Here is a 56143-nt window from a genome sequence, read left to right as displayed (position 1 = left end):
CGACTGGGACACGGGCGCGGGCCAGGCATAACGACTGCACAACACCCGGCGGCGTCGGACGCCAAAAGCGCTGCACGATTCGTACCTGCCTGCGATTATCAGGACCGCTTCACCGAACCTCCACATCGAGCCACGGAGGCGAAGCGACAGGGTCGGCGAGCAGGGAGCTTTATCCTTGAACGCGCCACCAGGCCCCCGTAGCTCAGCGGATAGAGCAGGCGCCTTCTAAGCGCTTGGCCGCAGGTTCGAGTCCTGCCGGGGGCGCCGTCCGTTGCCCTCCCCTCGGGGAGGGCTTTTTGCTGGTCAGAGTGGGTGCGGCCGGGCGCGCGTCAGCCCCGGAAGCGCCTCCGACGATCAAGGGCTGGCTCCGGGGCTGTCCGGCTGTCACCGGGTTTTCGCGGGTGGCCGTGTCGAATACGTGTCGAAGTTTCTGGGCCGCAGGGTCGTTCGAGGGACGGTCCCTAGGGAAGATCTCCAGCCGCTTCGAGCCGCCTCTTCAGATCGGGCAGCTGTCCGTCGACACAGCGGGCGTAGGTGGCCAGGAGCACGGCGACGCTGTTCCCGGCCCACTCCGCCACCTGTGCGGGCGGGACTCCGTCGTTGAGCCACTTGGTCAGGCGCGTGTTCCGGTTGTCGTACACACGCCGTCCGGTGGGCGACTCGAAGACGTGGGGAGGCAGTACGGCCTTGCGTGCACCGCGCCAGGCCCGGCGGATGACGGAACCGGCGAGGATGCCGCCCGACTCGCCCTGGAACAGCAGATCACCCGGCTGGAGTTGTTCGTCCTCGATGTGCTGCCGCAGGATGCGTGTCAGGGCCGGGTGCCCCGGCACCGTGCGCGTCTCACCCTCCGCACGGCCCTTCAGGTCGCGCTGTTCGTGGATCTCCCCCGTGTCGGTCCATTGCTTCCCGACCTCGGGAGTCGCCGTGTGGATCAGTAACTCGCACCACTGGTCGTCGGCGTCGGGCTCGGGCAGGATCACGTCCTCCACCCGCATGGCCACGGCTTCCTCGGGCCGGGGACCGCAGTAGTACAGCGTGGCGAAGAAGGCGTGGAGCCGCTTGCCGCCGCGTGGCCGGCGCCGGATCCAGTCGAGGATCGCCGCGGCCTGCTCGGGATTCAGCAACGAGCGCTTGTCCACGGCGTTCGTGGTCTTCACGACGGCCGTCGACTCCTTGCCCTTGGGCAGGGGGTTGGCTCGCAGGACGCGCCGTCGGATCGCGTACTTCATGACGACGTTGAGGATCCGGCGATTGCGCTTCCGCGACCAGGCCGCCGCTTGCTTGCCGTCGAGGCGGGTGTCGATGGATCGGAGGACCTGGTCGACCTTCTCCGGGTCCTTCCAGGCCGAGACGGGCAGGGAGTTCCGCTCGACCCATCTGAGGATGTCCACGACGTCTCGGGGCGCGTCCTGCCGCCGGTTGGTGTTGAACTCCCACTCACGCAGAGCGGTGCGCACGGCCGCGGGCGCGAACTGGGTGGGCTTGACCCGCAGTAGCGCGACGGTCGTCGCGGTCAAGGTCTTGGCGATGTTCTTGCGGCTGTTGCCGCCGAGTTGGGACCAGCGGGCGTCCACGTACTCGACCGCGAACTTGTACCAACTCATGGCAGCCGACTTGGAGCGGTGGGACACCGGGAGACCGGTGGCGACGACGAAAGCCTCGCCCTTGCCCGTGGCGCGGATGAGTTCGGAGCGGAAGCCCTCGGCAAGCGCGACGGTGTTGAAAGGCTCACGCCAGCGCTTGTCCGCCACCGTCCACCGCACGGTGTACGTGGTCTTTTTGGCGCCCTTGTAGGTGAGGATCTTGTAGATCTTGACGTCGTACGTCGTCTCCATCAGGCGGCGTCCTCACGGTCGTCAAGCCAGTGGTCGAGGTCGCTCCGCCGGATCCTGAGGTCGCCGTTCGGGAGCTTGATGCAGCGCGGCGCACGACGCTTGGCCCGCCAGTCGTAGAAGGTCGAGCGGGAGATGGCCAGTTCCTCGCAGACCTCCGCGAGGGTGAGCATGGTGCGTCGTGGCCGGAGGGCCGTGGTCATTCCGTGCTCCCTTCGTTCAGGAGGGCGTCGCGGGCGGTCTCGCGGTTGGTCCGGAGGTCACGGGCGATGGTCGCGGCGAGGGCGGCCTCGCCCGGCGTGTGGCCGTGGCCGGCGTACTGCCAGTCGGCCAGGACGAGGACGGTGTCCTGCTCGCGGTCGTCGAGGCCGAGGACGTCTCGCTCTTGCGCGGCCCGGTAGTCGGCGCGTTCCTGACGGAGGGCGCCGAGGGTGGTGGAGTAGGTGCGGGACTTGGACGAGAAGTGCCCGCGAAATCCGAGCATGTGGGCCCAGGCCCAGAGGCGCCGGTCCGGGTACAGGCTGTCCAGATCGCGGCACGCGGTGATGAGCCGCCGAGTGTGGTTGGGGACCTGGTGACGGTCGAGTTCGGCGAGTTCGCCGATGCGCCGGTCCAGAGTGCCGGTGTTCTCGGCGGCCTTGGTAGCGTACTTGGCCACGTACGAGGCGACGGCCTGTTCTGTGACGTCGGACCCGTCGCCGAAGGCTTTCACCGGGCGGACGTCGAGCTGTCGGCCCCAGCGGAAGGTACGGGCGGGCTAGTCCTCGGCGGCCGGCACCGACACCGAGGTGTAGGAGTGCGCGGCGGCGGCGCGCAGCGCGTCCGTGAGGAGGTCGGCCGTCGCCCAGGCGGGCGGAGGCGTTCCGGGCCCCTCGGGGCCGTCGAGGCGTACGACGGCGTGGAAGTGCAGAGCACCGCGCTTCTGGAACTCGGCGACCTTGCCGTAGGAGACGCGAAGGTGTTCAGCGAGGTCCCGGCGGGGCAGGCCGGCGCGGGCGGCGAGTTCGCGGCGGAGTCGCGTGGTGAAGCGCTGCCAGAGCTGACCGGCGTGGTTGTTGAACAGCACGGCGCCCGCGTAGTCGTAGCTGTCCGGGTCGAGGGCGGTGCCCAGCTCCGGGGCGTTGGGCGCGTGTGGGGTGCCGCAGCGGCAGGAGCCGTGATCGGGGCGGTTGTGGACCGGGCCGAACGAGGGGGCCGTGAGGGTGGCGAAGACGCGTGGGTGGTCGCGGACGGTGGCAGGGATATAGCGGCGGTCGTCCCCGGCCAGACCGGCGCGGATCAGGTGGTAGGTGTCGCCCGCGTAGGTTCTGCCAACATGGATCAATGGAATACGGCCTGTTCGACTACGCAACTGCCCCGCGGATATTTCTTCAGAGGACAGGGAGCGGTCCTCTTCATATGGCCTGGGACACGAACATACTTGTCGATTACTTGCAGTACGGCAAAGCAATTTGGGGTGATGGCGACCTCGACATAGAGGACCCGGAGTACGCAAGCCAAGTCGAAGCAGTAGGCCGGATAATGGATCCGCTATTCTGTTTCTGGGACATCAGGATCCACCTTTTCGACGAAATCCTCAACGACGCGAAACGTGAATTATCTATCGAACGCAGAAGCAGCAGGGAGCGCGCCCTCGAGCGATTCGCTCGCGCCCTGATGTTCGCTGACTGGTCAGAGGAGAGCGACGAGTGGGACGACCTTGAAAATGAGTGCCGTCAGGAACCTCTTTTCGAGGAGGTGGCACTCACGCAACCGGTCAGCCCAATACGCCAGAGCCTGAGTGCCGCGCTCCCCGACGGCCACGATCGCATCCTCGTGACCGAAGCAGTGGAACGCGGCATGCATGTGTTCCTCACGCGAGATCAAGGGATTCTCAGGACAGCAGCCCTCGCCGACCGTCTTGGACTCCTGATCGTCAGCCCTGTCGAATTTCTCCAACTGTTCGAGGAGTCCGGACTCTCAGCCCTACAGTTCCCAGTTCCCGACCTCGCACGCATTTCAAAGGTGACAGAGGCCCTAGAGTTCGATTGACAGCTGGAGCTTATCCCGACCGGGCATGCACCCAGAAAAACCAAGGGCCCTGCAGCTATTAACCGCAGGGCCCTCGTTCGTCAGCTCAGACGAGAGGCAGCAACCTCGCTGCCATTGTTCCCGTAACCGTCTCGGCCGCCTTAAGCGTGCTCTTCTTAGACATTCTGAATTTACTCACCCGAATCTCCCTTCGTTCGTGATGCGGTATCCGTTCCTGGCTTAATGCTTCGTAGAACCAGATTGCTGAACTTCAATACAATCGCGACCGAAACGAGGATTAGGGCCCAATGTAGGGGAATCGAACCCCCGACTCCTGCCTCTACCCTCAACTGACGACTGCTCAGTTATACCAGCCCTGCCCATGGGTTGTGGAGGGGTGGCTACGATCGCCCAATCTCGCTCCAAAGGCGGTGGCGCCAGGGGTCCTCTTACCGCCGTCGAAGAAACGCCAGGTCAGAGCGCTTCCTTCGACGGTGTGATCGGCTCACCCGACTTACGCATTACAGGCAAAACACTCCACGGGAGTTGATCCGCTCGTCACACGGGCCGGCGGGCCACGCCTCCGACCGGGAGCGACGCCGGGCGGCGAGGCGACTCGGGCTGTCGGAGCAAACCGCACTGAAGCGCTGCGACCCTTGGGAGGTACGCACAGTGAGTTTGTGCGTACCTGCCAGCAGCGAAGTACAGCAACCGCCGCGACCGCAGTCGACCAACGGAACCTGCCAGCGAACGTCTGACCAGCCGGGCAGGCTTCCGTGACCGTCCTCCCGTAGTTCGCATCGAGGGGCAAGGTTCACGGGAGCGCGCCGGGCAGAGGCCCGGTTTCCTGACCGTGGGGCGGGTCTCTCTTCGCGCGTGCCATCGTCGTTGTAGTTGCCACAACCCTTAAGACTCCACCGGCCTCGAGTTCGCCGAAAACTCGTGCACACCCCAAACCGTCATGCAAGATTGGGTCGACGGCAAACGAGCCCAGGGGAGGGCGTGTGAGGGCAAAGAAGAACGAGTGGTTGACGCATGAGTACTTCCGTACGTACCGGATTGCCAATGCAGTGGACACCATCATGCGTGACCCGTTCTCGCATTTGCGCCACTTGGAAGGGTTGACAGTAGACAACGGAATTTTCGATTTTCTTCCCCATTGGCAGAAGGATTCCGCCCTTCATAAATTCATCCGCTTCGTGGCTGATGAGATCCTGATGAATGATACTGACGGTCCAACGCGAGTGCCGTTCGGTCCTGACCCCGTCTATCCCGATTGGATTCTTCCTGTTGATGCCGCGATGTTGCAGTATGGGATAGTCGAGGAGCCGTTGTTCTTCATCCCTGACGAGCCTGCCCCTGGGAGAACCCCCGGCAGTGAAGGTGACGCGTCGGAACCCAGCGATCCGCACCACGTTGTCAATGCGTGCTACGACTACCTTTTAAATCTGCGGTGGACTCAGGTTTACGAGGACCTCATGTCCCGCATCACCGACGAAGTCTTTTATGTGATGTTTCTGAACCGGCGAGCCTTGGCTAATTTGAACCAATTTCTTTCCGGGTATGTCGAGGAGGTTGCTAGCGACCATTTTAATTCGGACGAAGCGTCACTGGCAGAACTCTTGGTGCGTGACGGGGAACTGAAGCGAGTTCGCCCCCCGATGTGGGCACGTAGGGCCGTCTTCTACCGCGATCGCGGCCGATGTACGTCTTGCGGAACAGACTTGTCGGGGCTCATTGATACCTTGAGCGTTGGCAATTATGACCATATGGTGCCGCTTGCCCGAGGCGGACTGAATGACGTCACCAATCTCCAGTTGCTCTGCGAGAACTGCAACTCCAAGAAATCCGACAAAGTTGAGGACCCTAGTAATAGGTATCGTCGCTGGTATTGATCCAGATCGTCAGGTTGGTGTCGACGAGACTCACGGCAAAGCGCCGGGCCTGGGCCGTCCCTGGGCCGTCCGAGGCCGACCAATGCTGACGGGCGGCACCCACGGGTGACCACCCCCCACCCCGTTCTGGCCTGGGCACCCCAAGTCGATCTGCGACACTGGTACAGCCATGCCTAAGCCCGGAGAACTGAGCTGTCGTGCACTGATCCCGCGCATCGTGAGTCGCACCGGGTGAGTGTAACTGCGTGACAACCCCGACGAACAACTGCGGACGAGCACGGACGTCCGGGGACCATCGGCATAGGTGACGGGCACACGCCCTCCCAAGGCAGTACCCCTACCGAAGTTGCGCCGGGACGAAGAGGTCGTTGGTTCCGTCGGCCCTGTGGCAGCCTGAGCGTTGTCGGTGGCTGCCGCTAGCGTGATGAACTGAATGACGCCGAGCTGGAGTTGGGTAGGCCATGGGGATCAGTTCACCGCTCAAGAACCCGGAGATTTGGCGCTACCGGCGGGGGGACTTTGCTGACCGAAGGCTCATTAATCGGGACTACGGGACGTCCATCATCCAGGGCATCGCGCCCTCACGAAACAGTTCACACATTGTTCTCTATGCACAAGCCTCAGATCATGGGTACTCCGCCGGCTGGCGGGAAGACGGGCTCTACGAGTACATGGGCGCAAGCCGTCTTGATGAACGCACAGGACGGCCAGCCGCTGGACATGCGAACTTTAGCCGTCCTGACAACAACGCCTTGCTCACCTCTTGGCACCAGGGCCGGCCGTTGCAACTCTTGGAGAGAAAAGGTCGCGGCCCACAGCCGTTCCGCTACGTTGACTCATTCATCCTTCATGACTGGTTCGAGAAGAACGTAGGTGACGGAGCCTACGTTCCCATCTTCCTGCTTCGTCCCGTGGAGGAGGCGACACATGCACCGCACCCGTCGTACTGCATCCACAGCAGCGAGCAGGTTCAATTGATTCCGGTCGAGCGGCACACCCTGCTCAGCACCTTGCGTGACGGCTCAGTCGACCATCGCAGCATGCGCCCGGAGGCTCGCCTAGAGAAGAGCTTCTGTCTGTTCATGCTGCGGCAGGGCTACCCCGTTTGGCGTTTCGAGATTCGGCACACGGCGGGCTGCCACCCCCTCTATACAGATGTCTGGGTCGGTGGCGTCAATCTCCTCTTGGAGACGAAAGCAAAGGCCGACAGAGACCACGTTCGCCAGGCTCTAGCCCAACTCATCGACTATACGCGCTTCCTGAGCAACCCATACCGAGCGGTTCTCGTCCCTCAACGCCCGGAGGGAGACCTTCTGAAGCTTGCTCATACCCAGCAAGCAGCGGTGATCTGGCCTGGGACGCGCGGCAACTGGGAGTCCAGCGCCATGTGGCTCAGCCATCTCGGCATCACCTATCGACGATGAACAGTGGTGGACGCAGTCGCACGCACGACCCAAGACCGAAACCGGGGACAGCTGCGCTCGTGCCCTGGTCTGATCTGTCTCCGCAGCGCTGGCGGTGGCCTTCATCGGCCCAGCAAGGTGGGAGAAACCTGGGAGAATGGCGCCGCCGCCTGACCGACGAAAACCCAGCTCACCGAGATTCCCGGCAAGACCTAGGGGAAGAAGAAGTACGCCGACCATGGACGTGTGGCCTGTCGAGGTCGCCGCTGAAGTCTAAGAGTTTGAGTGGAGGGACCTGATGTCTGGGGGTGTCGACCCGATCGTCAGTGCGCGTATGTCCCGAATCCGAGGGCGCGACACCGCACCTGAGATGGCTGTGCGCCGGGAGTTGCATCGGCGCGGCCTCCGGTACCGGGTGAACTTCAAGCCCGTTTCCAATTTGAAGCGGACAGTCGACATTGCCTTCACAAGGCAGCGAGTCGCCGTCCTGATCGACGGGTGCTTCTGGCATGGCTGTCCGGAGCACTTTCGGCCGGCAAAGGGGGATCAGAAGGATTTTTGGGCGGCCAAGATCGCTGAGAATCAAGGCCGTGATCAGGACTCCACCAGGGCTTTCACCTTGGCGGGATGGACCGTACTCCGTTTCTGGGAGCACGACGACCCTGTCAAGGTAGCCGACAAGATCGAGGACGAAGTGATCAAACGGTCCGCAAACCAGTGGTCGCCTTCCGAGAAACCGCGTAGGTGACCTGCTCGCATCGTGCTCTCAAGATGCTGGCCAGCGAGACCGCGAGCTGCCAGTCGTCGTCGGGCAGCGGTGCGGTGTTGGGCTTGGTGACGGCAATGGTGATCACTTGCGACTCGGACTCCGCTCGGCGTAGGCAGGCGTGCCAGACCATGCCCTGAAGGCTGTTCATCGGGCCCCAGGTGACGAAGGCCGCCTCACCGTCGGGACCGTCAGCGAAGCACCGCATTGGCTTCACGTCCAACGTCTCAGCACGAGGGGTCCAACCCGCGCCGAGGGCGAGCCGGACTACCGACCGCGGGCCGGGGTACTCCCGTGACGTCATCTGGGCCATGGGCCCGAGGCCTTCGAGCGCCCTGCGATACTGCTTCGCCGGGCCGTCCTTGATCCACGGGCGTATCTTCTCCGTGGGCATGAACTGAGCGAGTCGCCCCCCGATCTTGGGATCCTTGGCGAAGCGGTCGTACATCTCCGTTGCAGCAGGTGGAGAGACTTCCTCCCACCGTGCGGCGTCGAAGTGGCGGGCCAACTCCGCGAAAATCTCCAGGCGGATCGGTTCCGGAAGGACCGCCATCACACCCCCTCGATGGGCGGGAACTCCAAACGGACGCTGTCGTCGGCTCCCCCGAGGTCACCCACGTCAGCCATCCACTGATCCAGGAGCCCCTTCACCCTCAGGTCCTCGAACTCGAACTGGTTCCGCCCAACCGACACCTGCTCGATTGCGCCTTCGGACACCTGTCCGCGCATGTCGTACACCTCAGCCAGCCGCCGGATGTCGCTAACGAAGTCCAGCACCTCCACGTGGGTCTTCCCCTTACGAAGACGTAGTCCGCGGCCAAGCTGCTGTACGAAGATGCGCCGGCTGTGGGTCACCCTGGCGAAACATAGGATATTGACGTCGGGCACGTCGACGCCCTCGTTGAGGATGTCTACGGCGACGAGGATAGGCACCTCTCCCGAGCGGAACCTGAGTAGTCGTGTCCGGCGCTCCCGCATCTTCAGTTTGGCGTGCAGCGTCTCGGACCTTTCCCAGCCGGGCCGTCGGGCGAGCAGGTCGCGCATCCGCTCCGCGTGCTCAATCGTCTGACAGAAGATGATGGCGCGGGGATTTGTGGTCCGGTCCCAGACCTTCTCAAGATGCTCCCGGACCGACTCGTCCCGCTCGGGGATGAAGAGACGCTTGTTCAGGTCCTTGATGGAGTAGCCGTGCTCGGAGGCGTGGCGGACGAAGTCCCAGTCGATGTTGTCGGCGAACACACGGTACTTGACCTCGGCGAGGTACCCCAGTCTCATGCCCTCCGAGATGGACACCCGCTCGACTGCTTCACCGAAGGTCCGCTCGATGTCGTACTTGTCACCCCTCCACGGCGTGGCAGTCACACCCATCCGTTTGGCCTTGGGCAGCAGACCCATCAGGGTGGCGTAGTTCCCGGCCTCTCCCACGTGGTGCGCCTCGTCCACTATCACCAGCTGAGGGTCGTATCCCGATTGGACGTAGTCACGTGCCGTGTTCGATACGCCAAAGGTGACGCCTGGCAGAGAGTCCGGTTTCGAGTCGCCGTGCAGCAGACGGGTCGGTACGTCCTTGGGGACGTCCCGCCACATCGCCCGTTCGAGTTGCTCCACGAGGTCGATCATGTGTGCCGTGACCAGCACCTTGGAGCCCGGGTTGGCGAGGAGGAATCGTCGCAGCACTCTGCCGGCGACAACCGTCTTGCCAAGGCCCGTGGCAAGGTAAATGAGTGCTTCGCCAGCGTCCTGTAGGGCGGCCCAGGCCGCTTCCACGGCGCGGTCCTGATAGGGGTGGAGGTCGAACGGTGCGACTCGCTGCGGAGCGCGATCGTAGATCGTCGCTAGTCGTCGGCCGTCCCAGAGGGTCACATTTACTCCGACCTCCCTCAGCGCGTCCGCTCGCTCCTTGGCCTTCTGGGTGAACAGTCGATTGGTGACTACGACCGCGCGGTGGATGGCGTAATGCCGCATCGCCGCGTGGGCCTCGTCCACCGCCTCGCGATCCACATTGCCTGACTTCTTCCATTTTGACTGGAAGATCCAGTCCTCATCGTTGAGTCGGCCGAGGAGGTCAGCGCCTTTGTCCCCGGGACCATCGATGTTGACCACGTCCGTGAACGAGATCAGACCGAGCAACCGCTCCAGCTGGCGCGTGAAGCCCTTCGGGCCCTCCTCGACGAGGAAGGCCGGCTCTAGGAATGATCGGTTCATGCCTGGACAATCTCCGAGTCCAGCAGGTCCGCAGTAAGGAGCAAGCGGGACAGTTCCAGGGTGTTCTGCAGGGGTGGACCCACAACCATCCGCTTGAGGTCAGTGAGGAAGGCGCTGACGCGGGCCACTTGGTCCGCCTGCGTCTCCTCGCCCAGCGCCGCATAGGTGCTACGGAACAAGCCGCCGTCCAGCACCAGTTCGGGAGCGTTCGTAACGAGGTCGAGGATGCCCTCAGCGCCCAGGTAGCGTGCGAACTCGCCGTTTTCTACCGCAGCCTTCCAATTGACGTCCGGTGCCACCGCGATGGCGTACGACTCGGCAGCCCGCTTCGACTCGCCGGACAGGGCCGACCAGAACGTGGACGTGTCCTTCGAAGTGAGGTCGGCGAGCCGCTCGCGCAGGCCCTCCAGCAGCATCTCCGCGCGGGCACGCACCGCACTCGAGTGCACTCGCCGGTCAGGGAACTGCTCAAGAATCGAGGTCACCAGTCCATCAATGGAGCCCGACACGGAGTACACGTTCTTCAACTGTGGTGCCGCGCAGAAGAGCGCAACGTTCAGCGGAGACCACCCATACCGCGCGATCAGCGCGGTATCGGAATCCACGTAGATCTCCACCTCGCCAGCTACGATCCGAACGACAGTCGGCTGCCGTTGGCCGTCCTTGATCAGTTCGACTCCGGTGGTGACATAGACGCGAAGGAACGCCTGCGCGGTACCGAGGCGAACTTCGCGGTCGGTGTCGGGAAGCAGCATCGCGTGCTCCTTGTACCTCGCGAAGCGTTGCTCTTCGGTCTCCGGCAGCGTCTCCGCAGCTACATCCGGCTGCTTCTGATCCTTGGACGGTGTGGGGCCGTCTGCCGCCCCCGCTCCCAGATGTCCGAGCCCCTCCTCCTTTAGCCAGTCATCCTCGTCAGAGGGCGAGGCCGGCTCCGGGGGTGGTCCGTTCTTGACCCGGTCGTGATCGACTGCGGCGTCATACCACTTCTCGTCGGTCTGATACTCCGGATCCCCGCTGCGGAACTTCTGTGCCCATCTCTTCGCCTCAGTGTGGATGGCGGTGCTGCCGTTACCGGGCATGAGGTACCGGAGACCCGGCTTGTTCTCCCGGAACGCGTTGAAGAACCGGCTCATCGGGGAGTCGTTCTCCCGATTGAACAGGCGCTTCGAGAGCTGGGGACGCAAGGGCAGGTCGCCTCGCACTTTCGCGACCATGTACCGCCACTCCGGCGACGACGTGTCGAAGTTAGTCTTGCGGACGTTGACCGGCGCGTGATCTAGATGGATCTCGCCGACAATGCGGCCCATACCGAGTTCGATCGGATACTCCAGCTCGATGTCCCCGTCCGGCCCCTCCCAGTCGAACAGTGACCGGTCCCTAGTCGTGATTGCGCGTCCGTACCGGAGGAATGTCAAACCAAAATCGGACTTGTCGGCGAACCTTTGCACGCCCAGCCATCCCACGATCCGGCGCTCTCGCTCCTGGATGTCAGTGCTCTCGCAATCAACGCACTGATCGTGCCTTGAGGTGTACCAGCGACCGCAGTTCATGCATGCGAACGCGTTGGTGAGTGGAACGTCGATCGGTTCCGCGGCAGGCACCTTCCCGGCCTTGTACGTGACCGACCGGGTCGGGTCCCAGATGCATGGTACGAGAGGGGGTACATGGCGGCCGTTGACGTACAGGCGCTGGTTCAAGCCGCCCATCAGCTCCGCGCCTGAATGAGGCCCGTCGGGATCACGCAGCATGTAGGTGTAAATTCGCCCCAGGTTCTTGCTGACTTCCCGGATCGAACTCGCCGACCTCAACTTGTCGACGATGTCTTCGCGGAGGTTCGTGACCGAGACGAGAGTGCCGTGCTCGTCGAGATCCTTCGGATCGTAGCGAAGGGGCACCTCGTACGACGACCGCTGTTGCATCGCTCGAAGGTCGATAGTGGCGGTGATCCAATTGTCGTCGCCACGTCGTCCCGTACGGACCTCCGTCACCGTGCCGAGGCGAGCAGTGGCGATGTTGAAGCCCATGCCGAACAGGCCGAGGCTGCCGAACCGTTGCTTACCCGACGTGCCGGCGCTCAGAGCGTAACCCAATTCGTCCTGAGACATCCCCCGGCCGTTGTCACTCACGACGACCTTGGCGCCCCTGTTCGCCTTGGCCGCCGTCGGCAGGGTGATGTCTATTCGAGGTTCCAACGTCTCGTCGACACGGGTGGCCTCAATGAGCTCGTCGAGGCAGTTGTCAATCAACTCGCACAGACACTGATGAAGTTGAAGGTCGACCTCCGCGATCATCTCCAAGATCCGCGGGGACGGCATCAGGTTGAGGGTGTTAGGTCTCGTCTCCGTCTCCGTCATGACTCGGGTCCCTCCGCGCGCAGGGCGGCATGGACGCTGGCAGCCACGACCCGCGCTAGCTCGACGGGCACCGCATTGCCGAGCTGGCGCATCGCCTTGCCCCAAGGGCCATGCAACTCGTAGTCGTCCGGGAAGGTCTGCAGGCGTGCGCTTTCCCTGACCGTGAAATAGCGTATGGAGCCGTCCGTCTCACGCAGCATGTTCTCGCCGCCAGGGACCCCGTGACGCCCTGCTTTCAACGTCTTGGCTGGCCAATCTATCGGGCTACCAGTGTGACCCGGGTAGGAACGAGCTCCGGGCTGAAGGACGTGATTGAGGACGCCCGTAGCACCCGTGAGCGTCGGCTCGGGGAGACCGACCAACGCATCACGTATGGTGCGCCAGCGTGCTTTGACCTCGTCCGGCCGCAGTTCCGCGGGTATGGGAACGTTAGGCCGTTCTGGACGTCTCGCCTTGGGCACTTCGTGTTCCTGCCAGTACTCACCAGTGATCCACTGGGAATGCAGTAGCGCTCTCTTCGAGTGCGTGGCATGCGGAAACTCCCAGGTCACGTCTAGATCGTTTCGGAAACCGACCAGGAAGACGCGCTGTCGCTGTTGCGGCACTCCGTAGTCCGCCGCATTGGCGAAGGCCGGCGTGACCCGGTAGGCCAACTCTTGGTTGCCGATGTCCTTGCGCGCGTCCTGCAGTCGCCGCAGGTGATCCGCCCACAGTTCGCCGGGCTTCGCGGTGAGGAGGGGCATCGAAAGCCTGGCCTGGATGTACTGGAAGTAATCAGCGAACCTCGGGCGTGCCAGGCCCCTGACGTTCTCGATGATGAACGCGCGGGGCCTCAGACGGGCGACCGCCTCCGCCGTGGCCGGGAACATGTCACGCTCGTCGTCGTCTGCCTTGCCATGGCCGCCAATGGAGAACGGCTGGCACGGCGGCCCACCGGCGAGCAGGTCCACCTCGTCGGTGATGCGGCACCAGTTGAACTCCCGCACATCGCATTCCTCGACGTGCCAGTTCGCGACGAGCTCGTGACCCCGAGCCTGGTTTTGTCGCACCGTGTCACAGGCCCACTTATCCAACTCCAGAGTTGCCAGCGCGTCGAAGCCAGCCTCCTGACAGCCCAGCGCGAGCCCGCCCGCGCCAGCGAACAACTCCACGCTCGCGAGCCGGGCGGGCGTGTTCCTCATCAATAAGAGGGAGGGGTGGCGAGGGACAATTCTCCTGGGAACGACCGCAGTTTCAGACATGCACTTCTTTCCAACCATCGCCTTTGTCTGAATATCATGATGCCGCACGGTCCGACGACCTCGCCAGGACCTGTTGGTCTCCTGATCGCCTTCCGGGCTGCAAGCGCTTGGCGCCAGGGTTCACGCGACGTCGCCGCGGCGGCCGGCAACGCGCAGTCGCCCCCCGCCGCCCTTGGACCTTCACCAACCGGCCGGGCCTGATGCGAGCAAGTCAGCAACTGCGCCAGCCTGTTGGTAACAGTCCCCTGCGCCCTGTCGATGCGGTCGAGCCGCTGGCCGTACGTAGTGGGGAGCATCTCCGCACCAGCCCCCCCGGCTCTCGCGACTGCAGCATCGCCGGAGCTCGTGTATGAGACGGTCACGGTGTTCAGCTCCAACGATCTACCCCGTGGTCCTACGAAATGAAGCGTAACCACGAAGCCGTGCGGGCAACGTCACGTTGCGGCAGTTGATGACTGCGTGGCAGCGCAGCATGCGGACAGATAGACAGATCTGCCCAGGACACACGGGTCCCCACCCGTCAGTACTTCATCACCCTTGCCGATGTAAGCCCCATCAAGTTAACCGATCAACTTAGGATGCGTTCATTCCGTGACGATGCGTGATCATACTGTGATCTTCGATCGCCCTATAGGCTCGTTGGCGGCGAGACATGGAACTGGGCGAGCGGTTTAGAGCCGCCAAAGTAGCCAGATCCGCGCGTCCCTGACAGGTCGACATCCCGGCGGCACTGGCTGACCGACGTCGGTTGGGGCGCGCGCCTCCTAGTCAACGCCGTTACCTGAGGGCAGGCCTGAGCCGAGCCGCAATGAGCCAAACATCCAAGATGGTCTTGGTCGAGGGCACAAAGGCGGTGCCGGTCCGCCGTGGACTACCCGTGGACTGGTCCCGCCTAAACTGCCATGTGGAGGGCCGTGACCTGCCGCGTTGCCCGGGCCCCAAGCGGCCTCCGGAGCCGTGTGGCACCCTCCCGGAGCCGAGCTCTTCCCCCTGTCGGCACCAACCTCTGAAGATCTCGTCCAGGGCTGTGCTCTGTTTCGTTGAAAAGGCCAGCTGAAAGGACAACTTGATGTACACCAGCTCTCACAACGGCACTTAAGGCCAAGAAGGCGGCTGGGGATAGAGATGCGCGGAAGGGAGCTGCCGTACCCGGACGGGTTCGGCCAGGAGGACGCAGCGCAGTGGATGCAGGAGTGCTATGCCGATGAGGGGGTCGACCGCTCTGGCGAGCCCGCGGTGCTGGTGCGCGCCAGCGCTCCAGCCAGCCGCGAAGTGTTCCACGGCGACGAGCAGTGCGGGCTCATTGTGGGCGAAGGGCGGCAGCTAAATGACGCCAGCTGGATGCTGCTGGGCGACGCACAGGCGGTGGGGTATCGGCCATGCGGGCGCTGCGGATCTCCCGAAAGGTAGGAAGACGTGACCAAAGCGGATCCGTCTGCATCACTGCGTAGCGAAGCCAAGCGCGCCCAGGACCAGCGCCGCCGTGAACGCATGCGGAGCAACGGGAGCGTCGAGCGGTACACAACGGAAGAGATCGGTGAACGGGACGGCTGGGTCTGTGGTCTGTGCCACGACCCAGTGGACCAGGCTTATCGGCATCCGGACCCTCGGTCACCGAGCGTCGACCACGTTCGTACCGTCGCGGCCGGCGGCGCTGACACGAAGGAGAATGTGCGGCTCACGCACTGGGGCTGCAACCATGAACGTAACGCCAACACCCCGTTGAGGACTGTTGAGGAAGCCGAAGCGAGGCGAGCTGTCCTCCTCCGGATACCCACGCTCCGGGTCTATGCAGAAGGCCTAAGGGCAGAGGACATGGTCCGCAGCTCCCAGGCCCTCCACTCCCCCACGAGGTATCGCGTCAAGTTGGCGCGTCGGGTGGAGCGCTATGAGCGTGAAGGACGCTGATCACATACGCATTTACGGAAGACTCGCGTGCCACAACCGTGCCAGACGCAGGGGTCAGCCACGGTAAACGAAGGTGACTGACGGACCCATGCCCGCTCGCTCGACCAACGAAGGCGCAGGTCACCTGCCCTACGCCTCAGCCTCTCTCCTAAAGTGGTTGTTCAGCGCGCTCACCGATTCCACACCCACTGGAACTCTCCGGCCGGGATGGGCTCCAGCGGGTCCCTATCAGGATCGATCGCTTGGTCTGTCAGGCCGCCGTGCTCGTCCTCTAGGTGCTCCCAGCTGTACCGGTGGAGTTGGCCGACCGAAGTCAGCTCTGCCTGTTTGACGACGATCAACTCGCTGCGGTCGGGCACGGCCTCGATGTACCACAAGCCTCCCTCCTCGTCAGCGTGGCGGAAGTGGTGCCGCAGGGTGGCGCCCTCGTCGAGTGCTCGGTAGTACGTCATGATCTCTATGATCTCTGTCGCGATGCGCTTTAGATCAGCCACAAGGCCATCGTGCCAGCGAGTGAATATGGAAGCACGGCAGGAACGGTGCCGGGAACCGGGGGACTGTGAGTAGGAGACGCTACGTAGCCCGGGGTGTGCCAGGTGGATACCGGATCTGGGACAACCGAGGACGCCGATGGTGGGGTGATCTCTACGAGTTGTGTCCTGACGATCTCGTGGCCGAGCTCAACGGCCAGGCGGACCACGTACGACTCACCGTGCTGATGAAGCGCTACAGGGCGCAGAAGCGATAGGTGCCGCCGAAGCGGACATGACGCATGCACGCACTACAAGCGCACCAGATCGGACGGGGAACAGCGGGGACCACGGTGAAAGCAACAGCCCGACGGGACGGCGTCCCGGCCGTCCGCCCAGGTCAGCGGCCGACCCGACCCCAAAGGGCAGCAGCTTCCCAAGCTGGGGGCCCAGAAGGCGCCCTTCGACCGGCCGTCGTAGCTCCTGCGGTCGATGCCACCGACAACGTGGTTGAGGTTTCTTGGGGTGCGACGAAGCACACGTGTGCGTAGTCGGTCGGCGCGCCCGCCGTCATAGCTGACTGTCGTCGGCTGAGGTTCAGACGGGCGAGGGATGGTGGGTCTCTTCCTGCCGCACCCGGTGTACCAACGCAGGCCAGCGTAAAGCGGCGGGGAGTGGAGCCGGTGGTGCTGGGGCTCCCCTCCCCATGTGAGATGGAGGGACGTCATGGGTGGGCGCTGGTCGCGCCCACCGTTTCAAGGGTGGTGCGGTTCGCTCACGGCCAGGGCTTGGCTGCGGCTGGTCGCGACGCGGAGTACGTCCCGCAGGGCCCCGGTCAGTTCCTTCGCCAGGAGGCGCAGGTCCTCCGCGTCTGTGTCAGGGCCGTTGAGGGTGTCCGAGGCGTGTTCCAGCAGCTGGGTTGCCGTTCCCAGTTGGATCGATTCGATGTTGTCCGCCAGGCGGGACATGTAGCCGGCCTTGTCGTCGGTGCTCAGGTAGCAGGGCTTGCCGTCCGAGCCCGACCACGGCAGGAGTCGTAGTTCGTTCGGTGCCGTCATTTTTGAGTCTGCCTCTCATCGGTCGGGTGGTGGGTGGTGAAGACGGCGTCGACGTGGTCGCCGGGGAACACCAGAAGTGCGGCCTCGATGACCCGCCCGCACGTGTCGGTTGCGACGCGTGTGATCGCCAGGGCCGTCGCCGACGAGCGGAGCCGCAGGGCGGACGCTTCCTCCGGGGTCGGTGGGCGGGCGCATACCGTCTCCCGGACAGTTGCCTGTGGCGTGCTCAGCACGGCGAAGCGCGTGGCTGTCTCCCGCCAGGGGGCGTTGTCGTCCTCGACTCCGGCCGGGGTCAGGTCGGGCGGGATGTAAATACGAGCCAGTCCACGCGGGAACTCTCCTGACGGCTGATGCAGAAGAACTCGGTGAGTGGGCTGCCCGTCGGCACCTTGAGCAAGGTCGTCAGATGTCCGTGTGCTGCAACTGTGGTGGTGCTGACCGTGATGTTCAGGGCCGCTTCTCCGGCGGTCCACGGATCCAACGTCCCCCAGCCGCCGACGTACACGGTCTTGCGAGGCCGATGGCGGACGAAGTTGCCCTTGCCGTGGATCTTCTCGACCAGGCCCTCAGCCTGGAGGAGCGCGAGGGCGTTTCGCAGGGTCACCGTGCTGACCTTGTAGCGGACGGCGAGGCCGGCCTCAGAGGGGAGGCGTTCGCCGGGCTTGATGCGGCCGGTCGTGATCTGCTGCCGGAGATCGTCGGCGATCTCGTGATGGCGTGCACGCACGGGATGGTTCACCGCCTTCTCAGCATGCGAACGGCGACGAGTCGGGTTCGCGCGTGCATGGTCAGCAGTTCGCCGGACTCGAAGAGGAGCTGCTTGGCGCCTTGAGGGAGTTGGAAGAGGTCGGCCACCCGACAGGGCAATCCCCCGAGTTGGATGACGTCGCCTCGTTGCACGGTGGCCGCGGTGACCTCGACGTTGGAGACCAGCGCGCCGCCGAGTGCCCGGCCGCTCACCGCTCCGCCTCCGCCTTCATGGAGCGGGGAGACACCGTGTGGCACGGGCAGGCGCACGTCTCGTACACAAGCGGCAGGTCGATCGGTGCGGAGACCGGCGAGGACTCGACGCAAGCAAGGTGTATGCCGATGCAGCACACAGCCGACCGGTAGGAAATGGCCGACGTCTCGGTGATGTGGGGCCGCTTGGGAGGAAGCATCAGCAACCTCCCGCGAGAGACGACCACGCCTCAGCCGGCATGTGAGAGGTGACCACCACCGCGCGCCGCCGTACTCGTTGCTCCCAGGCCAGCACGTATGGGCGGACGAGCGCGTTTTCCTCCCCCGCGAGCGGGAGGCGGTGCTTCGCGGTTTCGGTAGCCCGGCCCAGGACCGCCGTCGGGGCGTCGGCAGGGACGGGCAGGACAAGGGCGGCCGGAGGCCGAGAGGGTGTTAAGGGGCGGCGGTGCCTGCCCTTGCGGGCGTACCGCGCTCTGGCGAGTGCGGCAGCGCGGCGGATACGGTTGAGCACGCTGTTCAGCTCCTATCGCTGATGGCTCGGTCCCCCGACATCGCCCGTCATGGGGACCGTTTTGCGTACGGCCGCCCAGAGGGTGCGGCCGTTCAGGCTGGTGGCGAGAAGCCCGAACCGATCGGCCTCCGCCACGACTTCCAAGACCTCCCGCCAGGACTCGGCCGGAAGCGACTCCGGCACCTCCGCTTCGATTGACCAGGACCGGTCGTGTTCCTCCAGGCGTGCGGGGAGCCCGAGGGCCGACAGCCGGGCAGCGATGGCCGCCGCGCTAACTCCCGAAGCGGGCACAGGGCAGCCTCCGTCACCGGCGATCACTTTAAGTGAAGCTAGTTAACTAGATTAGAGCTAGTGGACTAGATTTTCCATATGCCTGAGCAGCCGCCCTATCTCCGCATCGCCGACGAACTCCGGCGGCGGATCGCGGAGCACGTATGGGAGCCCGGAGACCGCCTGCCGTCCCGCGCCCAGATCGGCCAGGAGTGCGGGGTCGGCGAAAACGTCGTCCGCCGGGCTCAGGAGCTGCTGATCTCCCAGGGGGTGCTGGAGGGCCGCGCTGGTTCCGGCACGTATGTCGCCGAGCCGCGGCAGCGGGTGCGCATGGTCCGGTCGTCCGCACGGGAGCGGCCCGACGGGTCGCCGTTCCGGGCGGACATGAAGGCCGTGGGCAGGCAAGGGGATTGGGAAAGCCGGACCGACGCCAAGGTGCCGGCTCCGGCGGACATCGCGGCACGGCTCGGTATCGCCGAAGGTGATCTCTGCGTCCGGACGACGTACGAGTTTCTGGGCGACGGCAGGCCGGTGCAGCTGTCCACGAGCTGGGAACCGTACGACCTCACCGCGGGCACCCTCGTCGTCCTACCCGAGGGAGGGCCGCACGCCGGGGAAGGTGTCGTGAACCGCATGGCCGCGATCGGCATCACCGTCAGCCACGCCGTCGAGCAGCCCGAGCCCAGGCAGGCGACCGCCGAGGAGGCGTCGATACTCGGCATCCAGAAGGCCGCGCTCGTCACACACATCCGGCGGACGTACTACAGCGACCAAGGGCGGCCCGTGGAGACGGCGGACATCATCGTGCCCGCGGCGCACTGCGAGATCGTCTACGAGATTCCGATCAACCGCCAGTAGAGAACGGTAGGAGACCGTCGCTTGGGAGGCAGCAGGTGTCGGCCTACCTGCGGCGCCGGATGTACCAACCCACCGCCAGCACGATGAGGACACTGACCACGAAGGCCCATACCGTGACGGCGCCGTCGTACGAGCGGTAAGCCACGAGAGCATGCATGCTCTGCCGGATACCCAGGACACGTGAGCGCAGGCGGGAGCCGTGCGCGCCCGCGGGTCGAATGCGTGTCGAAGTGCAGCCGATGACACGCACGGCGCCGGAAAAGAAGCAGGTCAGCAGAGCTGCGGACCAGAATCCACCAAGCGCCTTCTAAGCGCTTGGCCGCAGGTTCGAGTCCTGCCGGGGGCGCCGTCCGTTGCCCTCCCCCAAGGGGAGGGCTTTTCGTTCCGGTGCGGGTCTTGGAGCCTTGGCGAGGCCCGGCGGTGAGCGGTGGTCGCCGGGCAGGGCATGGCCGCCATCGAGGCTCTCTCTCGGTCACCGCGCCGACCGCCCCGGCGAAAGCTCCGGTGCGCGACCGTCCGTGCAGGTCAACCCGCGCCGTCCGGCGGCGTGATGAGCCCGTACGGCGCCGGTCCAGGGGTCGGGGAAGCAACCCGGTGGCGCCCGTACGCCCTCTTCCCGGTCGACGGAGCGATGTGGTCGAAGCGGCCCGGCCGTTCCCGACCGAAGGGGGATCGTTGGGCCGCAACACGATGCGGGTGCTGGGTGTCGCCGGTCTTGTCACGGCGCCCTTGCTGGGAGCGGCCGCGGGAGCGGTGGCCGATACGGCGGGTCCGGGCACGCCGGGCGTGCGGCTGGAGTACTACGTCCCCGGCCACCGGCTCCTCGCCCCCGGTGAGCCGCTCTGGTTCGGCATCGAGGGCATGCCGCCGGGCTGGGACCGGGTGGAGATCACCTCCCCGGCGCTGCGGAAGCCCGCCCTCCTCGTCCCCGTGAAGAAGGGGGCGCGGGAGTCGATGGAACCGGCCGGCGACGGAGGCCCGCACATCCGGGAGGGTCTGCGGGCGGGCAGCTATCCGGTGACGGCGACCAGCCACGGCCGCACCGTCGCCACCACCCGCGTGAAGGTGATCGGCGAGGACGCGGCGGAGGTCTTCCGGTTCGTCATCGGCCCCGCCGGCGCGCTGCCCGGCGACACCACGCCCGCGCGGGTACGGCCCGGCAGCGGCATCCGGGTGCTCCTCGACGACCTCCGCGGCGACCCGGAGGAAACCTCCCTCACCGTCACCTCACCCGTCTTCACCGGTCCCGTCACCATCAGGACCGGCAGCCCGGACGACCCCGGCTGCACATGCGACGACCCCGGCACGGTCTACGCGGGCCGGGGCCGCATCCGTGCCGACGTGCCCCCCGGCCGCTACTCCATGACCGTGACAAGCCACCACGGGAAGCAGACCACCACCCAGCAGGTCACGGTGGCCGGCGAGCCCGTCGCCCACGGTCCTTCCCCCGCCGCCGTCGGCGCCGCGTCGGCGGGGGCCGCCGTCCTCGTCGCGGGCGGCGTGATCGCCGTACGCCGGCGCCGCTCCCGCATGTCCGGCTGAGCCACTCCCGTTCCGGGGCAGCCGTTCCACACGTCAAGAGAGAGTTCCTTGCACATCACCCGCAGACGAATATCCCGCCTCGCCGTGCCCGCGGCCGGAACCGCGCTGTTCCTGACGGCGGGGGCGGCCCTCGCCCACGCCCACGACGCCGGGGAGCAGGACGCCAGGACTCCGTCCGCCCACGCGGCCACCGCACCGGCGCCTTCCGTCACCCCCCGCCCCACGGCACAGGCCGGGAAGCCCTCCACCCCGCCCGGCGACGGCACCTGGTCGGACGACGCCGCCACCCGGTTCTGGACCCCCGAGCGCATGGCCTCCGCCACCGACCCGGCCCAGCCCGCGCCCGCGACGGCGACGCCTCCCGGCACCGGCCCCCGGACTCGCCGTACGGTGCCGGACGGCGTGGCCGCCGCCATGCCGCAGGCCGAGCACTTCCCCGGTCTGAAGTCCGTCGGCACGATCTTCACCTATGCCAAGGACCCGACCGACGACACGATGCGCGCCCACAAGTGCACCGCGAGCGTGGTCGACAGTCCGGGGCACAATCTGGTCCTGACCGCCGGACACTGCGACGGCGGCAACGCCGTCTTCGTGCCCATGTACACCACCGAACGCCCGCTGGACGAGCAGCCGTTCGGCTTCTACCGGGTCACCGGGTGGTACACGGACAACCGGTACACGCACAACACCAAGAAGCCGGTCTCCGACCTGGACTTCTCCTTCGGCCGGCTCGCCCCGGCCCGGGACGGCGGGCAGGCCCAGGACGTGGTCGGCGCGAACACGCTGCGCCGCACTCCCGGTTACCTCAACAAGGTCACGATGGTCGGCTACCCGTCCAGCCACGACCCCGAGGACCACCCCGTGCGCTGCCCGGCCCAGACGGAGGCGCTGCCCGGCTTCTACCAGATCCAGGCCAGATGCGGGGGCATGTGGGGCGGCGTCTCCGGCGGCCCCTGGTTCTCCGAGGTCGACTGGTCGAAGGGAACCGGCGTCATCATCGGCAACGTCGGCGGCTACAACGGCGGCGGCAACGACGCCGACGTCGACTGGCTCACCTACAGCCCCCTGCACGGCGACTGGTTCTTCCGCCTGTACGACGAGGCGAAGGCCGACACCTACCAGCCCCGCACCACGCCCTACGCCCAGCCGCCCCTGCCCTACTCACCGGGAAACGGCGCCACGTGGGCCCACGCCAGACTCCTGGCCTCGGGCGACTACACCGGAGACGGCAAGGGCGACCTGATCGTCGTCTGGACCGACGGTGAGGTCACCCTCTACACCGGCGACGGCGACGGCGGCTTCACCGGCGAACGCCGGCTGGCGGCACCCGGCGGCACGTGGAAGGACGTCAAGTCGCTGACCGGCGGGGACTTCTCCGGCGGCACCGGCTCCGATCTGCTGGCCGTGTGGAAGTCCGGCGAGGTGCGGCTCCTGCCCGACGTCGGCACCAAGGGCCTCGCGGGGGGTGTCAAGCTGGCGGACGCCGGTTCCGTCTGGAGCAACGCCGATCAGATCGCCGGGGGCGGCTTCGGGACCGACGGGTACGTGACGGACCTCGTGGTGCGCTGGAGCGACGGCGAACTCACCGACTACACCGCGGTCGGCGACAAGGGCTTCGGCACCGAGCACCAGCTCCAGAAGCCCAACGCCCTGTGGAAGCACGCCATCCTGGTCACCGCGGGCGACTTCACCGGCGGCAACCGGTGGGACACCCTCGTACGCTGGTCGGACGGAGGAATCTCCCAGTACCAGGAGACCGGGCCCGCGGGCCCGGGCAAGGAGATCACGATGGCCGCCGCGGGCAGCGTCTGGTCCCACGACTCGGTGATGACCGCGGGCAGTTACGACGGCGACGGCCGGCCCGACGACCTCCTCGTGCGCTGGTCCGACGGAGAGACCGCCGTCTATCCGCACACCGGGACGGAGTTCGGCACCGAGCACATGCTCGTCGCACCGAAGTGACAGCACGCAGAAGCCCGTTGTTAGGCTGCGCCCATGCCCGTTGACGCCCGGCACGTCGCATTGCGTACGGCCCGCCCCCAGGACGCGGAGGCGGTGGCGGAGATCTGGTACCGCGGATGGCGCGACGGACACCTGGGACACGTTCCCGAGGCGCTGGTCGCGGTGCGGACACGCGAGTCCTTCGGGGAACGCGCCGCGCACCGCCTGTCCGATACGACGGTCGCGGTCGCCGGCGGCGAGGTCGCGGGGTTCGTCATGGTGGTCGGGGACGAGGTCGAGCAGGTCTACGTCTGTGAACGGCACCGAGGCAGCGGGGTGGCCGCCCGGCTGCTCGGCGAGGCGGAGCGCCTGGTGGCGGCCGCCGGTCACCGCCGGGCGTGGCTGGCGGTCGTACCGGGCAACGCCCGCGCGCGGCGGTTCTACGAACGCAACGGCTGGGCGGACGAGGGGCCGATCGAGGGCTACGCGCCGCACGACCAGGGACAGGTGCCGGTGCCCGTGCACCGGTACGTGAAGCGGCTCGCGGCCAGGGCTTAGCGGCGGCCGGCCGACGATACTTCGGATGCCCGGAGCGCCCGGCGTGCCCGGAGCGCCCGGTTCGAGAGGGGAGAACGGCGTGCCACTGCGCTGTGCGGTGCTGGACGACTACCAGGGCGTGGCCACCGAGTCGGCCGACTGGTCGGTGCTCGGGGACGCGGTGGAGGTCGTATCGCTGCGTGTGCACCCGGTCGACGAGGACGCGCTCGCCGCGGCGCTCGCCGGGTACGACATCGTCGTCACCCTGCGCGAACGCGTCGCGTTCCCCGGCTCGTTGCTCGCCCGGCTGCCCCAACTGCGGCTGATCGTGGCGACCGGGATGCGCAACACCGTGATCGACTACGCCGCGGCCGAGGCACGGGGCGTCACCGTGTGCGGCACGCAGAGCTCGGGGACTCCCCCCATCGAGCTGACCTGGGCGCTGCTGCTCGGGCTCGCCCGCGGGATCGTCGAGGAGAACACGGCGCTGCGCACCGGCGGGCCCTGGCAGTCCACGGTCGGCGCCGATCTGCACGGTGCCCGCCTCGGTGTGCTCGGACTCGGCCGGATCGGCGCCGGGGTCGCGCGGGTCGGGCTCGCCTTCGGCATGCGCGTCTTTGCGTGGAGCCCGCGGCTGACCAGGGAACGGGCGGCGGAGAACGGTGTCGAACTGGCCGCCTCCAAAGAGGAGTTGCTGGCCGGCAGCGACTTCGTCTCCGTGCACGTGCCCGGCGGGGACCGCACGCGCGGGCTGATCGGCGCCGCCGAACTCGCCCTCCTGAAGCCGAGCGCGTACCTGATCAACACCTCCCGCGCCTCGGTGGTGGACCAGGACGCCCTGCTCGCCGCGCTGCACGAGGGCCGGATCGCGGGCGCCGGCGTCGACGTCTTCGACATCGAGCCGCTGCCCGCCGGCCACCCGATGCGCACCGCCCCGCGCCTGCTCGCCACCCCGCACCTCGGGTACGTCTCCGCGGCCAACTACCGGACGTACTTCACCCAGGCGGTGGAGGACATCCAGGCGTACCTGGCGGGCTCGCCGGTACGACGACTGCCCTGAGCTCTGTTGAAAGGGTGATCCGCCGCTGATCACCGTGACCCCTGTCGGACGGCCGCGTTGAACGGGGAGTGCGACGGCAGGACCAGCCGTCGCGTATCCCGAGCGACAGGAGGAACGTGATGTCTCGCATCGCGAAGGCGGCCGCCGTGGCCCTCGGCACCGGTGCCGTGGTGATCGGTGGGGCCGGGATGGCTCTGGCCGACGCGGGCGCCCAGGGTGCGGCCGTCGGCTCGCCCGGTGTGCTGTCCGGCAACGCGATCCAGGTTCCGGTCAACATCCCGGTGAACGTGTGCGGCGACTCCGTGGACGTCATCGGCCTGCTGAACCCGGCCTTCGGCAACACCTGCGTCAACCAGGGCGGCACCCTCGCGCGGGGCGACAGCAGCTACGGCGACTGAAGCACCGGCGCGCATCGCGAAGGGCCCCGGCACCTCCGAGCGCCGGGGCCCTTCGCGTCCACCACGGGGCCCAGAGCCACCGATCCGGACCACCGGCACGAATCCACCGGTCCCAGCCACCGGCGTGAACCCGGCGACCCGAACTCACCGGCACCGCCTCAGGCGTACCGGTAGACCCCGCTCATGTCCTCCAGTTGGTCCGGCGTCACGTTCCACGGCGGCAGCTTCTCATGCCGGGCGACGACCCGGCCGTGCTGCGCGTCCCCGGCGCCGGGCGGTTCGGCAGGCAGGTAGCGGTGGCTGCTGTGCGCGCGCTGCCAGCGCTCCCACAGCATGTCGAGGTAGGCGTGGTGCACCCAGAACACCGGGTCGTTGACGGACGCGGCGCCGAGCATCGCCCCGCCGACCCAGCGGTGCACCCGGTTGTGGTTGTGCCAGGAGGCGCTGCCGCTGCCGGTGCCCCAGCCCTCCAGCTTGTTCCGGAAGCCCTGGGTGACGGTGGAGTCCCAGGGCCGTACGTCGTAGACCGGGTCGTTCAGCGCCCAGTTCACGTCGTCCTGCGTGGGCAGTTGGATGGGTGAGGCCGCGCGGCCGAGGTCGCGGGTGAGGTAATGGCCGTCGGTGACGCCCACCGTGATGGTCCAGTTGCCCGTGGCGTAGGCGAACGGACCGGTGGTCACCTGCTGGTCGGAGCGCCGGCCGTTGCCGCCGAGCAGGTCCTTGGTCCAGGGCACCGACGTCGCCGTGCGGTCCCGCGTCCAGTCCCAGTACGGCACCGTCACCGAGGAGTCGACGCGGCGCAGCGCGTTCTCCAGGTCCAGCAGGAACCGGCGGTGCCAGGGCAGGAAGGACGGCGCCATGTGGGCGGCGCGCAGCTGGGTCTCGCCGTCGGCGGCGAAGTACGCGATGTGGGTGCGCACGAACTCGTCGTACTCGCCGCGCCGCTTGACCTCCAGCAGGGCGTCCACGAAACGTTTCCGCTCGTTCGCGGTGAGGGCGCCGACGTTCTTACGCACGTACGCCATGCCGGCCCCCCGTCCCCATGCCCGCGCCCATGTTCATGCCACCCGTGCCGCTCATGTCCATGCCGCCCATGTCGAGGGTGACGCCCATGCGGCCCAGCATGTCCTTGACGCCGTCGGGCAGGGCGCCGTCCAGCGGGCCCGGTGCCGGTTCGCTGAGCCGCTGGCCGGGGCCGAGTTCGTCCACGGCGGCCCGCGCCGCCTCGCGGGGTGTGCGGTACGACGTGTAGTGGTCGAGCATGCTCAGCCAGGTGCCGTCGGCGCGCCGCATCAGATGCAGCGGGCGCCCGTCGACGGTGATCCGCCAGGCGTCGTCGGCCGTGCTCCGACCCGCGTCCGGCAGCCGGACCCCCTGGATGCGCCGGCCCCGGTACGTCTCGTCGAAGGAGTCACCGCCGGCGGCCGGCGGCACCGGCCGGGACGCGGCGACGACCGGTGCGAGGGCGACGGCGGCGACGCAGGACAGCAGTCCCCGCATCATCCGCCGCCGCCCCGGACCGGTCGCCGTACCCGCTCTGACCTGCTCTGTCGCGCCCGCCGCAACTGCGTCGTCGCCGTCGACCATCGCACTCTCCTCGTCCGGGGACAGATGTCTGACCCGCTAACGGACAAGGAGGGGCCGGGTCACCGGGTGTACGGCCGAACGGCGCTGGTGAGGGAGCCCTTGGGGTTACCGGGCCGGGCCCACGCCCAGTTCGCCGCCGGCGACGGTGCGCAGGGCCGGGGCGAGCAGGCCGGCCTCGGGCAGGCGCAGCTCCGGCAGGCCGAACCGGTGCGGGTCGGGCGCGCCCAGCGGGGCGCCCAGGTTCAGGCCGGGCCCGTCGGTGTGCAGGCCGGCGGCGGGGGCGTCGAGGCCGAGCCGGTCGCCGAGCGGACGCGGCAGCGGCGCCCGCAGGTCGGCGCCGGGCAGCGTCCCGCTGATCGGCAGCCGCGGCAGGATCGGCTCGGGCAGCAGCCGGCCGGTGACATAGCGCGGCCCCTCGGGCGCGCCCGGCGTCAGCAGCGGCACCTCCAGCGTGGCCTCGGGCGTCCGCGTGCCGAGGGACTGGGAGACGCCCTGGAGCGGCACGGGCACCGGGACCGCGCCGGCCGCGGCGGCGGGGGTGGTCGCGCTCACGGTGGCCGCGACACCGGTGAACACGGCGGCGAGGGTTCCTCGAGTGGTCGGCTTCATATCGGGTTCGGCCCTTTCCGGGTACGGGAGTGAGGCGTCCGTACCGCGTAACTGGCGTGGCCGGGACGGAGAACGGGGTCGGCGCGCAATTCCCCCGGCTGCCGTAATGGTCGGCTGGTCATGTTCGTAAGGGGTGTACGGCCTGGTGTACGGCCCGGTGCCCGCGCAGCCGCCGTATGCCGGGGCCCCGGTCGTCCGCCATGCCGTCAGCCGCGCAGGCTGGTGGCCGGCAGGACGACGTGCGCGGCGGCGTGCAGGGTCTCCGGAGCGCCGGCGAACGCGGCGAGCGCGGCCGGCTGCACGATGCTGCCGGGCGCGCCCTCGGGCCAGGCGCGGGTGGTGAAGACCAGGTAGGCGAAGCCGCGGGCGCGGACGGCGGTGAGCCACTCCGGCGGCGCGGGGGCCTGGGCGATCAGCCGCGGCATCCGGACGACGGCCTGCCCGGCCTCCACCAGCAGGCTGATGGGCAGGCTGGGCCGGTGGGTGCCGTCGACCAGGTCGCCGCCGACCGGCAGCCCGTTGCTCTCCAGCAGATGCTCGACCGCGGCGGCGGTGACCTGGGGGCCGCCCGCGGCGTCCCCCAGGGAGTAGGCCAGCAGGTAGGGCATGTCGGTGCCGTCGGGGGCCGCGCCGCTCCAGGGCAGCACGACCAGCGTGCCGAGGTCGGCGGGGCGCAGTTCCGTGGGGGTTGAGGTCACCGCGCGACCATACCGACGCGTCCGGGGGCGGCCCGGCGGCTTCTCACCCGTCCGGAGCAGTGGGCCGGAGGGCTCCACACGAACGAGGGAAGCGGTCTCGAACGGCACGGGGCCGGCACCGCGGATGCGGTACCGGCCCCGGTCGCCGGGGGCGTCAGCGCTGCAGGGGCAGGCCGCCGAGGAGCGGGTTGCGCTGGTTCAGCGCGGTGGTGGCGCCCTTGACCGTGTGCAGCACGGAGTCCTTGTCCTCGGTGTCGAGGGCGTTCGACTGGTGCTGGAGCGGCATCAGGTCCCGCAGGTTGTAGTCACCCTTGGCGAGCTGGTCGACGGCGCCGTTGAGGCTGGAGGGCGTCAGGTCGGACGCGCTGTAGGCGAACGCGGGCGCGGCGACGCCGGCGAGGGCGACGGATCCGGCGAGGACGGCGGCAGCCTTCAGGGGCTTCATCGTGTTCCTTTCTTCGGCAACGACGTGCTCAACGAGCGCCGCGGCGGGGCGGAAACCCCGTGGCCGAGAAGACATATGAACATGCCTCGGCCGGAAAGGTGCCGGCTGTCCGGGGCCGGGCTCGGGGTCAGCCTGCCGTGGCCGGCAGGGCGGCCGTGCTCGGGAGGGTCGTCGCGCTGGCCGTGGGGGTCGGCAGGCCGGGGATGGCGGCGAGGATCTTGTCGATCAGGGCGGTGGCGGTGGCGACCACCTGGTCGACGTCGGAGACGGCCGCCTGCACCAGGGCGTCCACCGCGGCCAGCACATCGCCGAGGAGGTCACGGGCGGCGGGCGCGCTGCGGGCCATCCCCTGCGGGGCCGGGCCGGACGGCACGGCCGGGGACGCGGACGGCTTGGGAAGCGCCGACTGGGACTCGGAACCCGAGGGCACCGGGGCGGGCGCCGAAGGAGTGGCGGGGGTCGCCGGCTTGGCCGGGGTGGCGGGGGTGGCGGGGGTCGCCGGCTTGGCCGGGGTGGCGGCGGCCTGGGGCTTCGTCGCGGCCGTCGCGGCGGCGGGGGCGGCCGGTGCGGCGGGCGTGGGCGTCGCGGCGGCCGGTGGAGCCGCGGGTGTCGTCGCCCCCGGTGCCTTCGCCCCGCCGAGCGTCCCCTCGGCCGCCGCCTGTACGAGGGCCTGCTTCGCCGCGTCGCCGAGCCGCTTGGCCTCCGCCGCGGACAGCCGGCCCTTCGTCAGCGTGCGGTCGAGCAGCTGGACAACCGGCTTGGGCAGGGCGCCGGCGTCGTCCAGCGCCCTGACCCGGACGAGGAGCTTCGCGGCGCCGGGCAGTGCGCTCTGGGAGGCGGGGACGTCGGCACGGTCTCGCGCCATGTCGACGGCGACGGCGACCGGGCCGGTGATGGCGGCGATGACGGCGGCGCTGAGGACGGTGGACGCGAGTCGCCGTGCGGGCAGAGGGCGCATGAGGGGTTCCTTCCGGATGGGCATCAGGGTTCTCAGCCCACCGTCAGTTGGCCCCGCATGCCCCGCAACCGCTCACCGCGCCAAGTGCCCCGTCCGGGCCCGCCCCTGCCCCGTCCGGGGGATCGGCGCGGGCGGCAGGGGAACCGGGCGGACATGGGAACCGGCCGCCCGCCCCCGCGACGGATGCGCGGGGCGGACGGCCGGTCGGAGGGGTGTGTGCGCCCCGGACGTCAGCCGTTGACGCAGGTGTTGCCGAACGCCGGGTTCAGCAGGCCGATGACGTCGATGCTGTCACCGCAGACGTTGACCGGGACGTGGATCGGGACCTGGATGACGTTGCCCGAGATGACGCCCGGCGAGTTGGCGGCGACAGCGTCCGCGCCGGAGTCGGCGGCGGCGACACCGGCGGCGCCGGCGACGGCCGCGACGGCGGCGGAGGTCAGGACCAGACCCTTCGCGATACGCGACATGGAGAGGTGCTCCTTGGAATAGACACAACATCCGGGCGGATGCCCGGCGTTGTGTCAACGCGTCGCGCCTCCTCGGGTTGTGCCGCCAAAGGGGTGATGTGCCGCGGAGGCCGCCTCGCGGGGGCGTGCCGGCCCATGCCGGAAACCCCCGCACGGCTGCGCGCGGGGGTCCTGGTCGGCGGGTGCCGGACGCTGGGCCCGGCACCCGGCGGTCACCGGCGGGTGACCGTCCGGCCGCGGCGGTACAGCACCGCGCCCGCCATGATCAGCGCGGCGCTGGCGGCCGACGTCGCGATCATGGCCTTGGCGTTGCCACCGGTGTGCGGCAGGGTCGGGGGCTCGTCGCCGCCGTACCCTCCGGGCGGGGTCGGCGCGTCGCTGCCATACCCTCCGGGCGGGGTCGGCTCGTCGCTGCCATAGGAGGTGGGCGTCGGCGTGGGCTCGTCGCTGCCGTACGAGGTCGGCGTCGGCTCGTCGCTGCCGTACGACGTCGGCGTCGGCGTCGGCGTCGGCGTCGGCTCGTCGCTGCCGTACGACGTCGGCGTCGGCTCCGGATTGCCGTACGAGGACGGCGGCGGCGTGGGCTCGTCGCTGCCGTAGGTCGTGTGCGTCGGCTTCGGGGTCGGGTCCGGCTTGCCGTAGGAGACCGGCGGGGTGGGATCCGGCTTGCCGTACGAGTCGTCGCCGTACGAGTCGTCACCGTAGCCGGACGGGTGTGAGGGGGCCGAGTGGTGGCCGGTGTTGGCACAGGAGTTGCCGAACGCGGGGTTCAACAGCGCGGCCACGTCCACGGAGTTGCCGCAGACGTTGACCGGGATGTGCACCGGCACCTGGACGCTGTTGCCGGACAGCACGCCTGGTGAACCCTGGGCCGCAGCCTGCGTGTTGGAGTCGGCGAGCGCGGCGGTGCCGTACAACGAAAGCACGCCGGTCGCGGCAGCTGCGGCCACGACTGCGCCCTTGCTGAGGGTCTGTCGCAATCTCGTAGTCTTCCTGCTCGAACTGCTCGAAGATGTGGGAAGGCCGGCCTCGGGCCACAGGATCTGGGGGATCGACGGTCCGAGGCCGGCCAGAACGCAGCCGGCGGGCTGGCGTGCGGTGGGTACCGAACGTCAGCCGTTGGCGCAGGTGTTGCCGAACGCGGGGTTCAGCAGACCGATGACGTCCACGGAGTCGCCGCACAGGTTGATCGGGACGTGCACCGGGATCTGGATCACGTTGCCGGAGAGCACGCCCGGAGAGTTCGCGGCGACCGCTCCGGCCCCGGCGTCGGCGAAGGCGGGGGCGGCCCCGCCCAGCGCCAGGAGGGCACCGGCGATGACTGCAGCGCTCTTCTTCATAAGTTTTCCCTTCTCTGACGGTCATGCCCCTATGAGCGGTCGAAACCGAGCGAGCACGGCCTTGAACGGCTCGCACCATGACCGGCAGGTTCTAAAACGAGGGATAGACAACCCGAGAAACTCTGGAACGTGCCCGGCCCCCTAATTCACTCGAACGCCCCCATAGAATTGACACCTTGGACGATTAACGGATAGGTGCTTCTTCGGGAAGAAGGACAAAAACGTCCGGGCGCCGCACCGAAAACACGGTGCGGCGCCCGGACGGCACTCGGGGTGGGGCTTGCTCAGCTGCCGACGGCGCCGTTGCCGGCCAGGACGGAGATGTCGTCCGCGACGTGCGAGAGCGGCTCGTCGTCCTTGGCCTGCGTGGAGTTCTCGGCGCACTGCTGGATCTGCGGCGAGGACAGCACGGGGATGTCCTGGACACCGACGTTGACCAGGGCGAGCACCGACTGGACGTCTGCCTTCACCGGCAGACCGACGCACAGCTCGTTGAGCGAGCCGCCCACCAGGGTGGCCTGCGGGCTCAGGTTGCCGCGAGTCACCGCGTTCCCGAACGACTCATGGGCGGCGTTGCCGCTGGCCGACGTGGTGCCCGTGTCGTTGCCGATGGCAAGCGCCTGAGGGGCCGCCGCCGCAGAGGCACCGATGAAAGACGCGGCGACCGCCGCCGCGGCCATTGCCTTCTTCAGCATTTCGCATTCCTTCCCTGGCTTTCGCCAAGACGCATGTTCCTGCCCTCGCATCAACAGGACCGGCGCCGTTTGGTTGCGGGGGGTCACCCGATCGGATCGTCCGGCCGTATTCACCGGCATTCACCGTCTCTTCGCCGGCGCCCGCGAAATGTGCGCCATTGGAGTGAACGAGGGCAACCCGTGAGCGCCCGGCCCCGTTGAACCAGATCGCTCCGGTGGACGGGGTGTCTTCAGAAGGGAATCAGCAAGTGATCAAGAAGGTTCTGGCCACCGCCTCGGTCGCCGCCTCCGTCGTGGGTGTCTCCGCCGCCGTCGCGGCACCGGCCCTGGCCATCGGCAACGACACCGGTACGACGACCTACAGCGGCAACGGCGCCGCGCAGACGTACGGCAACTCGGCCACCTACGGCAACATGAGCCCGCAGATGGCGCTCATCCAGGGCTCGTTCAACAAGCCCTGCATCGGCCTGCCGGCCAAGGCGGACCTGCAGTCGCTGGTGGGCCTGGTCAACGTCGGCGTTCAGGACATCCCGATCCTGTCCTCGCCGCAGACCCAGCAGTGCACGGAGAACTCCACGCAGGCGAAGGGCGACGAGGCCCTGTCGCACATCCTGGACGACATCTCCGCCCTGTCCGGCAACGGCGCCGCCGGCAGCTGAGCGCTCGCTCCGCGCGACGGCGGGTCACCGGCTTTTCCCCCGGCGGCCCGCCGTTCCGCTGTCCTGGCGCCGTATCGCCCGGAGGGCGTTCATCCATTCATCCGACCACACTGCTCCAAACGGGGCAAACGCCGCAACCATGCTCCCGCCGGGGCAGTTGACGGTCACGCAGCTCCTCCCCGGAGTCCGCCTTTCGAAAGGGAACGAACATGAAGAAGCTGTGGGCAACCGCGGCCGTTGCCGCCTCCGTCGCCGGTCTCGCCGGTGCGGCGGCCCCCCAGGCCCTCGCCATCGGCAACGACCACGGCACCACGTCGCTCAGCGGCAACGGCGCCACGTCGGCCTTCGGCAACTCGGCCACCGCCGGCAGCATGAGCCCGCAGCTCTCGCTGGTCGAGGGCTCGCTCAACAAGCCCTGCATCGGCCTGCCGGCGAAGATCGACGCCCAGTCGCTGGTCGCGCTGGTCAACGTCGGCGTTCAGGACATCCCGATCCTGTCCTCGCCGCAGACCCAGCAGTGCACGGAGAACTCCACGCAGGCGAAGGGCGACGAGGCCCTGTCGCACATCCTGGACGACATCTCCGCGCTCTCGGGCAACGGCGCCGTCGGCAGCTGAGCAGCCGACTCCCGCGGCGGCGGGTCACCGGTTCCCCCGGTGGCCCGCCGCTTCGTCGTGCGGGGACCGGCGGCTAGGAGACGACGTCCTTGCGGGCGAACCCCCGGAAGGCCAGCGCGAACAGCACGAGCGCGCAGGCGACCGAGAGCGCGGCTCCCTGGATCATCCCGGACCACTCGGCGTGCGGCTGGAGGGCGTCGGCCCAGGCGAACTGCCAGTGCGCGGGCAGGAAGGCGCGCCAGTGGCCCAGCGCGGTGACGGCGTCCAGGACATTGCCGACGATGGTCAGCCCGACCGCGCCGCCGACCGCCCCGAGCGGGGCGTCCGTCTTCGTCGACAGCCAGAACGCGAGCCCCGCGGTGACCAGCTGGGACACGAAGATGTACGCCACCGCCACCACGAGCCGCTGCACGGCCGTGCCGGCGTCCAGTTCGCCACCGGTGGGTATCTGGAGCGGTCCCCAGCCGTAGGCGGCGGTGCCGACGGCGAGGGCGACGAGCGGCAGCAGCAGCATCGCGGCGAGGCTCAGTCCGAGCGCCACCACCAGCTTGGACCACAGCAGCCGGGCCCTGGGCACGGGCGCGGCCAGCAGATAGCGCAGCGAGGACCAGTTGGCCTCCGAGGCCACCGTGTCCCCGCAGAAGAGGGCGACCGGCACGACCAGCAGGAAGCCGGCCGACACGAACAGGCTGACCGCGGCGAAGTTGGCCCCGGACGCGGTGGCCGTGTCCATCAGGGTGACCTGGCCGTCGCGCGACGAGGGGTGGCCGACGGCGAAGGCGATCACCAGCACGAACGGCAGGACGGCGAGGAGCGCGCCCATCACCAGGGTGCGGCGCCGCTTGAGCTGGCGGACCAGCTCCACGCGCAGCGGCAGGGTGCCCCGTGTGCGGTAACCGGAGGCCACCTCGGTGAGCGTGCTCATGCGGAATCTCCGATCAGGGTGAGGAACGCGTCCTCCAGGCGCCGGTGCGGGCCGACCGAGGCGACCGGCACCGAGAGCCGCACCAGCTCCACGACCAGCCGCTCGGCGGTGCCGCCCGCCGCCAGGCGGACCAGCAGCCCGTCGTCGGTGCGCACGGCGGAGGCGACGCCGGGCAGCGCGGCCACCTTCTCCGCCACCGCCTCCTGCACGGGCCCCGCGGTGCCGACGAGCAGGGTGTCGCCGGAGCCGACGATGTCCCGCACGGGACCGGCCTGGACCAGCCGGCCGCGGTCCATCACCACGAGGTGGGTGCAGGACTGCTCGACCTCGGAGAGGAGATGGCTGGAGACGATCACGGTGCGTCCGGCGGCGGCGTAGCGGATCATCACCTCGCGCATCTCGCGTATCTGGGGCGGGTCGAGACCGTTGGTGGGCTCGTCCAGGATGAGCAGGTCGGGCAGGCCGAGCATGGCCTGGGCGATGGCCAGGCGCTGGCGCATGCCCTGGGAGTAGGTGCGCACCGCGCGGGCCAGCGCGTCGCCGAGCCCGGCGATCTCCAGGGCTTCGTCCAGGTGGGCGTCCTTGGCGGGGCGGCCGGTGGCCCGCCAGTACAGCTCCAGGTTCTCCCGTCCGGACAGGTGCGGCAGGAAGCCCGCGCCCTCCACGAAGGCGCCGACCCGGCTGAGCACCGGGGCGCCGGGGCGGATGGCGTGCCCGAAGACGCGGATCTCGCCCTCGTCCGGGGTGATCAGGCCCATCAGCATGCGCAGGGTGGTGGTCTTGCCCGCGCCGTTGGGCCCGAGCAGACCGAGCACCTGGCCCCGCTCGACGCGGAAGGACAGCTCGCGCACCGCGTACCGGTCGGCGGACCCGGTGTACCGCTTGGCGAGGCCGTCGATGACCAGGGGGACCTCGGCCAGCGCGGGGTCGGGCGCGGGGGCGGTCGTACGGCGGCGGGCGGTCAGCAGCAGGGCGGCGGCCACCCCGGCGCCCGCGAGGGGCAGCCACCACACCCAGGCGGGCAGCGGGGCCGCGGCGGTGCGCACGGCTGGCGCCGTCGGAACGCTGAGGGCGCTCTTGAGGGTGACGGTGTACGCGGCGGGGGCGGCCGGTGAGGCGTAGCCCAGGTCGGTGGCGGCGAGGACCAGGCGGAGCCGGTGGCCCTTCTGCACCTCGTGGTCGATCGCCGGGAGGGTGACCGTGACGTCCTTGCCGCTCTTGGCACCGGTCACCCGCAGGGGGGTGACGAGCTGGGAGGGCAGCACCTGGTGCCCGCCGTCCGGGCCGACGTCGTAGACCTTGCCGAACAGCACGGCGTCGCCGCTGGTCGAGGTCACGTGGATGCGGGCGGTGGGGGTGCCGGTGATCCGCAGGGTGCGGGTGAGCGGGGCGGAGTCGAAGCGGGCGTACTGGCCGGGGAAGTCGAGGGAGGTGCCGAGGCCGAGCGCGGAGAGCTGCCCGAGGCCGCCGCCGCCCAGGCCGGGCAGCGCGGAGACGGCGGGCGGGCTCGCGCCGGCCGGGTTGGCGAAGTGCTGCCGGCCGCCGGACAGCGCGATGCTGTGCCGGTCGGCGCGCAGGCCCGGATAGCTGTTCGCGCTCGCGCCGCGGAGCTGGGCGGTGCCGTCCGTGGAGTCGACGCCGCCGGTGCGGGTGATCCGGAAGGCGGGGCCGGTGCCGGCGCTCCGGTCGCCCTTCAGGTACCGGTCGAACCAGGCGCGCACCCGGTTCTGGACGCGGCCGGTCTCCAGATCGCCGCCGTCGTGGCCGCCCGCGACCCAGTCGACGTCGACGGGGGCGCCGTTGGCCTTGATGGCGTGCTCGGCGGCATCGGCCTGGCCGAGCGGAAAGAGCGAGTCGGTCTGGCCCTGGACCAGCAGGGTGGGCACCTTGATGCGGGAGCCGACGGCGGACGGGGAGCGCTCCTGGAGCAGGGCGCGGGCGGCCGCGTCCGGGGTGCCGGAGGTGGCGATCCGTTCGTACATCCGGCACAGGGCGGGTTCGAAGCGGGCGCAGCCGCCGCCCTCGCCGAAGAAGACCCCGGCCCACAGCTTCTTGTAGACGCCGTTGGGGAACAGGGCGTCCGCGAGGTTCCAGTAGGTCAGGGCCGGGGCGATGGCGTCCACCCGGCGGTCGTGGCCCGCGGCGAGGAGGGAGATCGCGCCGCCGTAGGAGCCGCCGGCCACGCCCACGCGGGGGTCGCCGGGCCTGTCGAGCCGCACCTGGGGCTGCTTCGCGAGCCAGTCGATGAGCCGGGAGACGTCGGCGACCTCGGCCTTCGGGTCGTTCAGCCCGATCTTGCCGGTGGACCTGCCGAAGCCGCGCGCGGACCAGGTCAGGACCGCGTATCCGTCGCGGGCGAGGTCCTCGGCCTGCTGCCGCATGTCGTCCTTGCTGCCGCCGAAGCCGTGTGCCAGCAGGACGGCGGGGCGGCGGCCGGCGGGGCCCGCGGTGAAGTACGAGGTGTCCAGGCGCACACCGCCCGGCATGGCCATCATCCGGTCGGCGCGGTGCACGGGGGGCGGTCCGCCGGAGGCGGCGGCCGTCCAGGTGCCGGCGCCGGCGAGCACCACGACGGCGACCGCGGCGGCCACCAGCCGCCGCGGTCCGCTGAGCAGCCCTCGCAGCCGGGCCACACGAAGATCCATGCCTCAACGGTACGGGCCGCCACCGACATCCACCGGGCCCTGGGGCTGAATCAGGGGCCCGCCCAGGGGTGGAGGCGGGGCGGTCCCCTACTTCATCCGCGGTACTGCGGCGCGGCCCCCGGTACCGGAGGTGAGGGGGGTGCCGGGGGCCGCGCGTGAGGGGGCTCAGCCCTCCAGGGTGTCCTCGGGGACGGACACCAGCCAGCGGGTCTCCTGGCGCGGGCGGAGGTAGAGGGCCCAGTAAAGGGTGGCGACGAGGGTGATGCCGCCGGTCCAGATCAGGTACGAGACCTGCTGCTCGACCAGGATGTAGACCAGGACGGCGATCAGCAGGACCGGCATGGCGGGCCACAGCGGCATCCGCCAGGCCTTGCGGGTGCCGTGGTGGCCGCGGCGGCCGAGCAGGGCGGCGACGGCGACCAGGAGGTAGAGGGCGGTGACGGCGACGCCGGTCACGCCGTAGAGGGTGTCCAGGTTGACGAAGCAGAGGAACGCGCCGGGGACGCCCACGACCAGGGTGGCCACCCAGGGGGAGCCGAACCGGCCGAGCCTGGACAGGGCGTTGTTGACCGGCGAGGGCCAGGCCTTGTCGCGGGCGGAGGCGAACAGGACGCGGGAGTTCTGGATGACCATCACGATGCCCGCGTTGATGATGGCGAGGGCGACGCAGAGGCTGACGAAGGTGCCGACGGCCGAGTTGCTCCAGGCGATGACCATGCTGGAGATGTTGCCGCCGGTCAGGGCGGTGAGGTCGCCCGCGCCCAGGGTGATCGCGGTGACCGGCACCAGGATGACCACGCTGGAGATGGCCAGCGTGGCGAGGACGGTGCGGGCGACGTTGCGGCGCGGGTTCTCCAGTTCCTCGGAGAGGTAGACGGCGGTGGAGAAGCCCTGAGTGGCGAAGAGGGCGATGGCGAGCCCCGAGAGGACCATCATGGCCGTCACCGGGTTGACGTGGGCGTGCTCGCCGGCGATCCGGAAGGAGGTGAGGGAGCCCAGGCCGCGGTGGGAGTGGGCGAAGCCCAGCACGGCGACAACACCGGCCGCGATGACCTCCAGGACCAGGAAGATGCCGGTGATCCAGGCATTGGCCCGCAGGTCGAGCAGGCCCGCGAGGGTGGCCGCGATCATCACGCCGGCGCCCGTCCAGGACGGGTCGAGGTGGACGATCGGGGCGAGGTAGTCGGCGGTGCCCATCGCGATGACCGGGGGGACGATCATCACGACGAGCAGCGACATCACGAAGGCCAGCCAGCCGGACAGCCGTCCCGCGAGGGTGGAGACCATCGCGTACTCGCCGCCCGCGCTGGGGATCAGGGTGCCCAGCTCCGAGTAGCAGAAGGCGACCGGGATGCAGAGCAGTGCGCCGATGGCGAGGCAGAGCGCGGTCGCCGTGCCCAGGCTGGAGAAGAGGTCCGGCACGATCACGAACAGGGTGGAGGCCGGAGTGACGCACGAGAGGGTGAGCAGAGTGCCGCCGACCACGCCGATGGAGCGCTTGAGCTTCTGGGGGCTGTCCGTGGCCTCGGCGAGGAGACCCGTCTCGACAGGGCGGAGCGTGTCGGTCATACGGCGGAATCCGATCGACTCGTGTCGTGCGTGAGGGTGGGGGGTTCGGGAGCGCTATCGCCTCCGGCGGATCGTCGTCGTACGGTCGTCTTCGTCCGCTCCCGGCGCCCATAGGGAACCCCGACGAAAACCACCACGTCAATGGCTGTTTACCTTCGGAATCCGCACCGCGGAAGCGTGCCGTCGGGGATCAGATTCGCAGGCGACAAGGCTCTATAGGTGCATCCACCAAGCCTGTACAGGATCTGACCTTGCTTTCTAAGGCAATCCCCCGTTCACCCCTTCGTCACCCGTTTCCTCCACATGAACGGGAACCGCAGCCGACGTTTCAAAAAAATGTCAGGCCGTCCGGAATCCGGACGGCCTGACACGGGGAGAGCGGCGGCGCTACGTCACGCTCAGTGGTTGCGCGGGAACCCGAGGTCGACGCCGGTGGGGGCGTCGGCCGGGTCGGGCCAGCGGGTGGTGATCACCTTTCCGCGGGTGTAGAAGTGCGTGCCGTCGTTGCCGTAGATGTGGTGGTCGCCGAACAGCGAGTCCTTCCAGCCGCCGAAGGAGTGGTAGCCCACCGGCACCGGGATCGGCACGTTGACGCCGACCATGCCGGCCTCGACCTCCAGCTGGAAGCGGCGGGCGGCGCCGCCGTCCCGCGTGAAGATCGCGGTGCCGTTGCCGAACGGCGAGGCGTTCATGAGGGCGACGCCTTCGTCGTAGGTATCCACGCGCAGCACGCACAGCACCGGGCCGAAGATCTCGTCCTGGTACGCCTTGGCGGTCGTCGGCACCTTGTCCAGCAGGGAGATGCCGATCCAGTGGCCGTCCTCGTACCCCTCGACCGTGAAGCCGGTGCCGTCCAGGACCACCTCGGCGCCCTCGGCGGCGGCGCCGGCGACATAGGAGGCCACCTTGTCGCGGTGGGCGGCGGTGATCAGCGGGCCCATCTCGGAGGCGGGGTCGCTGCCCGGACCGATCTTGATCTTCTCGGCGCGCTCGCGGATCTTCGCCACCAGCTCGTCGCCGATGGAGCCGACCGCGACGACCGCGGAGATCGCCATGCAGCGCTCGCCGGCCGAGCCGTAGGCAGCGGAGACGGCCGCGTCGGCCGCCGCGTCCAGGTCGGCGTCCGGCAGCACCAGCATGTGGTTCTTGGCGCCGCCCAGGGCCTGCACGCGCTTGCCGTGGGCGGAGGCGGTGGCGTGGATGTAGCGGGCGATCGGGGTGGAGCCGACGAAGGAGACGGCCTGCACGTCCGGGTGCTCCAGCAGCCGGTCCACCGCCACCTTGTCGCCGTGCACCACGTTGAACACGCCGTCCGGGAGCCCGGCCTCGGCCAGCAGCTCCGCGATGCGGATGGAGGCCGAGGGGTCCTTCTCGCTCGGCTTGAGCACGAAGGTGTTCCCGGTCGCGATGGCGAGCGGGAACATCCACATCGGGACCATCGCCGGGAAGTTGAACGGCGTGATGCCCGCGACCACACCGAGCGGCTGGCGGATCGAGGCCACGTCCACGCGGTTCGCGACCTGGGTGGACAGCTCGCCCTTGAGCTGCACGCTGATGCCGCAGGCCAGGTCCACGATCTCCAGGCCGCGGGCGACCTCGCCGAGCGCGTCGGAGTGCACCTTGCCGTGCTCGGCGGTGATCAGCTCGGCGATCTCGTCGCGGTGCGCGTCCAGCAGCGCCCGGAACGCGAAGAGGATCGTGGTGCGCTGGGCGAGCGAGGACTGGCCCCAGGTCGCGAAGGCGTCCTTGGCGGCCGCGACCGCGGCGTCCACTTCCGCCACCGAGGCGAACGCGACCTTGGTGGTGACCGCGCCGGTCGCCGGGTCGGTGACCGGCCCGTACGTGCCCGACGCGCCTTCGGCGGTCTTCCCGCCGATCCAGTGGTTGACGATCTTCGTCATGCCCAGAGACTCCTTACTCACAGATGGCGGCGTCGGGTCGAGACGTGCCGTTCGTACTGCTCGCGTGCCGTGACCGCGGGTGTCCGGGTCGCGGTCGCGGCCACGGGGACATCCCACCAGGCCTGCGCCTCGGGCGCGCCCGACACAGTGTCGGACGTTTCGGTCTCGACGTAGACACATGTGGCAGTGTCGGCGGTCCGCGCCTTTGCGAGCGCCGCGCGCAGCTCGCCGGCGTTCCCCGCCCGCAGTACCCGCATCCCCAGGCTGGCCGCGTTGGCCGCGAGATCGACGGGCAGCGGGGCGCCCGTGTACGTCCCTTCCTCCGTCCTGAACCGGTAGGCGGTGCCGAACCCCTCGCCGCCCACCGCCGCCGAGAGGCCCCCGATGGACGCGTACCCGTGGTTCTGCACCAGCAGCACTTTGATCGCGATGCCCTCCTGGACGGCGGTCACGATCTCGGTCGGCATCATCAGATACGTGCCGTCGCCGACCAGCGCCCAGACGTTCCGCTCCGGCGCCGCCAGCTTCACGCCGAGCGCGGCCGGGATCTCGTAGCCCATGCAGGAGTAGCCGTACTCCACGTGGTACTGGTCGCGGGAGCGCACCCGCCACAGCTTGTGCAGCTCGCCGGGGAGCGAACCGGCCGCGTTGATCACGATGTCGGACTCGTCCACCAGGGCGTCGAGCGCGCCGAGGACCTGCGCCTGTGTCGGCCGCGCGGCCGGGTCGGGGCTCGCGAAGCAGGCGTCGACACGCCGCTCCCAGCGCTCCTTGCCCGCCGTGTACTCCTGCGCGTACGCGCCGTCCACCCGGTGCGGCGCCAGCGCCTCGCTCAGCTCCTCCAGGCCGGTGCGGGCATCGGCGACCAGGGGCAGCGCGGCCAGTTTGTGGGCGTCGTGGGACGCGATGTTGAGCTGCACGAAGCGGACGTCCGGGTGCTGGAAGAGGGTGCCGGAGGCGGTGGTGAAGTCGGTGAAGCGGGTGCCGACGCCGATCACCAGGTCCGCGGTGCGCGCCAGGTCGTCGGCGGTCGCGGTGCCGGTGTGGCCGATCCCGCCGACGTCCTGCGGATGGTCGTACCGCAGCGCGCCCTTGCCCGCCTGGGTGCACGCGACGGGGATGCCGGTCGCCCCGGCGAACGCGGCGAGGGCCGCCTCGGCGCGGCTGTGGCGCACCCCGCCGCCCGCGACGAGGAGGGGGCGGCGCGCGGCCCGCACGGCCTGGACCGCGCGGGCCAGTTCGGCGGGGTCGGGGGCCGGCCGTCGTACGGTCCACACCCGCTCGGCGAAGAACTCCTCGGGCCAGTCGTACGCCTCCGCCTGCACGTCCTGCGGCAGGGCGAGGGTGACCGCGCCGGTCTCCACGGGGTCGGTGAGCACCCGCATGGCCGCGAGCGCGCTCGGGACGAGCTGCTCGGGGCGGGTGATCCGGTCGAAGTAGCGGGAGACCGGGCGCAGCGTGTCGTTGACCGAGACGTCGCCCGCGTACGGCACCTCCAGCTGCTGCAGGACCGGGTCGGCGGGGCGGGTGGCGAAGACGTCGCCGGGCAGCAGCAGGACGGGGAGGTGGTTGACGGTGGCGAGGGCGGCGCCGGTGACGAGATTGGTGGCGCCGGGGCCGATCGAGGTCGTCACCGCGTGGGTGGCGAGGCGGCCCGACTGGCGGGCGTAGCCGACGGCCGCGTGCACCATGGCCTGCTCGTTGCGACCCTGGTGGTACGGCATCACGTCCGCGTACTCGACCAGCGCCTGCCCGATGCCCGCCACGTTCCCGTGGCCGAAGATGCCCCAGGTGGCGCCGATCAACCGGCGCCGCCCGCCGTCGCGTTCGGCGTACTGGGCGGTGAGGAAGCGGATGAGCGCCTGGGCGACGGTGAGCCGGATCGTCATCGGTAGCCCCCGGTGGTCCCGGTGTGGTCGGGGTGGAAGCGGATCCGCCACTCCCTGCTCTCGCCGGGCCCGGCCATGACGTTCAGGTAGTACATGGCGTGTCCCGGCTGGGCGATGGAGGGGCCGTGCCAGCCGTCGGGGACGAGGACGGCGTCGCCGGAGCGGACCTCGGCGAGCACGTCGGCGCCGCCCGGCCGGGAGGGGAACACCCGCTGGTAGCCGAGGCCGCCGGGCCCCTCGATCTCGAAGTAGTAGATCTCCTCCAGCTCGCACTCCTCGCCCGGCCGGTGCTCGTCGTGCTTGTGCGGCGGGTACGAGGACCAGTTGCCGCCGGGGGTGAGGACCTCGACGGCGATCAGCCGGTCGCACTCGAACGCGTCCGCGGCGGCGAAGTTGCGCACCTGACGGGCGCAGACGCCGCTGCCGCGCCGCTCGACGGGGACCTCCGGCGCGGGGCCGTAGCGGGCGGGGAGTCGTCGCTCGCACTTCGCTCCTGCCAGGGCGAAGCGGCCTCCCGCGCCGGAGGCGATCTGGACCCGGGCCGCTCGGGGCGCGTACGCGAAGTCGGAGGCCCCCGCGAACACGCTGTCCCGACCCAGGAGTTGGAACTCGCTTTCCTCGATTCGAACGGTACATCCGCCTTCCAGCGGAAGCACGATCCACTCACTGTTCCCGGTGCTGAACGTATGGTTGCCATCCGGGGACAACTCGACGATACGCAGCGCGCCGTACGTCCATCCGGCGCGCTCCGGGCCGATGTCGAGGGCGTACTCGGCGCTCGCGGTGGTGCCCCGCGGCAGATACAGGTCGGTGCTGGTCATGCGGCCCCTCGCAGCAGTGCGGTGGCGGTGTCGACGGCGGCGGCCACATCGCCGTCCGCCGGGTACAGCAGCGAACGGCCGGCCACCAGGCCGCGCACGGTGGGCAGGTGGAGCGCGGCGCGCCACTTCTCGTGGGCGGCGCGGCGGCCGGCGGGCGCGTCGCCCGTGTCGCCGCCGAGCAGTACGGCCGGGAGGGTGGAGGCGGCCATGACGCGGGCCATGTCCCGCGGGTCCTCGGTCACCGGGACCTTCAGCCAGGTGTAGGCCGAACTGCCGCCCAGGCCCGAGGCGATGGCGAGGGAGCGGGTGACGGCCCCGGCGGAGAGGTCGTCGACGAGGGCGCCCTCGGGGGTGCGGCGGCTGATGAAGGGTTCCACGAAGACCGGGAGCCGGCGCTCGGCCATGGCGTCGACGGCGCGGGCGGCGGACTCCAGGGTGGTCAGGGAGCCGGGGTCGGTGTAGTCGAGGCGCAGCAGCAGCTTGCCCGCGTCGAAGCGGAGGCGGTCGATGTCCTCGGGGCGGTACCCGGTGAACCGGTCGTCCAGTTCGAAGCGCGCGCCGCGCAGCCCGCCGCGGTTCATCGAGCCCATGACGACCTTGTCCTCCAGCGCGCCGAGCAGCAGCAGGTCGTCCAGGATGTCGGCGGTGCCGAGGACGCCGTCGACGCCGGGCCGCGACAGCGCGAGGCAGAGGCGGCCGAGCAGGTCGGCGCGGTCGGCCATGGCGAATTCCCGGCCGCCGACGCGGAGGGCGCCGCGGGCGGGGTGGTCGGCGGCGACGATCAGCAGCCGGCCGGTGTCGTCCAGCAGCGGTCGGCGCCGGCGACGGGCGGCGGCCTCGGCGATGGCTTCGGGGTTCCGGGCCCGGATGCGGGCCAGATCGGCGACATCGGGGGCGAGCCGGGGGCGGGGGCGGGGGCGGGCAGGGATGCGGTCCAGGCCGTCGGTTCGGCCCGTGTCGTCGGTGTGTCCCGCCGGACCGTCCGCGCTCACCGTACGGCTCCGGCGGCGAGGGCGGCGGCCACCTCGGCCGGGGTGGGCATCGCGGTAGAGCACTCCAGGCGCGAGGCGACGATGGCGCCGGCCGCGTTGGCACCGCGCAGGGTGGTCTCCAGGTCCCAGCCGGCCAGCAGGCCGTGGCACAGCCAGCCGCCGAACGCGTCTCCGGCGCCGAGCCCGTTGAGGACGGTGACGGGCAGCGGGGGCACCTCGACCGCCGCGCCGTCCGCGCCGACGGCCAGCACCCCCTCGGGCCCCCGTTTCACCACGGCGAGCCGGACCCCCGCGTCCAGCAACGCCCATGCGGCGGCGCGGGGTTCACGGGTGCCGGTGGCGATCTCCACCTCGTCCAGGTTGCCGACCGCGACGGAGACGTGCCGCAGCGCCTCGGCGTAGCAGGAGCGGGCCGCCTCGGGGTCGCGCCAGAACATCGGCCGCCAGTCGAGGTCGAAGACGGTGGTACCGGCCCGGTCCCGGTGGGCGAGGGCGGCGAGCGTGGCCGTGCGGCTGGGCTCCTCGCTGAGCCCGGTGCCGGTCATCCAGAAGATCCGGGCGGCGGCGATGGCGTCGAGATCCAGCTCGCCGGCCTCGATCTCCAGGTCGGGGGCCTTGGGCTGCCGGTAGAAGTACAGCGGGAAGTCGTCCGGCGGGAAGATCTCGCAGAAGGTGACGGGGGTGGGGAGGCCGGGCACGGGGGTGACCCAGCGGTCGTCGACGCCGAGGGCGCGCAGTGCGTCGTGCAGATAGGCGCCGAAGGGATCGTCACCGGTACGGGTGATCACGGCGGCGGTCCGTCCCAGCCGCGCCGCCGCCACCGCGACGTTGGTCGCCGAGCCGCCGAGGAACTTGCCGAAGGACGTCACCTGCGCGAGCGGGACCCCGGCCTGGAGCGGATACAGGTCCACTCCGATCCGGCCCATGGTGATCAGGTCGTACGCCATCGGCTCCCCTTCGTCCCGGCTCCCCCGGCTTTCTATTCCTGCCCGCGGAGCGCTGTCAATGCTTTGTCCGGACATTCGGACGACGGGGAGTGCCGGGTACGTTCCCCGTTCCGGGGCCGGCTACGCCCGCTCCCGCGCCCCGCTTTGCGGCAGCCTTGTCACGAATACCCCTCTTCCGTCACACATGTCGCGCCTACGCGGGCGCTGCGTCACACCCGGTCGACAGGGGCTGACCGTTGGTCACGGTGCGTCGTTGTCCGGGCGCAGGCTTGGTGATCGCCAGCGCAGCACCCGGTTCCCCCGACGGCCGTCCCCGGCCGCCCCCGCGGTGCGCGCGGGGAGGTGCAGCTCATGACCGACCGCAGGCTCTGGTCCTACAAGGAGATCGCGGCGCACATCAAGGTGCAGCCGGACACCGTGCGCTCGTACCGCAAACACGGGCTGCTGCCCCCGCCGGACCAGGTGGAGGGCGGCAAGCCCTACTGGTACGCGGACACCGTGCGCGCCTGGGTCGCCTCCCGGCCGAGCAACCGCGGCCGCCGGGCCGACTGAACGCCCCCTGCCCGCAAGGGACTCACGACCACGGCTCGATGACCGTCACCCCGGCCCCCGGCGCCCGGCCCATCCGGGCGAGGGCCGCCGGGGCCGCGTCGAGCGGGACGGTGGAGGTCACCAGGAGGTCCGGGCGCAGCGCGCCGGAGCGGACCAGCTCCAGCATGCCGGGGTAGGAGTGGGCGGCCATGCCGTGGCTGCCGAGCAGTTCCAGTTCCAGCGCGATCGCGCGGGCCATCGGCACCGGGGTGGTGCCGTCGGCCGAGGGCAGCAGTCCGACCTGGACGTGCCGGCCGCGGCGGCGCAGGGAGCCCACGGAGGCGGCGCAGGTGGCGGGCGAGCCGAGGGCGTCCAGGGACAGGTGGGCGCCGCCACCGGTCAGCTCCCGTACCGCCGCGGCCGTGTCGGGCACCGTGTGCGCGTCCAGGCAGTGCGCCGCGCCGAACGTCCGGGCCAGCTCCAGCGCTCCGGGCGCGATGTCGACGGCGACCACCCGCGCCCCGGCCGCCGCCGCGATCATCACGGCGGACAGACCGACCCCGCCGCAGCCGTGCACCGCGACCCACTGGCCGGGCGCGGCCCGTCCCTGCTGCACCACGGCGCGGAAAGCGGTGGCGAAGCGGCAGCCGAGGCCCGCGGCGGTGGCGGGCGCCATGCCGTCCGGGATCGCCACGAGGTTGACGTCGGCGTGGTCGAGGGCGACGTACTCGGCGAAGGAGCCCCAGTGGGTGAAGCCGGGCTGGGTCTGCCGCTCGCACACCTGCTGCTCGCCCGCCGCGCAGGCCGGGCAGGTGCCGCAGGCGCAGACGAACGGCACGGTGACCCGGTCGCCGGGCCGCCGGCCGGTCACCCGGCTGCCCACCGCCTCGACCACACCGGCCAGCTCGTGTCCGGGCACATGCGGCAGCACGATGTCCGGGTCGTGGCCCATCCAGCCGTGCCAGTCGCTGCGGCACAGCCCGGTCGCCTCGACCCGCACCACGACCCCGTGTTCCGCGGGCACCGGATCGGGCACCTCCCGCACCTCGGCCGGCTTCCCGAACTCCTCGAACACCACGGCTCGCATACGGCCCACCCTTTCACGCCGGCGCGCACCCGCGGGCCGTCACGCATACGGCGCAGCCGAACGGCGACGGTTCGGGAGATCTGCCTAAGGTGCGAGGGATTCGTCCGTGAACGCGCTCGGTGCGTCACTCGACGCACCGCCCCGGTGACCCGCCTCTGCCCCAGCCCGAGGGGACGACCCACGTGAGCCACCCCCCGCCGCCCGGCACGCCCAGGGCCCGCATCCCCCATCCGCAGCAGCCCCCGCCCCCGTACCCGCGCATCGGCGCGGGCCTGTGGCGGCGCTGCCTGGTCGGCGGGCTCGCGGTGTGGGGGCCGGCCGCGGGGCTGGCCCTCGCGACCCGGAGCACGGCGGCGCTCGTGACACCCGCCCTGCTGGGCACCTTCCTGCTGCCGGTGGTCCTCGTGCTGTGGGCGTACGAGCGGGGCGCCCGCGACCTCGGGGTCAGCGCGGTCCTCGGCTGCTTCCTGGCGGGCGGGGCGCTCGGCGTGCTCGGCGCCTCGCTCGCGGCCTCGTCCGCGCCGCACCCCTCCCTGAACCGGTACCTGACCGTCGCCCTGGCCGAGGAGGCGGCCAAGCTGGGGGCGCTGGTGTTCGCGCTGCGCCGGCAGCCGGCCGTCCGCGGCATGCGGGCCGGGCTGATCCTGGGCGCCGCCGTCGGCGTCGGCTTCGCGGCGCTGGAGAGCGCCGGACACGCCCTCGACGCCGCCCTGTGGGCCCCGGACCCCTGGGGACAGCTGGAGACGGAGCTGGTGCGCGGGCTGCTCGCGCCGCTCGGGCAGGGGGCCTGGACCGCGGCCGCGGGCGGTGTGCTGCTGGCGCTGCGCCGCCCCGACGGCCGCTTCCGGTACGCCCCGCCGGTGGTCGCCGCCTGCATGGGCGCCGCCCTGCTGCACGCCCTGGCGGACGCGGCGCGCGGCCTCGCGCCCTGGCTGGTCGTACGGCTCACCGGCCGGGGCGTGGAGAGCGGGTTGTTCGCACCGGGGTACCCGCCGCAGCCGAGCGCCGCCCAGCAGCACCTGCTCACCCTGGTCTCGGCCCTGGGGCCGGCCCTGGTCGCGCTGGCCGCGCTCGCCTGGGCGCTGTCACTCGCCCGGCGGAATCCCTCGTACCCCCCTTGGAGAAATACCCCCTAGGGGTATACTCTGCGGATGGTGGGGAAACCATCGGAACAACACCGGCCGACCCCACCGGCCCCATGCGCCACGACGAGGAGAACGACATGAGCGCCCAGACCGACACCCCGGCCTCCGTCACCACCGTCTACAAGGTGACCGGCATGAGCTGCGGACACTGCGAGGGATCCGTCTCCGGCGAGATCTCCCAGCTTCCCGGCGTCACGTCGGTGAAGGCCGTCGCGTCGAGCGGCGAGGTGACCGTCGTCTCCGCCGCCCCGCTGGACGACGAGGCCGTCCGCGCCGCCGTGGACGAGGCCGGCTTCGAGCTGGCCGGCAAGGCCTGAGCACCGCCCTTCCACAGTCCCGACCGGCCGCGCCGACCAGCTGATACTGGCTCCGCGCGGTCCGGTCCGATGTCTGGAGTCCGGACATGACCAGCACCATCGCAGAGCAAGCGGACACCGCGATAACCCCCGGCGCGGCACCCTCCGGTACGGCGTCCTCCGGTACGGCGTCCGAGGTCGAACTGCTCATCGGCGGGATGACCTGCGCCTCCTGCGCGGCACGCGTGGAGAAGAAGCTCAACCGGATGGACGGCGTCAGCGCCACCGTCAACTTCGCCACCGAGAAGGCGAAGGTCAGCTACGGCGCGGGCGTCGAGGTCGCCGACCTGATCGCCACCGTCGTCAAGACCGGGTACACCGCCGAGGAGCCCGCCCCGCCGCGGCCCGAACCCGAGGCCGCGGCCCCGCAGTCCGCCGAGCGGGACCCCGAACTCGGCGCGTTGCGCCACCGGCTGCTCGTCTCCGCGCTGCTCGCGCTGCCCGTCGTCCTGCTCGCGATGATCCCGGCCCTCCAGTTCGACAACTGGCAGTGGCTCTCCCTCACCCTCGCCGCGCCCGTCGTCGTCTGGGGCGGCGCGCCCTTCCACCGCGCCGCCTGGACCAACGCCCGGCACGGCGCGGCCACCATGGACACCCTGGTCTCGGTCGGCACGCTGGCCGCGTTCGGCTGGTCGCTGTGGGCGCTGTTCCTCGGCCGCGCCGGGACGGCTGGCATGCACGACGAGTTCCGCCTCACCGTCTCCCGGACGGACGGCGCCTCCACGATCTACCTGGAGGTCGCCTCCGGTGTCATCGCGCTGATCCTGCTCGGCCGCTACCTGGAGGCCCGCTCCAAGCGCCGCGCCGGTGCCGCCCTGAGGGCGCTGCTGGAGCTGGGCGCGAAGGACGTGGCGGTGCTGCGGGGCAGCGGCGAGGTGCGGGTGCCGGTCTCCTCGCTCGCGGTCGGCGACCGGTTCGTCGTACGGCCCGGCGAGAAGATCGCCACCGACGGCACCGTGGTCGAGGGCGTCTCCGCCGTCGACGCGTCCATGCTGACCGGCGAGTCGGTGCCGGTGGACGTCGGCCCCGGCGACCGGGTCACCGGCGCCACGGTCAACGCGGGCGGCCGGCTGGTGGTCGAGGCCACCCGTGTCGGCGCCGACACCCAGCTCGCCCGGATGGCCCGGCTGGTGGAGGACGCGCAGAACGGCAAGGCCGAGGTGCAGCGGCTCGCCGACCGCGTCTCCGCGGTGTTCGTGCCCGTGGTCGTCCTGATCGCGCTCGCCACCTTCGGGGTCTGGCTCGGCGTCACCGGGGACGCGGTCTCCGCGTTCACCGCCGCCGTCGCCGTCCTGATCATCGCCTGCCCCTGCGCGCTGGGCCTGGCCACGCCGACCGCGCTGATGGTCGGCACCGGGCGCGGCGCCCAGCTCGGCATCCTGATCAAGGGCCCCGAGGTCCTGGAGTCCACCCGGCGCGTCGACACCGTCGTCCTGGACAAGACCGGCACCGTCACCACCGGCCGGATGACCCTCCAGACGGTGTACGCCGCCGCCGGCGAGGACGAGACGGAACTGCTGCGCCTCGCCGGCGCCCTGGAGCACGCCTCCGAGCACCCCATCGCCCGCGCCATCGCGGCCGGCGCCGAGGAACGCTTGAGGGGGGCGGACGCGCAGCGCTCTTCGGCTAGGGCGGCGGCGGACGACGGACGGGCGCTCCCGGCGGTCGAGCACTTCGAGAACGTTCCCGGACGGGGCGTGCGCGGGCGCGTGGACGGCCGTGAGGTGGCCGTGGGGCGCCTGTACGACGAGGTTCCCGAGGAGCTGGCCCGCGCGGTGGCCGAGGCCGAGCGGGAGGGCCGTACGGCCGTCCTGGCGGGCTGGGACGGACGGGCCCGCGGAGTCCTCGCGGTCGCCGACACGATCAAGGAGACCAGCGCCGAGGCGATCCGCGAGCTGCGCGCCCTCGGCCTGACGCCGGTGCTGCTCACCGGGGACAACCGGACGGCCGCGGAGTCGGTCGCCAGGGCCGTCGGCATCGACGCCGGGCAGGTGTACGCGCAGGTACTGCCCGAGGACAAGGTGGACGTAGTACGGCGCCTGAAGGCCGGGGGCCGCGTGGTGGCCATGGTCGGCGACGGCGTCAACGACGCGGCCGCCCTCGCCGCCGCCGACCTGGGCCTGGCGATGGGCACCGGCACCGACGCGGCGATCGAGGCGGGCGACCTGACGCTGGTCCGCGGTGATCTGCGGACGGCGGCCGACGCGATCCGGCTGTCCCGCCGGACGCTGGCCACCATCAAGGGCAACCTCGTCTGGGCGTTCGGTTACAACGTGGCCGCGCTGCCGCTGGCCGCCGCGGGGCTGCTGAACCCGATGATCGCGGGCGCCGCGATGGCGTTCTCCTCGGTGTTCGTGGTCACCAACAGCCTGCGGCTGCGCCGGTTCCGGTGAGCAGACGCTCGAAGCCGGTACCGGAGTCCCTCTAGAGACGGACGCGAGCCTCCCATAAACTCTTCACAAGGCTCGCGCATCATCCTTACGCTCGGGTCCCGATCCACGGATCGGGGCTCTTGCGCATCAAAGGGACATATGCAAGAGACGCAGATCACAGTGCTGTGAACGTAACCATCGAAGGGGTTCGAAGGTCTAAGTTGGCGATGTCGGATCGGCGTCTTGGGGGGCGCTGTTCCGGCGTCTGGGGATGTCTTGGGGGACGTCCCCGGAGATGCGTTGCCGGGGCACGTACATCGGGAAGCTTTGAGCGGCCCTCCCGGCGTGCTTGTCCCGGCAGACCGCAATCGACAGCGATTCAGGCGCTGTCCTCTCCGAGCGCCCGGCCCGGATCCCGTGGGGGGAATCCGCACCGGGACATGGGAAGGCGCCCTGGTCGTCGGCCCGTGGGGGGACCGGCGGCTCAGGGCGCCTTCTTCTTATGCCTGCGTCGGGCTCAGCGCGCCTCGACCGGCACGAAGTCGCGCTCGACCACGCCCGTGTAGATCTGGCGCGGGCGGCCGATGCGGGAACCCGGCTCCTTGATCATCTCGGTCCACTGGGCGATCCAGCCCGGCAGGCGGCCGAGGGAGAACAGCACGGTGAACATCTCGGCCGGGAAGCCCATGGCCCGGTAGATCAGACCGGTGTAGAAGTCCACGTTCGGGTAGAGGCTGCGCGAGACGAAGTAGTCGTCGGAGAGCGCGTGCTCCTCCAGCTTGAGCGCGATGTCCAGCAGCTCGTCGGACTTGCCGAGGGCCGACAGGACGTCGTGCGCGGCGGCCTTGATGATCTTGGCGCGCGGGTCGAAGTTCTTGTAGACCCGGTGGCCGAAGCCCATCAGGCGGACGCCGTCCTCCTTGTTCTTCACCTTGCGGATGAAGGTGTCGACGTCGGAGCCCGAGTCGCGGATGCCCTCCAGCATCTCCAGGACGGACTGGTTGGCGCCGCCGTGCAGCGGGCCCCACAGCGCGTTGATGCCGGCCGAGATCGACGCGAACATGTTGGCCTGCGAGGAGCCGACGAGGCGGACCGTGGAGGTCGAACAGTTCTGCTCGTGGTCGGCGTGCAGGATCAGCAGCTTGTCCAGCGCGGAGACGACGACCGGGTCCAGCTCGTACTCGTCGGCGGGGACCGAGAAGGTCATGCGCAGGAAGTTCTCGACGTAGCCGAGGTCGTTGCGCGGGTAGACGAACGGGTGGCCGATCGACTTCTTGTACGCGTACGCCGCGATCGTCGGCAGCTTGGCGAGCAGCCGGATCGTGGAGAGGTTGCGCTGCTTCTCGTCGAACGGGTTGTGGCTGTCCTGGTAGAAGGTGGACAGCGCCGAGACGACCGAGGACAGCATGGCCATCGGGTGGGCGTCGCGCGGGAAGCCCTTGTAGAAGTTCTTGACGTCCTCGTGCAGCAGGGTGTGCCGCGTGATCTCGCCCTTGAACGCGGTCAGCTCGTCGACGGTGGGCAGCTCGCCGTTGATCAGCAGGTACGCCACCTCGAGGAAGGTGGAGCGCTCGGCCAGCTGCTCGATGGGATAGCCGCGGTAGCGGAGGATGCCCGCCTCGCCGTCGAGGTAGGTGATCGCGGATTTATAGGCGGCCGTGTTGCCGTACCCGCTGTCGAGGGTCACCAGCCCGGTCTGGGCGCGCAGCTTCCCGATGTCGAAGCCCTTGTCGCCGACGGTGCTGTCGACCACCGGGTAGGTGTACTCGCCGTCGCCGTACCGCAGTACTACAGAGTTGTCGCTCACGTCTTCCCTCACCGACGTAGTGCCTCATCTTCGAGGTGCCCTGACTGTCTCTACCATCCCCCATTTGGCTCAGGAGAGTGCACTCGGGGTCGACCATTGGGCCTATTGACGGCACTCAGTGCCGTCAGCCTGCCCATCCTGCCCCCTCGAAGGGCCTTCTGGAAGTGCTCTGTGACCTTCACGACTCATTTGATCGATCATTTTTGCCGGTGAGCCGGAAGTCCAGGGCCGTACACCGCCGTCCGGCCGACACCGTGCGCACCGCCTGGCCGATCGCGCGGCGCGAACCGACCAGGACGACCAGCTTCTTGGCCCGCGTCACGGCCGTGTAGAGCAGGTTCCGCTGGAGCATCATCCATGCTCCCGTGGTGACGGGAATCACCACGGCGGGATATTCACTTCCCTGCGAGCGGTGGATGGTCACGGCGTACGCGTGGGCCAGTTCGTCCAGTTCGTCGTATTCATACGGGACCTCCTCGTCCTCGTCCGTGAGGACGGTCAGCCGCTGGTCGACCGGATCGAGCGCGGTGACGACGCCCACGGTGCCGTTGAAGACCCCGTTCTTCCCCTTCTCGTAATTGTTGCGAATCTGGGTCACCTTGTCGCCGACCCGGAAGACCCGCCCGCCGAACCGCTTCTCCGGCACATCGGGCCGGGCCGGTGTGATGGCCTGCTGGAGCAGCCCGTTGAGCGCCCCCGCGCCGGCCGGGCCCCGGTGCATCGGCGCGAGCACCTGCACATCGCGCCGGGGATCGAGCCCGAACCGGGCGGGAATCCGGCGCGCCGCCACGTCCACGGTGAGCCGTCCGGCCTCCTCCGTGTCGTCCTCCACGAAGAGGAAGAAGTCCTTGAGCCCGTCGGTGAGGGGGTGCCGGCCCGCGTTGATCCGGTGCGCGTTGGTGACCACGCCGGACTGCTGGGCCTGCCGGAAGACGCGGGTGAGGCGGACGGCGGGGACCGGGCTGCCCGGCGCGAGCAGGTCGCGCAGGACCTCGCCGGCGCCGACGCTGGGCAACTGGTCGACGTCCCCGACGAAGAGGAGGTGCGCTCCGGGCGGTACGGCCTTCACCAGCTTGTTGGCGAGGAGGAGGTCCAGCATGGACGCCTCGTCCACGACCACCAGGTCGGCGTCCAGGGGCCGTTCCCGGTCGTAGGCCGCGTCTCCGCCGGGCTTCAGCTCCAGCAGCCGGTGCACGGTGGACGCGTCGGCCCCGGTCAGCTCGGCGAGCCGCTTGGCGGCACGGCCGGTGGGCGCGGCGAGCAGCACCTTGGCCCGCCGGGCGCGGGCCAGCTCCACGACGGAGCGGACCGTGAAGGACTTGCCGCAGCCGGGGCCGCCGGTGAGTACGGCGACCTTCTGCGTGAGCGCGAGCCGGACGGCGGCCTCCTGCTCGGGCGCGAGGTCGGCGCCGGTGCGGTGGCGGAGCCAGCCGAGGGCCTTGCCCCAGTCCACGTCCTGGAAGCCGGGCATGCGGTCCTCGCCGGTGCGCAGGAGGCGCAGGAGCTGGGCGGCCAGGGACAGTTCGGCGCGGTGGAAGGGGACGAGGTAGACGGCGGTGACGGGCTCGCCCCCATCGGGTCCGGGCACCTTCTCCCGTACGACACCGGGGTCGCCGCCCTCCTCCGGCTCCCGTGCCAGCTCGCCGAGGCACTCGATGACGAGACCGGTGTCGACCTGGAGCAGCTTCACCGCGTCGGCGATGAGGCGTTCTTCCGGCAGGTAGCAGTTGCCCTGGTCGGCGGACTGGGAGAGGGCGTACTGGAGGCCGGCCTTGACGCGCTCGGGGCTGTCGTGCGGGATGCCGACGGACTGGGCGATCTTGTCGGCGGTGAGGAAGCCGATGCCCCAGACGTCGGCGGCGAGCCGGTAGGGGTTCTTCCTGACGACATCGATCGACTGGTCGCCGTACTTCTTGTAGATCCGCACGGCGATGGAGGTGGAGACCTCGACGGTCTGGAGGAACAGCATGACCTCCTTGATCGCCTTCTGCTCCTCCCACGCCTCGGCGATCTTCTTGGTCCGCTTGGGCCCGAGCCCCGGCACCTCGATCAGCCGCTCGGGCTCCTCCTCGATGACGCGGAGGGTGTCGACGCCGAAGTGCCGGGTGATCCGGTCGGCGAAGACGGGCCCGATCCCCTTGACGAGTCCGGAGCCGAGGTAGCGCCGCATGCCCTGGACGGTCGCCGGGAGCACGGTGCTGTAGTTCTCCACCTGGAACTGCCTGCCGTGCTGCGGATGGCTCCCCCACCGCCCCTCCATCCGCAGGGACTCCCCGACCTGCGCCCCGAGGAGCGCCCCGACGACGGTGAGCAGCTCCCCGCCGCCCCTGCCGGTGTCCACCCGCGCGACGGTGTACCCGTTCTCCTCATTGGCGTACGTGATCCTCTCCAGCACCCCTTCGACCACGGTCGTCCGCCGCTCACCGGTGTGGTTCCCCGCCTGTTGCGCCATGGGACGACGGTAGCGGCGGGGGGTGACAGCGCGTGGGGGCGGTGCCGCCACCGGGATTGGCTTGGATGTCATTTTCTCCCGGCATATGCAACCTCTGTGGATCTCGCTCGTTGAGCACGTCGTACGACAGGAGGGAGGGTCGATGGTCGGCTCGTCACACGAGGCACTGCACCGGATCTTTCAGAAGGATCCCGCGGTGTTGACCAAGGCGTTGCAGCGAGTACTGCACGTGCCGTTTCCGGAGCCATACGGGAGATCGCCGCGCTGAATGTGGACCTCACCGAGATCGAACCGGTCGAGCGGCGCGTGGACACGCTGATGCGGGCGGAGACGGACGAGGGCACGTATCTGCTGGTGGTGGAGTCGCAGGGGAAGGTGGACGACCGGAAACGGGGCAGTTGGCCTTACTACCTCGCCTACTTGTACGAGAAGTACCGCTGCGAGCCGGTGCTGATCGTGATCACGCAGAGCAGTACGACCGCGAAGTGGGCCTCGCGGCCCATCCGGTTCGGCTTCCGGGACTGGCACTCCATGACGGTGCGGCCGCTGGTGCTGGGGCCGGACAACGTGCCGATGATCACCGACGAGCGCTGGGGCGAGCGCGATCCGTCCCTCGCGGTGCTCTCGGCGATGACACACGGACAGGGGCCCCAGGCTCCGGCCATACTGGAATCCCTGGTGGCCATCCTGAAGACCATCGACGCGGACACCGCCTCGGTCTACGCGCAGTTCGTCGACTCCTGCCTGACCAACCCCCAAGCGAAGCAGATGTGGAGGGACTTGATGACAACCGTCCAGTACTTCTGGCGCCATCCGCTGGCTGAACAGGTACGCGCGGAAGGCAGGGAAGAGGGGCGCATCCAGACATCCCAGGCGATGGTTCTTCGCCTTCTGGAATGGCGCCGCATCCCCGTCCCCGACACCGCCCGCGCACGCATCGAAGCCTGCACCGACCTCAGCCAACTGGAGACGTGGGCCGAACGAGCCGTACACGCGGCGAACGCCGACGAGTTGTTCACCGACGAGTGAACCGGCACTGGAAATAGGGGGTGGCCCAGTGGGACAGATCCACTACTTCTGGCGCCACCCCCTGGCCGAACAGGTACGCGAGGAAGGCCGAGAAGAGGCTCGCGCGAAGGCCAGGGAAGAGGGGCGCATCGAGGCTTCCCGGACGATGCTCCTTCACCTCCTCGAATGGCGCCGCATCCCCGTCCCGGACACCGCCCGCGCACGCATCGAAGCCTGCACCGACCTCAGCCAACTGGAGACGTGGGCCGAACGAGCCGTACACGCGGCGAACGCCGACGAATTGTTCACCGACGAGTGAACCGGCACTGGAAATAGGGGGTGGCCCAGTGGGACAGATCCACTACTTCTGGCGCCACCCCCTGGCCGAACAGGTAC

General features: G+C 69.6%; 50 protein-coding genes, 1 tRNA gene and 3 pseudogenes. 21 read left to right on the top strand and 33 right to left on the bottom strand.

The annotated features are described in order from the left end of the window. Window positions 1-191: 191 nt before the first annotated feature. A tRNA-Arg gene (locus ACZ7EC_RS05870) sits at window positions 192-264 on the top strand. A 197-nt stretch (window positions 265-461) separates the two neighbouring features. Here the strand turns inward: ACZ7EC_RS05870 and ACZ7EC_RS05865 are convergent. The 3 genes and pseudogenes from ACZ7EC_RS05865 to repSA all read right to left on the bottom strand — a co-directional run. Beyond that, window positions 462-1838, bottom strand: coding sequence for a tyrosine-type recombinase/integrase (locus ACZ7EC_RS05865; protein WP_471058540.1), 1377 nt, complete (start codon window positions 1836-1838; stop codon window positions 462-464). Further along, a complete protein-coding gene (locus ACZ7EC_RS05860; RefSeq protein WP_470621261.1) occupies window positions 1838-2038 on the bottom strand; it encodes a helix-turn-helix transcriptional regulator in 201 nt (66 codons plus the stop codon). Before ACZ7EC_RS05860 ends, ACZ7EC_RS05865 begins: the two co-directional genes overlap by 1 nt. Next, window positions 2035-3141: pseudogene (gene repSA / locus ACZ7EC_RS05855) on the bottom strand (replication initiator protein RepSA); the annotation flags it as partial. The gene ACZ7EC_RS05860 and the pseudogene repSA, both read right to left, overlap by 4 nt. Window positions 3142-3158: 17 nt before the next feature. Here repSA and ACZ7EC_RS05850 point away from each other — a divergent pair. The 4 genes from ACZ7EC_RS05850 (at window position 3159) to ACZ7EC_RS05835 (ending at window position 7891) form a co-directional block, all read left to right on the top strand. Next, complete coding sequence (locus tag ACZ7EC_RS05850; RefSeq protein WP_471058536.1) at window positions 3159-3866, top strand: hypothetical protein; 708 nt, start codon at window positions 3159-3161, stop codon at window positions 3864-3866. Window positions 3867-4849: 983 nt separating this feature from the next. Beyond that, window positions 4850-5740, top strand: coding sequence for an HNH endonuclease (locus ACZ7EC_RS05845; protein ID WP_471058533.1), 891 nt, complete (start codon window positions 4850-4852; stop codon window positions 5738-5740). A gap of 461 nt (window positions 5741-6201) precedes the next feature. Next, window positions 6202-7164, top strand: coding sequence for a hypothetical protein (locus ACZ7EC_RS05840; protein ID WP_471058530.1), 963 nt, complete (start codon window positions 6202-6204; stop codon window positions 7162-7164). Between the two features lie 277 nt (window positions 7165-7441). After that, window positions 7442-7891 carry a very short patch repair endonuclease gene (locus tag ACZ7EC_RS05835; RefSeq protein WP_471058528.1) on the top strand — a complete coding sequence of 150 codons (450 nt, stop codon included), beginning with the start codon at window positions 7442-7444 and terminating at the stop codon, window positions 7889-7891. Here the strand turns inward: ACZ7EC_RS05835 and ACZ7EC_RS05830 are convergent. The 4 genes from ACZ7EC_RS05830 to ACZ7EC_RS05815 are packed head-to-tail and all read right to left on the bottom strand — an operon-like array spanning window position 7842 to window position 13649. After that, window positions 7842-8462, bottom strand: coding sequence for a hypothetical protein (locus ACZ7EC_RS05830; protein ID WP_471058526.1), 621 nt, complete (start codon window positions 8460-8462; stop codon window positions 7842-7844). The genes ACZ7EC_RS05835 and ACZ7EC_RS05830 overlap by 50 nt on opposite strands. Beyond that, the gene (locus tag ACZ7EC_RS05825) at window positions 8462-10114 is read right to left on the bottom strand and encodes a helicase-related protein (RefSeq protein WP_471058524.1); all 1653 of its coding nucleotides are present in this window, start codon (window positions 10112-10114) and stop codon (window positions 8462-8464) included. The genes ACZ7EC_RS05830 and ACZ7EC_RS05825 overlap by 1 nt, the downstream gene beginning before the upstream one ends. After that, window positions 10111-12468 carry an ATP-binding protein gene (locus tag ACZ7EC_RS05820; protein ID WP_471058522.1) on the bottom strand — a complete coding sequence of 786 codons (2358 nt, stop codon included), beginning with the start codon at window positions 12466-12468 and terminating at the stop codon, window positions 10111-10113. The genes ACZ7EC_RS05825 and ACZ7EC_RS05820 overlap by 4 nt, the downstream gene beginning before the upstream one ends. Further along, window positions 12465-13649, bottom strand: coding sequence for a DNA cytosine methyltransferase (locus ACZ7EC_RS05815; protein ID WP_471058519.1), 1185 nt, complete (start codon window positions 13647-13649; stop codon window positions 12465-12467). The genes ACZ7EC_RS05820 and ACZ7EC_RS05815 overlap by 4 nt, the downstream gene beginning before the upstream one ends. Window positions 13650-15200: 1551 nt before the next feature. Here ACZ7EC_RS05815 and ACZ7EC_RS05810 point away from each other — a divergent pair. Further along, window positions 15201-15617, top strand: coding sequence for an HNH endonuclease (locus ACZ7EC_RS05810; protein WP_471059736.1), 417 nt, complete (start codon window positions 15201-15203; stop codon window positions 15615-15617). 170 nt (window positions 15618-15787) lie between these two features. On the opposite strand, the gene ACZ7EC_RS05805 is transcribed toward ACZ7EC_RS05810, so the two are convergent. Further along, complete coding sequence (locus ACZ7EC_RS05805; RefSeq protein WP_471058516.1) at window positions 15788-16111, bottom strand: hypothetical protein; 324 nt, start codon at window positions 16109-16111, stop codon at window positions 15788-15790. 65 nt (window positions 16112-16176) lie between these two features. On the opposite strand from ACZ7EC_RS05805, the gene ACZ7EC_RS05800 reads away from it, so the two are divergent. Next, entirely contained in the window at window positions 16177-16365 is a 189-nt protein-coding gene (locus ACZ7EC_RS05800; protein WP_471058513.1) for a hypothetical protein, read from the top strand. Between the two features lie 477 nt (window positions 16366-16842). On the opposite strand, the gene ACZ7EC_RS05795 is transcribed toward ACZ7EC_RS05800, so the two are convergent. The 4 genes and pseudogenes from ACZ7EC_RS05795 to ACZ7EC_RS05780 all read right to left on the bottom strand — a co-directional run bounded on the left by ACZ7EC_RS05795 (window position 16843) and on the right by ACZ7EC_RS05780 (window position 18907). Then, entirely contained in the window at window positions 16843-17145 is a 303-nt protein-coding gene (locus ACZ7EC_RS05795) for a hypothetical protein (RefSeq protein WP_471058510.1), read from the bottom strand. Continuing rightward, window positions 17142-17872, bottom strand: a pseudogene (locus tag ACZ7EC_RS05790) (GntR family transcriptional regulator). Before ACZ7EC_RS05790 ends, ACZ7EC_RS05795 begins: the two are co-directional and overlap by 4 nt. An 8-nt stretch (window positions 17873-17880) precedes the next feature. Beyond that, window positions 17881-18105, bottom strand: coding sequence for a hypothetical protein (locus tag ACZ7EC_RS05785; protein ID WP_093676705.1), 225 nt, complete (start codon window positions 18103-18105; stop codon window positions 17881-17883). Between the two features lie 523 nt (window positions 18106-18628). Then, entirely contained in the window at window positions 18629-18907 is a 279-nt protein-coding gene (locus ACZ7EC_RS05780) for a hypothetical protein (protein ID WP_471059733.1), read from the bottom strand. A 78-nt stretch (window positions 18908-18985) separates the two neighbouring features. Here ACZ7EC_RS05780 and ACZ7EC_RS05775 point away from each other — a divergent pair, with 78 nt between their 5' ends. The 6 genes from ACZ7EC_RS05775 (at window position 18986) to ACZ7EC_RS05750 (ending at window position 25222) form a co-directional block, all read left to right on the top strand. After that, complete coding sequence (locus ACZ7EC_RS05775; RefSeq protein ID WP_471058508.1) at window positions 18986-19744, top strand: GntR family transcriptional regulator; 759 nt, start codon at window positions 18986-18988, stop codon at window positions 19742-19744. Window positions 19745-20419: 675 nt separating this feature from the next. Further along, complete coding sequence (locus tag ACZ7EC_RS05770) at window positions 20420-21286, top strand: hypothetical protein (RefSeq protein WP_471058505.1); 867 nt, start codon at window positions 20420-20422, stop codon at window positions 21284-21286. A gap of 48 nt (window positions 21287-21334) precedes the next feature. Beyond that, window positions 21335-23248, top strand: a complete 1914-nt coding sequence (locus ACZ7EC_RS05765) for a trypsin-like serine peptidase (RefSeq protein WP_471058502.1) — start codon at window positions 21335-21337, stop codon at window positions 23246-23248. Window positions 23249-23281: 33 nt separating this feature from the next. Continuing rightward, complete coding sequence (locus tag ACZ7EC_RS05760; protein WP_471058499.1) at window positions 23282-23785, top strand: GNAT family N-acetyltransferase; 504 nt, start codon at window positions 23282-23284, stop codon at window positions 23783-23785. Window positions 23786-23864: 79 nt separating this feature from the next. Then, the gene (locus ACZ7EC_RS05755; RefSeq protein ID WP_471058496.1) at window positions 23865-24824 is read left to right on the top strand and encodes a D-2-hydroxyacid dehydrogenase family protein; all 960 of its coding nucleotides are present in this window, start codon (window positions 23865-23867) and stop codon (window positions 24822-24824) included. Window positions 24825-24943: 119 nt separating this feature from the next. Next, window positions 24944-25222 carry a chaplin gene (locus tag ACZ7EC_RS05750; RefSeq protein ID WP_471058493.1) on the top strand — a complete coding sequence of 93 codons (279 nt, stop codon included), beginning with the start codon at window positions 24944-24946 and terminating at the stop codon, window positions 25220-25222. A gap of 158 nt (window positions 25223-25380) precedes the next feature. On the opposite strand, the gene ACZ7EC_RS05745 is transcribed toward ACZ7EC_RS05750, so the two are convergent. From ACZ7EC_RS05745 to ACZ7EC_RS05700, 10 genes are all read right to left on the bottom strand, one after another. Further along, window positions 25381-26247, bottom strand: a complete 867-nt coding sequence (locus tag ACZ7EC_RS05745) for a tyrosinase family protein (protein ID WP_471058490.1) — start codon at window positions 26245-26247, stop codon at window positions 25381-25383. After that, window positions 26231-26809, bottom strand: a complete 579-nt coding sequence (locus ACZ7EC_RS05740; RefSeq protein ID WP_471058487.1) for a tyrosinase cofactor — start codon at window positions 26807-26809, stop codon at window positions 26231-26233. The genes ACZ7EC_RS05745 and ACZ7EC_RS05740 overlap by 17 nt, the downstream gene beginning before the upstream one ends. 105 nt (window positions 26810-26914) lie before the next feature. Continuing rightward, window positions 26915-27418: a hypothetical protein gene (locus tag ACZ7EC_RS05735; RefSeq protein ID WP_471058484.1), complete on the bottom strand. Its 504-nt coding sequence runs from the start codon at window positions 27416-27418 to the stop codon at window positions 26915-26917. A 206-nt stretch (window positions 27419-27624) separates the two neighbouring features. Then, window positions 27625-28116, bottom strand: coding sequence for a DUF5949 family protein (locus tag ACZ7EC_RS05730; protein ID WP_471058481.1), 492 nt, complete (start codon window positions 28114-28116; stop codon window positions 27625-27627). 154 nt (window positions 28117-28270) lie between these two features. Then, on the bottom strand, window positions 28271-28561 hold the full coding sequence (locus ACZ7EC_RS05725) for a hypothetical protein (protein WP_471058478.1): 291 nt from the start codon (window positions 28559-28561) through the stop codon (window positions 28271-28273). A gap of 127 nt (window positions 28562-28688) precedes the next feature. Beyond that, entirely contained in the window at window positions 28689-29519 is an 831-nt protein-coding gene (locus tag ACZ7EC_RS05720) for a hypothetical protein (RefSeq protein WP_471058475.1), read from the bottom strand. A gap of 230 nt (window positions 29520-29749) precedes the next feature. Next, a complete protein-coding gene (locus ACZ7EC_RS05715; protein WP_471058472.1) occupies window positions 29750-29989 on the bottom strand; it encodes a chaplin in 240 nt (79 codons plus the stop codon). Between the two features lie 212 nt (window positions 29990-30201). Next, window positions 30202-30939: a chaplin family protein gene (locus ACZ7EC_RS05710; RefSeq protein ID WP_471058470.1), complete on the bottom strand. Its 738-nt coding sequence runs from the start codon at window positions 30937-30939 to the stop codon at window positions 30202-30204. 162 nt (window positions 30940-31101) lie between these two features. Next, window positions 31102-31329, bottom strand: a complete 228-nt coding sequence (locus ACZ7EC_RS05705; protein WP_471058467.1) for a chaplin — start codon at window positions 31327-31329, stop codon at window positions 31102-31104. A gap of 284 nt (window positions 31330-31613) precedes the next feature. Continuing rightward, a complete protein-coding gene (locus tag ACZ7EC_RS05700) occupies window positions 31614-32024 on the bottom strand; it encodes a rodlin (RefSeq protein ID WP_471058465.1) in 411 nt (136 codons plus the stop codon). 248 nt (window positions 32025-32272) lie between these two features. Here ACZ7EC_RS05700 and ACZ7EC_RS05695 point away from each other — a divergent pair, with 248 nt between their 5' ends. Beyond that, window positions 32273-32683, top strand: coding sequence for a rodlin (locus ACZ7EC_RS05695; RefSeq protein ID WP_471058462.1), 411 nt, complete (start codon window positions 32273-32275; stop codon window positions 32681-32683). Between the two features lie 209 nt (window positions 32684-32892). Next, complete coding sequence (locus ACZ7EC_RS05690) at window positions 32893-33300, top strand: rodlin (protein WP_471058460.1); 408 nt, start codon at window positions 32893-32895, stop codon at window positions 33298-33300. Between the two features lie 73 nt (window positions 33301-33373). On the opposite strand, the gene ACZ7EC_RS05685 is transcribed toward ACZ7EC_RS05690, so the two are convergent. The 8 genes from ACZ7EC_RS05685 to iolC all read right to left on the bottom strand — a co-directional run bounded on the left by ACZ7EC_RS05685 (window position 33374) and on the right by iolC (window position 44989). Further along, window positions 33374-34225, bottom strand: a complete 852-nt coding sequence (locus ACZ7EC_RS05685) for an ABC transporter permease (protein ID WP_471058457.1) — start codon at window positions 34223-34225, stop codon at window positions 33374-33376. After that, window positions 34222-36870, bottom strand: a complete 2649-nt coding sequence (locus ACZ7EC_RS05680; RefSeq protein WP_471058454.1) for an alpha/beta fold hydrolase — start codon at window positions 36868-36870, stop codon at window positions 34222-34224. Before ACZ7EC_RS05680 ends, ACZ7EC_RS05685 begins: the two co-directional genes overlap by 4 nt. Window positions 36871-37035: 165 nt before the next feature. Beyond that, entirely contained in the window at window positions 37036-38439 is a 1404-nt protein-coding gene (locus ACZ7EC_RS05675) for an APC family permease (protein WP_471058451.1), read from the bottom strand. A gap of 398 nt (window positions 38440-38837) precedes the next feature. Continuing rightward, complete coding sequence (mmsA, locus tag ACZ7EC_RS05670) at window positions 38838-40340, bottom strand: CoA-acylating methylmalonate-semialdehyde dehydrogenase (protein ID WP_471058448.1); 1503 nt, start codon at window positions 40338-40340, stop codon at window positions 38838-38840. A gap of 17 nt (window positions 40341-40357) precedes the next feature. Then, on the bottom strand, window positions 40358-42229 hold the full coding sequence (gene iolD, locus ACZ7EC_RS05665) for a 3D-(3,5/4)-trihydroxycyclohexane-1,2-dione acylhydrolase (decyclizing) (RefSeq protein WP_471058445.1): 1872 nt from the start codon (window positions 42227-42229) through the stop codon (window positions 40358-40360). Further along, window positions 42226-43050: a 5-deoxy-glucuronate isomerase gene (iolB, locus tag ACZ7EC_RS05660; RefSeq protein ID WP_471058443.1), complete on the bottom strand. Its 825-nt coding sequence runs from the start codon at window positions 43048-43050 to the stop codon at window positions 42226-42228. The genes iolD and iolB overlap by 4 nt, the downstream gene beginning before the upstream one ends. Further along, window positions 43047-43979 (bottom strand): Cgl0159 family (beta/alpha)8-fold protein, encoded by a 933-nt coding sequence (locus tag ACZ7EC_RS05655; RefSeq protein WP_471059731.1) that lies wholly within the window; start codon window positions 43977-43979, stop codon window positions 43047-43049. The genes iolB and ACZ7EC_RS05655 overlap by 4 nt, the downstream gene beginning before the upstream one ends. Window positions 43980-44038: 59 nt before the next feature. Then, the gene (gene iolC / locus ACZ7EC_RS05650) at window positions 44039-44989 is read right to left on the bottom strand and encodes a 5-dehydro-2-deoxygluconokinase (RefSeq protein ID WP_471058439.1); all 951 of its coding nucleotides are present in this window, start codon (window positions 44987-44989) and stop codon (window positions 44039-44041) included. 351 nt (window positions 44990-45340) lie between these two features. On the opposite strand from iolC, the gene ACZ7EC_RS05645 reads away from it, so the two are divergent. Next, the gene (locus ACZ7EC_RS05645) at window positions 45341-45541 is read left to right on the top strand and encodes a helix-turn-helix transcriptional regulator (protein WP_397985866.1); all 201 of its coding nucleotides are present in this window, start codon (window positions 45341-45343) and stop codon (window positions 45539-45541) included. Between the two features lie 22 nt (window positions 45542-45563). Here ACZ7EC_RS05645 and ACZ7EC_RS05640 read toward each other — a convergent pair whose 3' ends face one another. Further along, window positions 45564-46607, bottom strand: coding sequence for a zinc-dependent alcohol dehydrogenase family protein (locus ACZ7EC_RS05640; RefSeq protein WP_471058435.1), 1044 nt, complete (start codon window positions 46605-46607; stop codon window positions 45564-45566). A gap of 182 nt (window positions 46608-46789) precedes the next feature. Here ACZ7EC_RS05640 and ACZ7EC_RS05635 point away from each other — a divergent pair, with 182 nt between their 5' ends. The 3 genes from ACZ7EC_RS05635 (at window position 46790) to ACZ7EC_RS05625 (ending at window position 50501) form a co-directional block, all read left to right on the top strand. After that, the gene (locus tag ACZ7EC_RS05635; RefSeq protein WP_471058432.1) at window positions 46790-47743 is read left to right on the top strand and encodes a PrsW family glutamic-type intramembrane protease; all 954 of its coding nucleotides are present in this window, start codon (window positions 46790-46792) and stop codon (window positions 47741-47743) included. Window positions 47744-47829: 86 nt separating this feature from the next. After that, window positions 47830-48069: a heavy-metal-associated domain-containing protein gene (locus tag ACZ7EC_RS05630; protein WP_471058429.1), complete on the top strand. Its 240-nt coding sequence runs from the start codon at window positions 47830-47832 to the stop codon at window positions 48067-48069. A gap of 86 nt (window positions 48070-48155) precedes the next feature. After that, window positions 48156-50501 carry a heavy metal translocating P-type ATPase gene (locus ACZ7EC_RS05625; protein ID WP_471058426.1) on the top strand — a complete coding sequence of 782 codons (2346 nt, stop codon included), beginning with the start codon at window positions 48156-48158 and terminating at the stop codon, window positions 50499-50501. A gap of 496 nt (window positions 50502-50997) precedes the next feature. Here the strand turns inward: ACZ7EC_RS05625 and ACZ7EC_RS05620 are convergent, their stop codons facing one another. After that, window positions 50998-52287 (bottom strand): citrate synthase, encoded by a 1290-nt coding sequence (locus tag ACZ7EC_RS05620; RefSeq protein ID WP_397985861.1) that lies wholly within the window; start codon window positions 52285-52287, stop codon window positions 50998-51000. 178 nt (window positions 52288-52465) lie between these two features. Next, window positions 52466-54739 (bottom strand): SF1B family DNA helicase RecD2, encoded by a 2274-nt coding sequence (gene recD2 / locus ACZ7EC_RS05615; RefSeq protein ID WP_471058422.1) that lies wholly within the window; start codon window positions 54737-54739, stop codon window positions 52466-52468. A 142-nt stretch (window positions 54740-54881) separates the two neighbouring features. Here recD2 and ACZ7EC_RS05610 point away from each other — a divergent pair. Both ACZ7EC_RS05610 and ACZ7EC_RS05605 read left to right on the top strand, forming a co-directional pair. Continuing rightward, window positions 54882-55768 (top strand): annotated as a pseudogene (locus ACZ7EC_RS05610) (hypothetical protein). Between the two features lie 28 nt (window positions 55769-55796). Beyond that, window positions 55797-56066, top strand: a complete 270-nt coding sequence (locus ACZ7EC_RS05605) for a hypothetical protein (protein ID WP_471058419.1) — start codon at window positions 55797-55799, stop codon at window positions 56064-56066. The last annotated feature ends 77 nt before the right edge of the window (window positions 56067-56143 follow it).

The sequence above is a fragment of the Streptomyces sp. NPDC037203 genome, assembly GCF_055605065.1.
Note: the sequence above shows the minus strand (reverse complement) of the source record. Positions and strands in the feature narration are given on the sequence as shown.

Coding starts and splice junctions, on each gene's coding strand:
- ACZ7EC_RS05735 (WP_471058484.1), bottom strand. CDS start 27,418: ATGAAGCCGACCACTCGAGGAACCCTCGCCGCCGTGTTCACCGGTGTC.
- mmsA (WP_471058448.1), bottom strand. CDS start 40,340: ATGACGAAGATCGTCAACCACTGGATCGGCGGGAAGACCGCCGAAGGC.
- iolB (WP_471058443.1), bottom strand. CDS start 43,050: ATGACCAGCACCGACCTGTATCTGCCGCGGGGCACCACCGCGAGCGCC.
- ACZ7EC_RS05775 (WP_471058508.1), top strand. CDS start 18,986: ATGCCTGAGCAGCCGCCCTATCTCCGCATCGCCGACGAACTCCGGCGG.
- ACZ7EC_RS05675 (WP_471058451.1), bottom strand. CDS start 38,439: ATGACCGACACGCTCCGCCCTGTCGAGACGGGTCTCCTCGCCGAGGCC.
- ACZ7EC_RS05750 (WP_471058493.1), top strand. CDS start 24,944: ATGTCTCGCATCGCGAAGGCGGCCGCCGTGGCCCTCGGCACCGGTGCC.
- ACZ7EC_RS05760 (WP_471058499.1), top strand. CDS start 23,282: ATGCCCGTTGACGCCCGGCACGTCGCATTGCGTACGGCCCGCCCCCAG.
- ACZ7EC_RS05705 (WP_471058467.1), bottom strand. CDS start 31,329: ATGAAGAAGAGCGCTGCAGTCATCGCCGGTGCCCTCCTGGCGCTGGGC.
- ACZ7EC_RS05825 (WP_471058524.1), bottom strand. CDS start 10,114: ATGAACCGATCATTCCTAGAGCCGGCCTTCCTCGTCGAGGAGGGCCCG.
- ACZ7EC_RS05680 (WP_471058454.1), bottom strand. CDS start 36,870: ATGGATCTTCGTGTGGCCCGGCTGCGAGGGCTGCTCAGCGGACCGCGG.
- ACZ7EC_RS05725 (WP_471058478.1), bottom strand. CDS start 28,561: ATGAAGCCCCTGAAGGCTGCCGCCGTCCTCGCCGGATCCGTCGCCCTC.
- iolD (WP_471058445.1), bottom strand. CDS start 42,229: ATGACGATCCGGCTCACCGTCGCCCAGGCGCTCATCCGCTTCCTCACC.
- ACZ7EC_RS05860 (WP_470621261.1), bottom strand. CDS start 2,038: ATGACCACGGCCCTCCGGCCACGACGCACCATGCTCACCCTCGCGGAG.
- ACZ7EC_RS05810 (WP_471059736.1), top strand. CDS start 15,201: ATGCGGAGCAACGGGAGCGTCGAGCGGTACACAACGGAAGAGATCGGT.
- ACZ7EC_RS05865 (WP_471058540.1), bottom strand. CDS start 1,838: ATGGAGACGACGTACGACGTCAAGATCTACAAGATCCTCACCTACAAG.
- ACZ7EC_RS05745 (WP_471058490.1), bottom strand. CDS start 26,247: ATGGCGTACGTGCGTAAGAACGTCGGCGCCCTCACCGCGAACGAGCGG.
- ACZ7EC_RS05630 (WP_471058429.1), top strand. CDS start 47,830: ATGAGCGCCCAGACCGACACCCCGGCCTCCGTCACCACCGTCTACAAG.
- ACZ7EC_RS05840 (WP_471058530.1), top strand. CDS start 6,202: ATGGGGATCAGTTCACCGCTCAAGAACCCGGAGATTTGGCGCTACCGG.
- ACZ7EC_RS05815 (WP_471058519.1), bottom strand. CDS start 13,649: ATGAGGAACACGCCCGCCCGGCTCGCGAGCGTGGAGTTGTTCGCTGGC.
- ACZ7EC_RS05740 (WP_471058487.1), bottom strand. CDS start 26,809: ATGGTCGACGGCGACGACGCAGTTGCGGCGGGCGCGACAGAGCAGGTC.
- recD2 (WP_471058422.1), bottom strand. CDS start 54,739: ATGGCGCAACAGGCGGGGAACCACACCGGTGAGCGGCGGACGACCGTG.
- ACZ7EC_RS05640 (WP_471058435.1), bottom strand. CDS start 46,607: ATGCGAGCCGTGGTGTTCGAGGAGTTCGGGAAGCCGGCCGAGGTGCGG.
- ACZ7EC_RS05685 (WP_471058457.1), bottom strand. CDS start 34,225: ATGAGCACGCTCACCGAGGTGGCCTCCGGTTACCGCACACGGGGCACC.
- ACZ7EC_RS05835 (WP_471058528.1), top strand. CDS start 7,442: ATGTCTGGGGGTGTCGACCCGATCGTCAGTGCGCGTATGTCCCGAATC.
- ACZ7EC_RS05850 (WP_471058536.1), top strand. CDS start 3,159: ATGGAATACGGCCTGTTCGACTACGCAACTGCCCCGCGGATATTTCTT.
- ACZ7EC_RS05795 (WP_471058510.1), bottom strand. CDS start 17,145: ATGACGGCACCGAACGAACTACGACTCCTGCCGTGGTCGGGCTCGGAC.
- ACZ7EC_RS05645 (WP_397985866.1), top strand. CDS start 45,341: ATGACCGACCGCAGGCTCTGGTCCTACAAGGAGATCGCGGCGCACATC.
- ACZ7EC_RS05820 (WP_471058522.1), bottom strand. CDS start 12,468: ATGACGGAGACGGAGACGAGACCTAACACCCTCAACCTGATGCCGTCC.
- ACZ7EC_RS05625 (WP_471058426.1), top strand. CDS start 48,156: ATGACCAGCACCATCGCAGAGCAAGCGGACACCGCGATAACCCCCGGC.
- iolC (WP_471058439.1), bottom strand. CDS start 44,989: ATGGCGTACGACCTGATCACCATGGGCCGGATCGGAGTGGACCTGTAT.
- ACZ7EC_RS05700 (WP_471058465.1), bottom strand. CDS start 32,024: ATGCTGAAGAAGGCAATGGCCGCGGCGGCGGTCGCCGCGTCTTTCATC.
- ACZ7EC_RS05830 (WP_471058526.1), bottom strand. CDS start 8,462: ATGGCGGTCCTTCCGGAACCGATCCGCCTGGAGATTTTCGCGGAGTTG.
- ACZ7EC_RS05720 (WP_471058475.1), bottom strand. CDS start 29,519: ATGCGCCCTCTGCCCGCACGGCGACTCGCGTCCACCGTCCTCAGCGCC.
- ACZ7EC_RS05690 (WP_471058460.1), top strand. CDS start 32,893: ATGAAGAAGCTGTGGGCAACCGCGGCCGTTGCCGCCTCCGTCGCCGGT.
- ACZ7EC_RS05715 (WP_471058472.1), bottom strand. CDS start 29,989: ATGTCGCGTATCGCGAAGGGTCTGGTCCTGACCTCCGCCGCCGTCGCG.